At 59.6% G+C, this 57,671-nt stretch carries 50 protein-coding genes and 2 tRNA genes (1 of these 52 running past the window's edge); 9 read left to right on the forward strand and 43 right to left on the reverse strand.

What is annotated here, in order from left to right; all coding sequences use genetic code 11:
- Positions 1-460: 460 nt before the first annotated feature.
- The 5 genes from sdaAA (at position 461) to ACTQ1E_RS04560 (ending at position 7,489) form a co-directional block, all read left to right on the forward strand.
- Positions 461-2,068: an L-serine ammonia-lyase, iron-sulfur-dependent, subunit alpha gene (gene sdaAA / locus ACTQ1E_RS04540; protein WP_441565013.1), complete on the forward strand. Its 1,608-nt coding sequence runs from the start codon at positions 461-463 to the stop codon at positions 2,066-2,068.
- 416 nt (positions 2,069-2,484) lie between these two features.
- Positions 2,485-3,942: a L,D-transpeptidase gene (locus ACTQ1E_RS04545; protein ID WP_441565015.1), complete on the forward strand. Its 1,458-nt coding sequence runs from the start codon at positions 2,485-2,487 to the stop codon at positions 3,940-3,942.
- 129 nt (positions 3,943-4,071) lie between these two features.
- Positions 4,072-5,505 carry an efflux RND transporter periplasmic adaptor subunit gene (locus ACTQ1E_RS04550; RefSeq protein WP_441565017.1) on the forward strand — a complete coding sequence of 478 codons (1,434 nt, stop codon included), beginning with the start codon at positions 4,072-4,074 and terminating at the stop codon, positions 5,503-5,505.
- Complete coding sequence (locus ACTQ1E_RS04555; protein WP_427717357.1) at positions 5,505-6,278, forward strand: ABC transporter ATP-binding protein; 774 nt, start codon at positions 5,505-5,507, stop codon at positions 6,276-6,278. Before ACTQ1E_RS04550 ends, ACTQ1E_RS04555 begins: the two co-directional genes overlap by 1 nt.
- Entirely contained in the window at positions 6,275-7,489 is a 1,215-nt protein-coding gene (locus ACTQ1E_RS04560; protein WP_441565019.1) for an ABC transporter permease, read from the forward strand. Before ACTQ1E_RS04555 ends, ACTQ1E_RS04560 begins: the two co-directional genes overlap by 4 nt.
- Positions 7,490-7,592: 103 nt before the next feature.
- Here ACTQ1E_RS04560 and ACTQ1E_RS04565 read toward each other — a convergent pair whose 3' ends face one another.
- The 10 genes from ACTQ1E_RS04565 to ACTQ1E_RS04610 all read right to left on the reverse strand — a co-directional run bounded on the left by ACTQ1E_RS04565 (position 7,593) and on the right by ACTQ1E_RS04610 (position 18,580).
- Entirely contained in the window at positions 7,593-8,204 is a 612-nt protein-coding gene (locus ACTQ1E_RS04565; RefSeq protein ID WP_441041102.1) for a TetR/AcrR family transcriptional regulator, read from the reverse strand.
- A gap of 136 nt (positions 8,205-8,340) precedes the next feature.
- Positions 8,341-9,633, reverse strand: coding sequence for a lysylphosphatidylglycerol synthase transmembrane domain-containing protein (locus ACTQ1E_RS04570; protein ID WP_441565021.1), 1,293 nt, complete (start codon positions 9,631-9,633; stop codon positions 8,341-8,343).
- A 151-nt stretch (positions 9,634-9,784) separates the two neighbouring features.
- Positions 9,785-9,861: transfer RNA gene (locus ACTQ1E_RS04575), tRNA-Glu, on the reverse strand.
- Positions 9,862-9,883: 22 nt separating this feature from the next.
- Positions 9,884-9,960, reverse strand: a tRNA-Glu gene (locus tag ACTQ1E_RS04580).
- Between the two features lie 226 nt (positions 9,961-10,186).
- On the reverse strand, positions 10,187-11,581 hold the full coding sequence (locus tag ACTQ1E_RS04585; protein ID WP_441565023.1) for a CCA tRNA nucleotidyltransferase: 1,395 nt from the start codon (positions 11,579-11,581) through the stop codon (positions 10,187-10,189).
- A 192-nt stretch (positions 11,582-11,773) separates the two neighbouring features.
- Positions 11,774-12,706, reverse strand: a complete 933-nt coding sequence (locus ACTQ1E_RS04590; protein WP_427717343.1) for a 1-phosphofructokinase family hexose kinase — start codon at positions 12,704-12,706, stop codon at positions 11,774-11,776.
- Positions 12,707-12,933: 227 nt separating this feature from the next.
- Positions 12,934-13,866, reverse strand: a complete 933-nt coding sequence (locus ACTQ1E_RS04595; protein WP_154515554.1) for a 1-phosphofructokinase family hexose kinase — start codon at positions 13,864-13,866, stop codon at positions 12,934-12,936.
- 74 nt (positions 13,867-13,940) lie between these two features.
- Positions 13,941-15,644, reverse strand: a complete 1,704-nt coding sequence (ptsP, locus tag ACTQ1E_RS04600) for a phosphoenolpyruvate--protein phosphotransferase (protein WP_441565025.1) — start codon at positions 15,642-15,644, stop codon at positions 13,941-13,943.
- Positions 15,645-15,777: 133 nt separating this feature from the next.
- The gene (locus tag ACTQ1E_RS04605; protein ID WP_022094575.1) at positions 15,778-16,041 is read right to left on the reverse strand and encodes an HPr family phosphocarrier protein; all 264 of its coding nucleotides are present in this window, start codon (positions 16,039-16,041) and stop codon (positions 15,778-15,780) included.
- Between the two features lie 529 nt (positions 16,042-16,570).
- Positions 16,571-18,580, reverse strand: coding sequence for a fructose-specific PTS transporter subunit EIIC (locus ACTQ1E_RS04610; protein WP_441565027.1), 2,010 nt, complete (start codon positions 18,578-18,580; stop codon positions 16,571-16,573).
- 271 nt (positions 18,581-18,851) lie between these two features.
- Between ACTQ1E_RS04610 and ACTQ1E_RS04615 the strand changes: the two genes are divergently transcribed.
- Positions 18,852-19,709 carry a MurR/RpiR family transcriptional regulator gene (locus ACTQ1E_RS04615; protein ID WP_427717331.1) on the forward strand — a complete coding sequence of 286 codons (858 nt, stop codon included), beginning with the start codon at positions 18,852-18,854 and terminating at the stop codon, positions 19,707-19,709.
- Positions 19,710-19,929: 220 nt separating this feature from the next.
- On the opposite strand, the gene ACTQ1E_RS04620 is transcribed toward ACTQ1E_RS04615, so the two are convergent.
- From ACTQ1E_RS04620 to ileS, 25 genes are all read right to left on the reverse strand, one after another.
- Positions 19,930-21,558 carry a DNA repair protein RecN gene (locus ACTQ1E_RS04620; RefSeq protein ID WP_441565029.1) on the reverse strand — a complete coding sequence of 543 codons (1,629 nt, stop codon included), beginning with the start codon at positions 21,556-21,558 and terminating at the stop codon, positions 19,930-19,932.
- On the reverse strand, positions 21,548-22,408 hold the full coding sequence (locus ACTQ1E_RS04625) for an NAD(+)/NADH kinase (RefSeq protein ID WP_427728169.1): 861 nt from the start codon (positions 22,406-22,408) through the stop codon (positions 21,548-21,550). The genes ACTQ1E_RS04620 and ACTQ1E_RS04625 overlap by 11 nt, the downstream gene beginning before the upstream one ends.
- Positions 22,405-23,208 (reverse strand): TlyA family RNA methyltransferase, encoded by an 804-nt coding sequence (locus ACTQ1E_RS04630; RefSeq protein WP_441055045.1) that lies wholly within the window; start codon positions 23,206-23,208, stop codon positions 22,405-22,407. The genes ACTQ1E_RS04625 and ACTQ1E_RS04630 overlap by 4 nt, the downstream gene beginning before the upstream one ends.
- Positions 23,209-23,216: 8 nt before the next feature.
- Positions 23,217-23,483 carry an exodeoxyribonuclease VII small subunit gene (locus ACTQ1E_RS04635; RefSeq protein WP_154515533.1) on the reverse strand — a complete coding sequence of 89 codons (267 nt, stop codon included), beginning with the start codon at positions 23,481-23,483 and terminating at the stop codon, positions 23,217-23,219.
- 2 nt (positions 23,484-23,485) lie between these two features.
- Entirely contained in the window at positions 23,486-24,070 is a 585-nt protein-coding gene (gene nusB / locus ACTQ1E_RS04640; protein ID WP_441565031.1) for a transcription antitermination factor NusB, read from the reverse strand.
- A 3-nt stretch (positions 24,071-24,073) separates the two neighbouring features.
- Positions 24,074-24,436 carry an Asp23/Gls24 family envelope stress response protein gene (locus ACTQ1E_RS04645; RefSeq protein WP_154515527.1) on the reverse strand — a complete coding sequence of 121 codons (363 nt, stop codon included), beginning with the start codon at positions 24,434-24,436 and terminating at the stop codon, positions 24,074-24,076.
- 24 nt (positions 24,437-24,460) lie between these two features.
- Complete coding sequence (efp, locus tag ACTQ1E_RS04650) at positions 24,461-25,024, reverse strand: elongation factor P (protein WP_154515524.1); 564 nt, start codon at positions 25,022-25,024, stop codon at positions 24,461-24,463.
- Positions 25,025-25,183: 159 nt separating this feature from the next.
- Entirely contained in the window at positions 25,184-26,314 is a 1,131-nt protein-coding gene (locus tag ACTQ1E_RS04655; protein ID WP_427717316.1) for a M24 family metallopeptidase, read from the reverse strand.
- Between the two features lie 132 nt (positions 26,315-26,446).
- Positions 26,447-27,556 (reverse strand): hypothetical protein, encoded by a 1,110-nt coding sequence (locus tag ACTQ1E_RS04660; RefSeq protein ID WP_441565033.1) that lies wholly within the window; start codon positions 27,554-27,556, stop codon positions 26,447-26,449.
- A complete protein-coding gene (locus ACTQ1E_RS04665; RefSeq protein ID WP_154515515.1) occupies positions 27,553-28,086 on the reverse strand; it encodes a shikimate kinase in 534 nt (177 codons plus the stop codon). Before ACTQ1E_RS04665 ends, ACTQ1E_RS04660 begins: the two co-directional genes overlap by 4 nt.
- Positions 28,087-28,094: 8 nt before the next feature.
- Positions 28,095-28,592, reverse strand: a complete 498-nt coding sequence (locus ACTQ1E_RS04670) for a YqeG family HAD IIIA-type phosphatase (protein ID WP_117646451.1) — start codon at positions 28,590-28,592, stop codon at positions 28,095-28,097.
- A 2-nt stretch (positions 28,593-28,594) separates the two neighbouring features.
- On the reverse strand, positions 28,595-30,028 hold the full coding sequence (mltG, locus tag ACTQ1E_RS04675; protein WP_441565035.1) for an endolytic transglycosylase MltG: 1,434 nt from the start codon (positions 30,026-30,028) through the stop codon (positions 28,595-28,597).
- Positions 30,021-30,449: a Holliday junction resolvase RuvX gene (gene ruvX, locus ACTQ1E_RS04680; RefSeq protein WP_035138185.1), complete on the reverse strand. Its 429-nt coding sequence runs from the start codon at positions 30,447-30,449 to the stop codon at positions 30,021-30,023. The genes mltG and ruvX overlap by 8 nt, the downstream gene beginning before the upstream one ends.
- Positions 30,450-30,466: 17 nt before the next feature.
- Positions 30,467-33,124 (reverse strand): alanine--tRNA ligase, encoded by a 2,658-nt coding sequence (gene alaS, locus ACTQ1E_RS04685; RefSeq protein ID WP_441565037.1) that lies wholly within the window; start codon positions 33,122-33,124, stop codon positions 30,467-30,469.
- Positions 33,125-33,272: 148 nt separating this feature from the next.
- Complete coding sequence (locus ACTQ1E_RS04690; RefSeq protein ID WP_441537463.1) at positions 33,273-34,682, reverse strand: AI-2E family transporter; 1,410 nt, start codon at positions 34,680-34,682, stop codon at positions 33,273-33,275.
- A complete protein-coding gene (locus tag ACTQ1E_RS04695; RefSeq protein ID WP_441565039.1) occupies positions 34,679-35,470 on the reverse strand; it encodes an RNA polymerase sigma factor SigF in 792 nt (263 codons plus the stop codon). Before ACTQ1E_RS04695 ends, ACTQ1E_RS04690 begins: the two co-directional genes overlap by 4 nt.
- Position 35,471: 1 nt before the next feature.
- Positions 35,472-35,849 carry an ATP-binding protein gene (locus tag ACTQ1E_RS04700; RefSeq protein ID WP_441565041.1) on the reverse strand — a complete coding sequence of 126 codons (378 nt, stop codon included), beginning with the start codon at positions 35,847-35,849 and terminating at the stop codon, positions 35,472-35,474.
- Positions 35,842-36,432 (reverse strand): hypothetical protein, encoded by a 591-nt coding sequence (locus tag ACTQ1E_RS04705; RefSeq protein ID WP_441083346.1) that lies wholly within the window; start codon positions 36,430-36,432, stop codon positions 35,842-35,844. The genes ACTQ1E_RS04700 and ACTQ1E_RS04705 overlap by 8 nt, the downstream gene beginning before the upstream one ends.
- Before the next feature lie 100 nt (positions 36,433-36,532).
- Positions 36,533-37,882: a replication-associated recombination protein A gene (locus ACTQ1E_RS04710; protein ID WP_441565043.1), complete on the reverse strand. Its 1,350-nt coding sequence runs from the start codon at positions 37,880-37,882 to the stop codon at positions 36,533-36,535.
- Positions 37,883-37,942: 60 nt separating this feature from the next.
- The gene (locus ACTQ1E_RS04715; RefSeq protein ID WP_441565045.1) at positions 37,943-39,190 is read right to left on the reverse strand and encodes a deoxyguanosinetriphosphate triphosphohydrolase family protein; all 1,248 of its coding nucleotides are present in this window, start codon (positions 39,188-39,190) and stop codon (positions 37,943-37,945) included.
- 31 nt (positions 39,191-39,221) lie between these two features.
- The gene (locus tag ACTQ1E_RS04720; protein ID WP_441041128.1) at positions 39,222-39,644 is read right to left on the reverse strand and encodes a prepilin peptidase; all 423 of its coding nucleotides are present in this window, start codon (positions 39,642-39,644) and stop codon (positions 39,222-39,224) included.
- A 78-nt stretch (positions 39,645-39,722) separates the two neighbouring features.
- Entirely contained in the window at positions 39,723-41,018 is a 1,296-nt protein-coding gene (locus ACTQ1E_RS04725; protein WP_154515488.1) for a glycosyltransferase family 2 protein, read from the reverse strand.
- A gap of 82 nt (positions 41,019-41,100) precedes the next feature.
- Positions 41,101-42,114: an RluA family pseudouridine synthase gene (locus ACTQ1E_RS04730; protein ID WP_441565047.1), complete on the reverse strand. Its 1,014-nt coding sequence runs from the start codon at positions 42,112-42,114 to the stop codon at positions 41,101-41,103.
- On the reverse strand, positions 42,114-42,713 hold the full coding sequence (gene lspA / locus ACTQ1E_RS04735; protein WP_441565049.1) for a signal peptidase II: 600 nt from the start codon (positions 42,711-42,713) through the stop codon (positions 42,114-42,116). The genes ACTQ1E_RS04730 and lspA overlap by 1 nt, the downstream gene beginning before the upstream one ends.
- 385 nt (positions 42,714-43,098) lie before the next feature.
- On the reverse strand, positions 43,099-45,876 hold the full coding sequence (gene ileS, locus ACTQ1E_RS04740; protein ID WP_427794734.1) for an isoleucine--tRNA ligase: 2,778 nt from the start codon (positions 45,874-45,876) through the stop codon (positions 43,099-43,101).
- Between the two features lie 510 nt (positions 45,877-46,386).
- Here ileS and ACTQ1E_RS04745 point away from each other — a divergent pair.
- Positions 46,387-47,475: an iron-containing alcohol dehydrogenase family protein gene (locus ACTQ1E_RS04745; protein ID WP_441565051.1), complete on the forward strand. Its 1,089-nt coding sequence runs from the start codon at positions 46,387-46,389 to the stop codon at positions 47,473-47,475.
- A gap of 128 nt (positions 47,476-47,603) precedes the next feature.
- On the opposite strand, the gene ACTQ1E_RS04750 is transcribed toward ACTQ1E_RS04745, so the two are convergent.
- Positions 47,604-48,056 carry a DUF523 domain-containing protein gene (locus tag ACTQ1E_RS04750; RefSeq protein WP_441565053.1) on the reverse strand — a complete coding sequence of 151 codons (453 nt, stop codon included), beginning with the start codon at positions 48,054-48,056 and terminating at the stop codon, positions 47,604-47,606.
- Between the two features lie 75 nt (positions 48,057-48,131).
- Positions 48,132-50,024: an ATP-dependent zinc metalloprotease FtsH gene (ftsH, locus tag ACTQ1E_RS04755; RefSeq protein ID WP_195838531.1), complete on the reverse strand. Its 1,893-nt coding sequence runs from the start codon at positions 50,022-50,024 to the stop codon at positions 48,132-48,134.
- Between the two features lie 92 nt (positions 50,025-50,116).
- On the opposite strand from ftsH, the gene ACTQ1E_RS04760 reads away from it, so the two are divergent.
- Positions 50,117-50,602 carry a cob(I)yrinic acid a,c-diamide adenosyltransferase gene (locus ACTQ1E_RS04760; protein ID WP_441565055.1) on the forward strand — a complete coding sequence of 162 codons (486 nt, stop codon included), beginning with the start codon at positions 50,117-50,119 and terminating at the stop codon, positions 50,600-50,602.
- Positions 50,603-50,687: 85 nt separating this feature from the next.
- Here the strand turns inward: ACTQ1E_RS04760 and ACTQ1E_RS04765 are convergent, their stop codons facing one another.
- The 4 genes from ACTQ1E_RS04765 to thyA all read right to left on the reverse strand — a co-directional run bounded on the left by ACTQ1E_RS04765 (position 50,688) and on the right by thyA (position 54,563).
- Positions 50,688-52,037: an MATE family efflux transporter gene (locus tag ACTQ1E_RS04765; protein WP_441565057.1), complete on the reverse strand. Its 1,350-nt coding sequence runs from the start codon at positions 52,035-52,037 to the stop codon at positions 50,688-50,690.
- Between the two features lie 125 nt (positions 52,038-52,162).
- Positions 52,163-53,077 carry a TrmH family RNA methyltransferase gene (locus ACTQ1E_RS04770; protein WP_441565059.1) on the reverse strand — a complete coding sequence of 305 codons (915 nt, stop codon included), beginning with the start codon at positions 53,075-53,077 and terminating at the stop codon, positions 52,163-52,165.
- Positions 53,078-53,186: 109 nt separating this feature from the next.
- Complete coding sequence (locus ACTQ1E_RS04775) at positions 53,187-53,705, reverse strand: dihydrofolate reductase (protein WP_441565061.1); 519 nt, start codon at positions 53,703-53,705, stop codon at positions 53,187-53,189.
- Positions 53,706-53,714: 9 nt separating this feature from the next.
- Positions 53,715-54,563 (reverse strand): thymidylate synthase, encoded by an 849-nt coding sequence (thyA, locus tag ACTQ1E_RS04780; protein ID WP_441565063.1) that lies wholly within the window; start codon positions 54,561-54,563, stop codon positions 53,715-53,717.
- A 216-nt stretch (positions 54,564-54,779) separates the two neighbouring features.
- Here thyA and ACTQ1E_RS04785 point away from each other — a divergent pair, with 216 nt between their 5' ends.
- Positions 54,780-55,544, forward strand: coding sequence for a NifB/NifX family molybdenum-iron cluster-binding protein (locus ACTQ1E_RS04785; protein WP_427794672.1), 765 nt, complete (start codon positions 54,780-54,782; stop codon positions 55,542-55,544).
- Between the two features lie 116 nt (positions 55,545-55,660).
- On the opposite strand, the gene ffh is transcribed toward ACTQ1E_RS04785, so the two are convergent.
- Both ffh and ftsY read right to left on the reverse strand, forming a co-directional pair.
- Positions 55,661-57,154, reverse strand: coding sequence for a signal recognition particle protein (gene ffh, locus ACTQ1E_RS04790; RefSeq protein ID WP_441565065.1), 1,494 nt, complete (start codon positions 57,152-57,154; stop codon positions 55,661-55,663).
- Positions 57,155-57,164: 10 nt separating this feature from the next.
- Positions 57,165-57,671 carry the 3' portion of a signal recognition particle-docking protein FtsY gene (gene ftsY / locus ACTQ1E_RS04795; protein ID WP_441565067.1) on the reverse strand. It continues 411 nt past the right edge of the window, so the window shows 507 of its 918 coding nt (coding positions 412-918); its start codon lies off the right edge, out of view; its stop codon occupies positions 57,165-57,167.

Here is a 57,671-nt window from a genome sequence, read left to right on the forward strand (position 1 = left end):
TCCAGCATCCTCTGGACCGTGTCCCGCTCGTGCCTCGTGAGCCTTCCGTAGGCCCTCGGGACCGCCCTTGCGGAGCCGCTCTTCTTCTTTCCGGACATGCCGTCCTCCGATCTCCCGGGGCCGGCCGATCCGGCCCTCAGGGTATCGGGTTCCCACATTCATCCGCACATGTACGGATGAATGTGGGAGGTGTTCGGATAAAGTTGATAATCAAGGCTGGGACATGGAATAGGTCACAGGCCGATATATTTTGCAGCAGAGCGACTCTAACCATGTATCCTAAGTTCCGGGGGCTTTAGTATTTGGTCGATCGCGAGTTCCGCACGAGCCGGAGGCCACTTAATGTGGCCTCCGTGCGAGCAGGACTGTCCGAGCAGGCGACCAAATACTAAAGCCCTCGGAACGGCGGGACAGCGTATGCCCCGCCCCTCGGGACGACGAGCCACGTAAAGGAGCAGCCATGGCAGGCAAGCCGCAAACACTAGCTACGACCTCGGCATTCGAGATCTTGGGCCCCATCATGGTCGGCCCTAGCTCTTCGCACACCGCCGGCGCCCTGCGTTGCGCCCAAGTTGCCGCCAGCCTGCTGGAAGGTCGCATCACCAAGGTCACCTTTGGCCTGTGGAACTCCTTTGCCCACACCTACCGCGGCCATGGCACCGACCGCGCACTCGTCGCGGGCATCTTGGGCCTCGATACCGACGACGAGAACATCAAGCAGGCCTTTGACCTCGCGCGCGAGCAGGGCCTCAGCTATCACTTTGACATTAAGGGCGACGACGCCTCCATCCACCCCAACACCGTCGACATCGACATGGTCGATGACACGGGCGCCACGGCGCAGGTCCGGGGCGAGAGCCTTGGCGGCGGCAAGATGCGCATCAGCCGCATCAACGGCGTCGGCGTCGATATCTCGGGCATGTATTCCACCCTGTTTGTGGCGCACCAGGACGTCCCCGGCGTTCTCGCCGCGCTCACGAACCAGCTCGCCTACGCACACGTAAACATTGCCTTCTGCCGCACCTACCGCACCGAGGTGGGCGGCCAAGCTTATTCCGTCTTTGAGACCGACGGCACCCCCGATGACATCGTCGTTCCCATGCTACGCATGCTCGACCATGTCGATTACGCCACCTTCATTGAGCTTCCCGGCTCGGCCTCATCGCTCTCTCCCGGCGTTTCCGCCAAGGAAATCTTCGACGATGGCGAACAGCTCCTCGACGCCTGCGCCGAACTGGGCCTCAACATCGGCGCCGTCATGGCCGTACGCGAAGCCCGCCTGACCGGCGAGCAGCACGCCGTCGCCGCCATGCGCCGCGTACTCGAGGTCATGCGCGAGGAGACAACGGCGCCCATCGCCGCACCGCAGCGCTCGCTCGGCGGGCTTATCGGCGGCGAGGCAAAACTCGTCGACGCCACATGCCGCAACGATCTGAGCACAAACCTGATGGGCGCCGTCCAAACCGAAGCCGTAGCCCGCGCCATGGCTGTGCTTGAGCGCTCTGCCACCATGGGTGTCATCGTCGCCGCCCCCACGGCCGGCTCTGCGGGCGTCGTGCCCGGCTGCGTGTTGGCGCTCGCCGACCATCTACAGCTCGATGACGAACAGGTCATGGACGCACTTTACTGCTCTGCCGCGATTGGTCTCAACCTCACCACAAGTGCCTGCGTCGCCGGTGCCGAAGGCGGATGTCAGGCTGAGGTGGGCAGCGCCGCCGCCATGGCCGCTGCCGCGCTAGTCCAGATGCTGGGTGGTACGCCCGAGCAGGCACTCGATGCTAGCTCTATCGCACTGAGCAATCTGCTTGGTCTTGTATGCGATCCCGTGGGCGGCCTTGTCGAAGTGCCATGCCAAAATCGCAACGCGATCGGCGTGGCGGCCGCATTTAGCTCGGCGCAGCTCGCCCTTGCAGGTATCAAAAGCCTTGTGCCCTTCGACCAGATGGCACATGTCATGCTCTCGGTGGGCCACGCGTTGCCGGCCACGCTGCGCGAAACGGCAAAGGGTGGCATCGCGCAGGCTCCGGCCGCGCTTTCGGCTTGCGCTAAATGCGGCGTGTGTGGATAAAGACCCGACCAAAACAAGAGGTGGGACAAATGTCCAACCTCTTGCCAATGCCACCGTTTCAATACCACAAACAACTAGGTAATCGCTATAATGCAAGCCCAGTAAAAACACGATGAGCCGCAAGGCGAAACTCGAAGGATATGCATACGATGTCGCAAAACGACCGCACTCAACTGATTCCCGATCCGCAGCAGCCTTCTAGGCCTACCGGCGGCGTTCAGTCGCCGCGCCCCATTACGCCAACGCATAGCACAAAGCATGGTTCGGGAAACACCTCACAGCGCCAGAACCCCCATGCGTATCAGCAGCGTCAGAGCAATAAAGCGACTAAGCACGCGCCTTCACACACGCAAAACCATCACAAGAGCCCCCGTGGGTCAGAGAACCACGCCAACGGGAAAAAATCCGGGGCCAAAATGACCCTTTTCGTTGCTCTGGGCCTCATTGTTGTCGTTTACATTGTTGGCGTTGTCGCATTTTCGCAGGTAGCCTACCCCAACACCACCATTGCCGGCGTCGACGTCTCGTTCTCCAACGCTTCGTCTGCTGCCACTAAGGTCAACTCGGCATGGAAGCACTATAAGCTCACCGTGACCGGCGATGACTTTAACTGGACCTATCAGCCCGAGTCCGATGAACCCATCGTCGACGGCGAAGCTGCCGCAAAAGAAATCATCAGCCGCAACGAAGCCTTTATATGGCCGGTCCGCCTTGTGGAATCCTTAAGCGGCAAGACCAAAACAACCGCTACCTCCAACGAAGTCGATCTTGAACAAGACGTCGACCTGTCCATGCTCTCTGACACCTTTGACCAAAAGAAGTTTGAGAAGGATCTGGGCGCAGCCATTGACGAGTTTAACGAGGGCCGTTCGGGCACGTTCGAGGCCAATAGCTCCTATGACGAGCAAGCCGGCAAGTTTACCGTCGAGAAGGCGCGCTCCAACGAAAAACTCAACCGCGAGCATGTCATTAAGTATGCCGAGCTCGAGCTTGCCTCGCTGGCCGAGACCGTAGATCTTTCCAAGCTCGGCAACGATGCCTATGAGCCGCTCAATGAAACGCTGACCAATGATCAGATTCAGGCCGCATGCGATGCCGCCAACAACTTCTTGGGCGTCAACGTCACCCTCAAGCTCAACGGCGAGGATGCCGGCAAGGTTGATGGTAGCTCCGTGTTGCAGTGGATCAGCTTTGCCGATCCGGCCAACCCAACACTCGATACGTCGCAGATCGGTAGCTGGGCAGCCGAGCTCGCCAATAGCTTTAATACCGTGGGCACTACCCGCTGGTGGACGCGTGCCGACGGCAAAGAATGTGCCGTCGAGGGCGGTGACTTTGGCTGGTCCGTCGATAGCGACGCACTCGCCAAGCAGGTCGAGGACGCCATTAACAACAAGCAGACCGGCGAAATCGAGATTAAGTACTCCCAGAAGGCCGACACCTATACCGCAAAGGGAGAGCCCGACTGGAAGGCGTATATCGACGTCGACCTGTCCGAGCAGCACGCGCGCTACTATGACGAGAACGGTAATATCGTTTGGGAAGCCAACTTTATCTCGGGCAAACCGGGAGAGGATGCCACCCCCGAGGGAGTTTGGCAGATCAATAGCAATGACGGCGCAAGCAAGCTCATCGGTGCCAAAGACCCAAAGACCGGAAAACCAAAATACGAAAGCCCCGTGTCATATTGGATGCCGTTTGAAGGCAACATGGTTGGTTTCCATGATGCAACATGGCAAAACGATCAGAGCTTTGACGACCCAAATTCGTACAAATGGTGCGGCAGCCACGGTTGCATCAACTTGCGTCTGGCCGACGCCAAGGCACTCCACGATTGCATCAACGTAGGCCTATGCGTGGTCGTGCACTCGTAGGGAAACACGCCTTCGCACAACGGGGAACTGACGCTCCAATCTAACAGTTCCGAAAGAATCCGCCATATGCGCCCGCTTCTCGCGACGGGCGCATATACTTATCGAAGAACTTTCTATAAAGGAGACGCCATGTCGAATGTCCCCACCATCACCCCGGGACCGAATGATACCGAGCGAGCGCCCGAGGGTGCCACCGAAACGCTTCCCCTCATAACAAACATGCGCGCCACACAGCAAAACGGCAGCACAAGCGATGCAACCGAGATTTCTGACGAAGAGGCCTACGCCAAGCTCAAGGCGAAGCGTGCCGAGCGTCGGCGCAAAAAGCTCATCCGACGCGGCATTGCGGCCGGCGTCGTGGCCGCCATTGTGCTCATCGCCGTTGTCGTAACCTTCGTCATTAACGCACGGCCCGCAGGTACCAACGGGCCGGTGACCGACATGGTCACCGAGGGTACATTTACGACCACCGTCGAGGCTAAAGGCCAGCTCAAGCCTATCTCGGCTTCGGTGGTCTCCCCTTCTGTCGACGGCACGGTGGCATCGATCAACGTATCAGCCGGCCAGTCCGTTAACGAGGGCGATGTGCTCATGACCATTAAAAATGACGAGCTCGATCGCAACGTTGCCGAGGCGCAGCGCGCGGTGGCGGCGGCACAGGAAGACCTCGCCAACGCGCAGAAAGCGGTAGCTGCCGCCCAAGCCGCTCCGGCGACTGACACAGATGCGGCAGGCGCAAGTGGCGCCAGCGGCAGCACCGGCACGAGTGCCGACTCGAGCGCCATCTCGAGCGCCCAACGTAACCTGGCCTCGGCCCAGGCGACCCTGGACCAGGCCAACGCCAAAGCCGCCGAGCGCACTGTGACCGCGCCCAGCTCGGGCAGCATCGTCGAGCTCAACGCCAAGGTCGGCGCCACGGTGACGGGCGGCATGATTATGGGCGAAGGCGATACGACCGGCGGCAAGCAGTGCATGCAGATCGCTGACCTCTCCAAGATGAAGGTCACCGTTCAGGTGGGCGAAAAGGATATCGCCAAGATCGCAGTGGGCCAGAGCGCCAACGTTACCTATCCGGCCTTTCCCGATATCGTGAGCCAGGGAACGGTCACGACAATCGCTTCGGTGGCAAACTCCGACTCCACCTACGGTGGCGGCGGCAGCGTGACCTATAACGTCGATATTTTGATCGACGCGCCCGACGCGCGCCTCAAGCCGGGGATGACCGCCGAGGTCTCGGTGGTAACCGAGCAGCTCGACGATGTGGTGATGGTGCCGACCATGGCGCTCATGACCGAGGATGGCGAGCACTATTACGTCAACGTGGCAACCGACGGTGAAGGCAAGGAGATGCGCCGCGTGAAGGTGACCATTGTGACGCAAAACGATAACGACGCCGTGGTCGGCAAGACGCAGGTCAAGCGCGACGACCAGGGCAATGAGATCAACGCAGACGTACCGGTTACCAAGCTGCGCGACGGCGACACCCTCATCGTGGACACCGGCGCAGGCATGACGGCCGACGGCGACGACTCTGGCAGCATGTCTGCCGACGAGGGCTTGTAATGCGTCCCGTCATCAACATCCGCAACGTGCATCGCATTTTTGAGAGCGAAGCCGGCTGCGCCCATATCCTGCATAACGTGAGCCTGGCAGTGAATCCCGGCGAATTCGTGGCCATTACCGGCCCTTCTGGCTCGGGCAAGTCAACGCTCATGAACATCCTGGGCTGCCTGGACAAGCCAACGGCAGGCGATTATTACCTGCAGGGCCTCAACGTGGCGGAGCTCGACGATGACGAGCTCACCGAAGTCCGCGCCCTGAGCATCGGCTTTGTCTTTCAGAGCTTTAACCTGCTGCCGCGCCTATCGGTCATCGAAAACGTCATGCTGCCGCTGTCGTACACCAACGTGCCGCGGGCTCAGCGTGAGATGCGCGCCGTTCATGCGCTGCAAGCCGTCACGCTGCCGGTCGACCACTGGGACCACCGCATCTCCGAGCTCTCAGGCGGACAGATGCAGAGGGTTGCCATCGCGCGCGCCCTCGTCAACGACCCGCCCATCATCCTGGCGGACGAGCCGACGGGAAACCTGGACTCCGCCACCGGAGCGCTCGTGATGGAGACCTTCCACAAACTCCAGGAACGTGGCAAGACCATTGTGCTCATCACGCATGATCCCGGTATCGCCGCCGAGGCCGACCGTGCCGTAACCATTCGCGACGGCCGAATCCACGACGGCGCGTACATCGCGCACGCACCGCAGACCCTGCACGGCGCCATTGATAACCTGCCCATGATTTCCGCACACGCCAATCCGACGAAAGGAGTGAAGGCATGAGCACGCGCGACCTTATCCAAGAAGCCCTTCACTCCCTCGAGGCCAACAAGGGACGCAGCCTACTCACCATCCTGGGCATTGTTATTGGCATCGCCTCCGTCATTGCCATGACCTCGCTTATCGGCGGTATCCAAAACAGCCTGGTCAACAGCCTGGGCCTCAACGCCGCGCGTATGGTGCAGATTTATTCGTCGCAAGAGCTCACCGAGTCGGACGTTGAGAATCTTCGCAAGATGGTGCCGCAGATCGAGCAGATCGGTATCGTGGACAGTGCCTATACCGAGTACAAGGCCGGTGACAAAAGCTATAACGTCATGGCGCAGGGCGTCGATAGCGACATGCTCGACGCAGTGGGCGCCAGCAAGCTCGTCGCGGGGCGCACCTATACCCAGGCTGAGTCCCAATCTGGCGCACGCGTGGCGCTCATCAGCCGCGGCGGCGCGGACCAGCTGTACGGCAACGAACAGGACGCGCTCGGCAAGACCATCAAGGTGTCGAACGGCGAGGTGCAGATTATCGGCGTTATCGACGGCGGCAGCGACTCCATGGGCTCACTCACGCTCTACATGCCGCGCGAGACCATCTCGGGCCTCTTTGGCGACGAGAACCCGTCTTTTCCCAGCGTAACGGCGCTCGCCGCCGAGGGTACGGACATGGATGAGCTGTGCGAGACGATTGAATCCAAGGTGCGCAGCATGAAGGGCATCGCGGATGACGACGAATATGACAGCGTGTCGGCGACCTCAATGAAAAGCGCCATCGACGCCCTCAACTCCTTTATGGGCGCGTTTTCGCTCATCATGGGCGCCGTTGCCAGCATTTCGCTGCTCGTGGGCGGTATCGGCATCATGAACATGATGCTCACCAATGTGACCGAACGCATCCGCGAGATCGGTATTCGTCGAGCCTTGGGTGCCAGCCGTCGCGATATCACCGCACAGTTTTTGGCCGAGTCTTCGGCGCTGTGCATCACCGGCGGTCTGCTAGGTGTCCTGATTGGCTACCTGCTTGCCTGGGGCCTAGCGATGTTCGCCGCGGGTTCCGGCGTGCTTGGCGAACTCGGTGCCAGCGGTACCATTACGCCGAGTTTTTCGATCGCCACGGTGCTGCTGGCCTTTGCAGTCTCCGTCGGCATCGGCGTAATCTTTGGCTTCTACCCCGCCCGCCGGGCCGCAAAACTCGACCCCGTGGAGTGCCTGCGCTACCAGTAACTCAATCCCCCCCTGAGTTGCGGTGAAATAGGGAGTGTTTTAGCCGTTAAAAGGCTATTCAGTCCTTATTTCACCGCAACTCAGAGGGGATAAGGCGCTAGTGCTATTCGAAACGAGATTCCAGACTCGATAGCCCGTTCAACGTCAGATTGTTAGCGACCTCCGAAATGCGCTCGATGGGCACCGAGCCATCGGAGAGTGCCCACGTGCGGTAAATGCCGATAATGCCCGAAAGCAAAAACGCCAGATAATAGTCGAACAGCTCGTCCTTTAAGCCATCGGGCAGCAGGTCGCGCTCGGCAATCTCGTGCTCGAGCGGCACACGCAAGCGCGTCATAAAATCGTCGAGCGGAATGTTTTCAATCAGCTGGCGATTGAGCACCAAATTGTTGCACAGCGCCTCGTTAACGGTTTTGAAGAAGGTCGCCGCCGCTCCGAGTGCTCGCTCGTTGGTGTTACCGCCCATAGAGGAAAGCGTCTTCTCGACTGAGTCGACAATCATCTCGACCACATCCACGGCAATGGCATCGAGCAAGCCGTCCACCGTGCCAAAGTGCACGTAGAAGGTCTTACGGTCGACATTTGCCTCGCGCGCGATGGCGCTCACCGTAATATCGGCGAGGGGCTTTTCCATCAGCAGTCGCTCAAATGCCGAAAGAATCGCATTGCGACTGCGAACGATACGGCGGTCAAGGCGCGGTTTAGTGGTGGCCATAGACGTGTCCCCTTCATGTCAACTGCCCACCTATAGCTCCTGTACAAGTGGGAGATAATCAACGTAAGAGGATTATCCTACATCTAGCATCGCAATGACGAGCATCATTAAGAACGCACGACTCACCAACTGGGCTCTAAGGCCGCTTCTTTTTATTGAGCGCCGCAGGGGAAACGCGGATACCGTCGCCAGTCTGACGAACATAGGTCTTCCGTGCCGGTTTAGAGGCCACAGCAGTCTTTTGAGCATGCTGATTGGGGTCCACGGTAACCTGAGAGGTTGGATGTGCCTTAACGGACGCAGAAGGCTTCTGAGGAGTGCGCCCGAGCTTGCACATCATACGGTCCCAGCGCGCATGGATACTCTCGTTATGAGCGCTCTTAAGGCCCAAAAGAGGGGCGGCCAAAATGGTAGGCGCGATAAAGGTGATCAGACGCCAAAGCAGATAGCCGGCAGTCGCTGCCGTGCCAAAAAAGTGACCCAGGAACAGCGCGAAGCCGCCCTCGGCACCACCAGTGCCGCCAGGCAGCGGGACGGCGGAACTCAACAGCTGTACAAAAGCACTCGCCGCCATGACCGAGAAAAAGTCAACGTCATACTGACCAAAGGCAAGCATCAAAAAATACGGAACCAGGTAGAAAAACGCCAGCTGCAACATGGTGATGACGACCGTGAGCAGCATGGACGAAAAATGGCCGGCAGAGAGTTTGAATTTCTCGGAGAACGAGTAGATCTCGCCATCGACAAAGGTGCGCCAGCCCTCGATCTTAGTAGCTGAAACGCCCATGCGCTCGAGCCAATTGATAATACAATGTGCGACGCGCGTGACGGTCTTGGGCATCAACGCCACGGCAAAGATGCCGAGAAGAATGCAGCAGTGGCCGCCAAAACTAAAGACGCAAAGCAGCGTCATGTCGCCATAGCGCTCGGCGAAAAACGACATGCGGGCGAGCAGCAGAATGGCACCCCATGCCACCAAACCAAACTGGTACACGATAAAGCGGGTGAACTGCGTGGCACCCGCTTCGCCCACATTTTGGCCGGCTTTGGTCAGGCGATAAATCTGGGCGGGCGTGGAGCCCATCATCATGGGCGTCAGGTTGCCAAAGAAGATGCCGCTCGCCTCGACCGAAATGAGGTCGCGGATGCCGACAGGCGAATTGGGATCGAGCCATACGGCAATCGCGTACGCCACGATGCCAAAAAACAAGTATAGGAACATGCAGAAGCACGCGGCAGCGAGCCACGGCGCCTGAACGCTAGCCATGGCGGCCCAGAACTGACCCATCTGACCGGTCACGACCAAATAGACGATATAGCCCACCAGCACAATGCCAATAAAGATGGCACCACGACGTGCGCTCTTGTTGTCATCGCCGCCCGAAACATCGACTTGAGGCTTTGGGGTATGCTGAGAGGACTCCGTCATGAGGCTCCTTCTGACCGTCAATGTATCTGGCCTATTGTACCCGTATGGGAGATAAGCAAAACGTAAAGCTATGGGGCAAATGGGATGAACAGACAAGCCCGCATGTAATAAAAAACCCGACCTTCGAAAAGAAGGTCGGGTATCCAAAACTTGGTAGCCCGTACCAGATTCGAACTGGTGATCTCCGCCTTGAGAGGGCGGCGTCCTAAACCGCTAGACGAACGGGCCATAAGCCTCAGCAGAAAAGAAGTGGTAGCCCGTACCAGATTCGAACTGGTGATCTCCGCCTTGAGAGGGCGGCGTCCTAAACCGCTAGACGAACGGGCCACATGACATCTGCACTGCCGTGCTGCGAGGACATATATTACGGGACAAAAAACGCGAACGCAAGAAGAAATTCCAAATTGGCCAAATTTTGTCGTGAGGTTATGGAACACACAGGTCAACCTGGTAGCTAATTTGGGACGGGGCTTTTTTAGCTACCCCTGCCAGAATCACGATTGTTCGTCCTATTGACAGCGGGGGTAGCTAAAAAAGCCCCGTCCCAAAAGAGCTACCCCAGGTTGAGGTGGGCCAGAAGGGCCTCGCGGGTGTTGGGGACGTTGTCTTCGATCACGGCGTCGAGGGCAACGTTGAGAAGCTGTCCCAGCTCAGGCCCCGGTTTGACGTCGGCGCGAATCAGGTCCCCTCCGTTGATGCCAAGCATCTTAAGCGTATAGGGCTCCCCCGCTTCCAACAGTTCGTGGGCGAGCGAACGCATCTCCTCGATCGTCTCGACGTAATAGAAGCACGACGGTGCCTTACCCAGCGTATCGGCACGCTTAAGGTCCATAAGCTCGTCAATCAAACGCGGTGTGTCGACGCCCTCACCCGAAAGCGAGCGCATCATATTGAGCAAACAGGAGCGCTCGGGGCGCAACGGCTTATCGTGATACCTGATAAGCAGACACACGTCGCGAACCAAATCGTGCGAAAGCGCCAAGCGATCCATAATAGCGCGCGCTTTCTTGGCACCAAGCTCAGGATGACCGTAAAAGTGGCCGCTGCCCGCATGATCGACCGTAAAGCAATCGGGCTTGGAGACATCGTGCAAAAACGCTGCCCACATTAAGCTCGACGAAGGCGCCACGCCGTCACACAGTGCCAGCTCCCCCGCTACCGTCAAAACGCGAGCGATATGCTCGTAAACATTAAAGGCGTGGTAGACGCTGCGCTGGTCAAACCCACGAGCCGGCGCAAGCTCGGGCACGGCGGCGCAAACAAGCTCGGGATAGCGTAGCATCGCGTCTCCCCCGTGACCGGTCGATAGAATCCCCTCGAGCTCGATGCCCACGCGTTCGCGTGCCACGGCATCGAGCAGCGGCGAGCACTCGGCAAGCGCCTGTTTGGTCTTAGGCTCGATCATAAAATCCAGACGGCAGGCAAAACGCACGGCGCGCAGCATGCGAAGCGCATCCTCGTTAAAGCGACGCTTGGGATCTCCGACGGCACGAATCAGCTTACGCTGCAGGTCGCCCTGGCCATCATAACGGTCGACAAGACCGCGCTGGGGATGCCAAGCCATGGCGTTAACGGTAAAGTCACGACGTGCCAGATCGTCCTCAAGCGACGCCGCACGCTCCACACTCTGGGGATGGCGACCATCGGTGTAAAAACCGTCCAGGCGATACGTCGTGACCTCAATACGCTCATCGTCACAAAGGGCGGTAATGCCGCCAAATTTTATGCCCGACTCAACTACCGCAATGCCGGCTGCCTCAAGCGCCGCCTTGGACTCTTGCCACAGGCCGCTACAGCACATGTCAACATCGTGGCTGGGACGTCCCATCAGGGCGTCACGCACCCAACCGCCTACGAACCAGGCCTCGAGACCGGCGTCCTCAAGCGCACGTAGCACACGCAGGGAGGCATCTGTGGGCTGCGTACCGTTGAGCGAAACATTACACATACCTATGGCCTCCTACGCTTGCAAGCGTTAAACGATGGTTCTCAAGCAGTCTAGCAAGAATCGAGCGTGAGCGCACATGAAATCACATCGTCGATTCGCGCGAACGAGACAGCAGAGCCCATGCGGCCAACAGATAAAAACACCCGCCTCGGAGATCCAAAGCGGGTGTTCGGCAACGATGTGTCTAAACGGTTAGCAGACCTGGCGAACGTCGATGTGCTTCTTATATTCGTCCACCTTGGCAAAATCGCCCAAACCAGGGCACTCGACCACGTTGGCACCGGTTGCCATCGAGAGGCGCAGGGCGTCCTCGACGCACTCGGGGGCATCGTGCCACACGGACAGGAAGGCGGCAAGCGAGGAATCGCCGGCGCAGACCGTCGAGAGCAGCTTGACCTCAAAGGTGCGTTTGGCAAACCAAATGTGCTCACCGTTGGAGAAGTACGCGCCGTCGCCACCAAGGGTCAGCAGCACATTCTTAGCGCCCTTGGCGTGCAGCTCAGCCATAGCGCACTTAACGGACTCGTCGTCGCCACCGCTCACCTTAATGCCAAAGATGTCGAGCAGCTCGTCGTCGTTGGGCTTAATGAGCAACGGCTCCATGGCAATGAGATCGGCCAGCTGATGGCTCGAAATATCGAGCACGAACTCGGCACCCTTTGCCTTAACACGGCGAAGAACCTCGGCCAGGAAACCCTCGGAGGTGTTGGGGGGCAGCGAGCCGCTAATGACCAGGCAGGTCATGTCGTCGAGCGAATCGATGAGCTCAAACATCTCCTGCTCGTTGGCAGCATTGATGGCAGCGCCTGCATTGACCATGTTGTACTCGGTATCGGGACCGGCGTTGAGGAAAACGTTGACGCGCGTGATGCCGTCAGTCCACACGGGCTTGACGGGCACACCCAGGGCCTCGGCGCCCTTGACGATATACTCGCCTGAGAAGCCGGCAAAAAAGCCCAGGATCGTGGTGTCGACACCGTAGTGATCGAGGGTGAACGAGACGTTGAGACCCTTGCCATTGGGCGTATAGACCGCGTTGCGCGTGCGGGTGACGGTGTTGGCGGAAAGTCCGTCGCAGGAAATGTTGTAATCAATGGCGGGATTTGCAGTGAGCGTGTAAATCATGAATGTTCCTTTCACAAAGCAACGTGATAATGAAAGTATATTCCACACCTTGTGAAAAGACCATAGCAACTCGGCGAACGGTGTAGAACGCGTGCAGGTCGCCAGAAAAGCAGCAAGGCGGGGCAAAAAAATCAGGAGTGCTTGCCCTGAAGCTCATTTGCAATTTACAAATAAGCGCCCCAGCCTAAACCGGGGCGCCATATGGTCAAGAATATGTAGCGTTTCGCTTACTTGCGATCGAGCTTGCGGACAGCAACGCGCTTACTATACTCATCGACGTGACCGAAGTCGCCGATGCCCACGGACTCGGCAACGTTGGCGCCGGTGGCCATAGCGAGCTTCATGGCCTCCTCGACGTTGTCGCGATCCCTGTACCACTTGTGCAGGAACGCAGCGAGCGTGCAGTCGCCGGCGCAGACGGAAGAGACCAGCTTGATGTTGAACTCACGCTTAGCGTACCAGATGTCCTCGCCGTTGGAGAAGTAAGCGTCGCCGCGGCTACCACGGGTGAGCAGCACGTTCTGGACGCCGGCATCGTGAGCCATCTTCATAGCAACGCGGACCTCGTCGTCGGTGTCGACCGGCACGCCAAAGATGGCCTTCATCTCGTGATGGTTCGGCTTGATGAGCAGCGGCTTCTTGTGAGCGAGCTCCTTGAGCTTGTCGGAAGACAGGTCCAGGACGACGTCGGCGCCACGAGCCTGAGCGTGATCCATGACCTGAGCCAGGAAGTCGGGCGTAGCTTTGGGAGGCACGGAGCCGGAGACGATCAGGCACTCAAGATCGCCCGCGGTGTCCAGGATGTTGTAGAGCTCCTTCTGGTGCTCCGGCGTAATCGGGGCGCCGGGGTTAAGGATGCCGTACTCGTGCTGGCCATCGTTGACATAGGTGTTGATACGCGTGATGCCGTCGGTCCAGACCGGGCGGCACAGGCAACCCAGGTTCATGACCTCCTCGACGATGAACTTGCCCGTGAAGCCGGCGAAGAAGCCGAGCGCGACGGTGTCGACGCCCATCTTCTTAAAGGCGAAGGACACGTCGAGGCCCTTGCCGTTAGCCGTGTAGCTGGCCGAGCCGGTGCGGACGTTCTCGTCGGGCTCGAGCGGAGAGCTCGAAACCGTCATGTCGACAGCCGGGTTAGCGGTTAGCGTGTAGAACATTTACAGTACCCCCTGTATATTTGAGGGCCACGCGGCCAGCCCATTCCAACCACGCGGTTACCTCTGATACCAAATTAGCGAGCGGCAGCCTCAAGCAGCGCCTTGACCTCTTCGGCAGTGTTGCAGGCGAGCGCCTTCTCGGCGAGATCGTCGCACTCGGCCTTGGTCCACTGGCTGATGGTCTTGCGGGCGCGAAGGATAGACGGAGCGCTCATCGAGAACTCCTCGAGGCCCCAGCTGATCAGCAGCGGCTCAAGCAGCGGATCGGCAGCGGCCTCGCCGCACATACCGACCATGATGCCAGCCTTGACGCCGCTCTCGATGATGTTCTTGAGCGAGCGAAGCACGGCGGGATAGTACACCTGGTACAGGTTAGAAATGGTGTCGTTACCACGGTCGGCACACATGGTGTAGCCGATCAGGTCGTTGGTGCCGATCGAGAAGAAGTCGGCGACCTCGGCCAGGCGGTCAGCGAGCAGCGATGCGGCAGGCGTCTCGACCATAATGCCGACCTCGATGTTCTCGTTGAACTTGCGGCCCTCTTCGGTCAGCTCGGACTTGCACTCCTCGACGAGCTCCTTAACGGCCAAGACCTCCTCGACGCAAGTGACGAGCGGGATCATGATCTTGACATCACCGAAGGCGCTGGCGCGCAGCAGAGCGCGGAGCTGTACCTTGTACTGGTCGGGGTTGGCCAGGCAGTAACGCACGGCACGGAAGCCCATGAAGGGGTTCTCTTCCTTGACCATGTGCAGGTACGGGATCTCTTTGTCGCCACCCACGTCGAGCGTGCGGATGATGATCGGAGCGCCATTGAGCGCGCTGGCAACCTTGCGATAGGCGTTGAACTGCTCCTCCTCGGAAGGAAGCTCGGCGGAATCCATGAACAGGAACTCGGAGCGGAACAGGCCAATGGCCTCGGCGTCGTGATCGAGCGCGTTGGGCACGTCATCGGGGTTACCGATGTTGCAGGCAATGATCTTCTTGATGCCATCGGCAGTCACGGACGGCTTGCCACGGAAAGCCTCGAGGGCTGCCTTCTCGGCAGCGAAAGCCTCGGCCTTGGCGGTGTAGGCGGCGAGCGTCTCCTCGTCGGGATCGGCCTCGACGATACCCTTGCCACCGTCGACGACAACGGTCATGCCGTTGCGCAGCGCGGTGCAGCTGTTGGCAACCGAAAGGACAGCCGGAATCTCGAGGGCGCGGGCGATGATCGCGGAGTGCGACGTGCGGCCACCGGTCTCGGTGACGATACCGGCAACGTGGGCCTTATCGATCGTGGCGGTCATGGACGGCGTAAGGTCGTGCACGACAACGACAGTGTTTTCGGGCAGGACGGAGAGATCGACGACCTCCTTGCCCAAAAGCTCGGCCAGAATACCGGTGCGGATGTCAGCGATGTCTGCCGCGCGCAGGCGGAACATCTCATCGTCCATGGACAGGAACATGTTCTCAAACATGGTCGAGGTGTCCATGAGCGCCTGCTCGGCGCAGGTGCCGCCGTCAATGGCGGCGTTGATGGCGTCGGTCATGCCCGGGTCCTGAGCCAGGACAATGTGTCCGCTCATGATTTCGGCCTCGGCCTCGCCCACCGTCTCCTTCATGTGGTCGGCCTGAGCCTGGGTCTTCTCGCAGAAGACCGAAAGGGCGGTCTGATAGCGCTCCTTCTCTGCTGCCGAATCAGCAACCTCGTGCGGCTCAAACGTCAAGTCGGGTTCGACGGCAACCATGACGGTGCCGATACCGATGCCCTCGGAAGCGTTGACTCCCTGATACATTCCTATTCCTCTCTCCGTGTCATGTGATAAAGCGTTTTGCCATATCCATGACAAAAGAGCGCAGTTCCCTTTAAACAGGTCACTGCGCCCCCAAATATGAACTTAGTTGTTCAACATGCGACCCGTTTGAGTTCTACTCGCCAAGACCGCTCTTGATGAGCTCGATGGCAGCAGCCAGAGCCTCGGCCTCGTCAGCGCCGTCGCACTTGACCTCGACCTCGGTACCGCAGGGGATACCGGCAGCCATGAGGGCCATCGGGGACTTGCCGTTGACCTCCTTCTCGGGGGTGACGACCGTCACGTCGCAGGCGTACTTGCCCATGGTGGAGGCGAAGAGGCCAGCCGGACGCATGTGAAGACCCTGAGGATTAACGAGGGTAGCCTTCTCAGAAACCATAATTGACTCCTTTTTTGTGTTTAACCCCTATCAGCGATGCGACAGGAGCCATATTCACGACGTTGATTATATTAACTCACATCAAACGGTTTTTCATTATGTTTCGCACGAATTGTTGGACAGATGTGTTTGTCGTCCGCTTGCTCGCCCACAGGGGGCCGGGCGCGGCCAGTGAGATTTCCTGCTCTACAGTCCTGCTCGCACGAAGAGCACATTAAGTGCTCTTCGGCTCGTGCGGAACTCGCGATAAATCTCACTGGCCGCGCCCGGCCCCCTGTGGGCGAGCAAGCTGCGGAAACTCGGTCGGTCCAGAGCAATATCGTGCGAAAGAAATTTTGGCTGAGTTTTTGTTCGCCTGGTTGATCTGGTTGATGGGGCTATCTATGCCCTCTTGTGAACTGAGGAGTATCCCTAACTGTCGGCAGGAAGGAAACGTCCCTCAGTACCGGGTTACTTGAAAAAAGGCGGGGACCCCTGATGGAGTCTCCGCCTTATATACAGGGGGCGATGTTATTCGCAAGCTGCGGGATTAGACCAGACGGGCATTGATCGTCTTAGCGATCTCGGCAGCGTCGGTAGAACCCTTAACGGTGGCACGGAAGCCCTCGTCCATGAGCGCCTCGGCGACCTTGGACAGGATCTTGAGGTGCGCGGTGCCGGCCTGGGCACCGGGGATGAGCAGGGCAATAGCCACGTTGACGGGAGCGCCGTCCATGGTGTCCCAACCGGTCACGCCAGAGTCGTCCTTGACGACGATGACGGCGGCCTCGGTAATGGCATCAGACTTGGCATGCGGAATAGCGAAGCCCTCCATCATGCCCGTGGTGCCCTCGGCCTCGCGGGCCAGGAAGGCGTTCATTACGGCGTCGGCGTCGTCAGCGATACCGGCCTTGACAGCCTGGTTGGAGACAAAGCTCAGGGCCTCGTCACGAGAAGCAAAATCCTCGGCGACAAAAACGTTCTCGACCTTCACGAAGTCGGAAGCCTCAGCCTTGGGGGCCTCGACGGCAGCGGCCTTGGGAGCCTCGACCGGCTTAGCGGCAGCGGCGGGAGCGGCCTTCTGATTCTTCTCGAAGTCATACTTCTTGAAAGCAACGAACAGGATGCCACCGACCACGGCGCCGATGAGGATCGCGAGGACCCACAGCGGACCGTTCTCGACAACGGGCAGGACCAGGAAACCACCGTGAGGCGCCGGATCGTGGACGTTGAACATAATGGTCAGGATCGAGGCGATGGAGGAACCGAGCATCATGATGGGCATGACGGGCCAGATGTTCTTGGTCATGAACGGAATGGCGCCCTCGGTGATGTGGGTGCAACCAAGGATGAGGTTGACGATACCGGCGTCATGATCCTCCTGGCTGAAGTACTTCTTGCCGACGATAACGGCAAAGGTGGTGATCAGCGGCGGAACGATGCAGGCGGCGGAGACGGCAGCCATGAAGTTGGTGCCGAAGTTATAGGTGTCGGTGCCGACACCGGCAGCCAGGGCCTCGGTGAGCATAGCGGTACCGGTGACGTAAGCAGCCTTGTTGACCGGGCCGCCCATATCAAAGGCGCACATGCAGCCAATGGCAAGACCCAGGACAACAGCGCCAGAGGCAGACAGACCCTTGAGGAAGTCCATCATGGCGGTGTTAATGGCAGCCATGGGGCCGGAGATGCCGAGCATGACCAGACCGACGATGGCGGTCGAGAACAGCGGGTACAGGAAGATAGCCTTGAGGCCGTCCAGGTTCTTGGGCAGCTTGGCAAAAACCTTCTCGAGCAGCAGGATGACATAGCCAGAGAGGAAGCCGCCGACGATGCCGCCCAGGAAGCCGAAGCCCACGCCGGCACCGCCGGCATCGATCATGCCGGTCTCGGCATTAACGGGCAGGCCCTGGATGGCGATCATACCGGCGACAAAGCCGGGAACGAGCGCCGGGCGCTTGCCGATGGACTCGGCGATATAGGCGGAAAGCACGGGAACCATGAGGTTCATGGCGATGCCGCCGATGATCTTGAGCATAGCGGCAAAGCTGTTGTAGTCGGCAGCCGTCGAGTCGAAGGACGTGATGCCCCACAGGAACGAAACGGCGGTCAGAACACCACCGGCAACGACGAAGACCAGCATGTGGCTGACGCCGTTCATGAGGTGCTTATAGATGATGTGACCGATGGACTCCTTCTCCTCGACCTCATCCTCGACATCGGCAGCAGCCGCAACCGTGTCGTCGCCCTTGGCGGCGAGAGCACGGTCAATCAGCTTGCCGGCAGCCTCGACGGACAGGGCCTTGGAAACACCGACGGAAACCATGGGCTTACCGGCGAAACGCTCCGCCTGGACATCCTTATCGGCTGCGACGACGACGGCCTTGGCACCGGCGATCTCACCCTTCGTGAGTTCGTTCTCGACACCGACCTGGCCATGGGTCTCGACCTTAATGGTCAGACCGCGCTCGGCAGCTGCCTTCTCCAGCGCCTCCTTCGCCATGAAGGTGTGCGCGATGCCGGTCGGGCAACCGGTGGCGGCGATGATGTCAAACTTAGCCATGTGTCCCTCCTTCTTGAGTACTGCGCCCGCGGGCGCTCCCCTACACGCGCTACGGTGCGCGTTTTTCCACACCTGAAAGATACCAAGCCACCGCTTATATGAGAAGCAATCCAGCCTATTTCTCCGGTGAAAGGTTCTTTCACAACCGTAAACGGTCGATGAAAGTTTACCATCAACTATTGAAACAGCAAGGTGTATCTTGTAATTGATTTCCCCGTATACTAGAGCGGCACACAACAAGACAGGTTTTAACGCCAACCAGGAGTCATCCATGTCCTATAGCAGCAAGAGCGCACTCTCCCTTATTAGCACGCACAAGGGATACAGCGAGTCCGAGCAACGCATTGTCGACTATATCCTAGAGCACCAGTCCGAGGCACCGCTCCTAACAGCCGCGCAACTCTCGCGCGCCGCCGCAACCTCCGAGGCCACCGTCTCGCGCTTCTGCCGCAAGCTGGGCTTTGGAAGCTTTCGCAGCTTTCAGTTTTCGCTGGCGCGCGATCTGGAGAGTCAGCGCAACGAGGGCCTGACAGACGAGGTCTCGCTCGATAATATGGAGCAGAGCCTCAAAAACATCCTCGCCGCAAAGGTCAGTGAACTCAATGCGACCATCGATGGCATTGATCACGATACACTGGCAGCCGTCGTGCACGCGTTTAAGAACGCAGGGGCTATCGAGTTTGCAGCCGTAGGTAATACCAACGCCGTTGCGCTTGACGCGACGTTTAAGTTTTCGCAACTGGGCCTTCGCTGTATGTCAAGCACCATCAGCGAGACCTCGATTGGTTTTGCGCTCACGTTGCGCCCCGGCGACGTTATCGTGCTGATCTCGAACTCTGGCAAGTCGCGTCGACTGAATCGCATGGCAAAAGCGGCTCGAGGCTGTGGTGCCACCGTAGTCGTCATCAGCAGCGACAGCAAGTCTCCGCTTGCTCGCCTAGCCGACTACACCTTTAATACCGTGAACCACGAGGCGCTGCTCACCACGGGCGACTTTGCGTTCTCCAAGATCAGCGCCACGATGATCATCGAGGTTATCTACAACTTCCTGCTGCCCGAAATCGAGGACGCCCGAGAGCACATCAGCTACTACGAGGAGCTTATCCAGCCGGATAAGGTCGTGGAATAGATATTTTGGCGAGCCGACAAACGCCACTCGCCACGAAACCGGTCCATCTACTACGTTTTATCAGTATGGCCCAACCACATACCGAAAATAGAAAAACCGCAGGCGTTCTACCTGCGGTTTTCTTTTTGCAATTCAAGGCGTGGTTGCCGATAGCCTATTAAACGTAGTAGATGGGCCGGTTTCGTGGCGGCCGGGTCGAACATACATGTAACGGCTCGGCCTAAGCACGCGCTTCCTCGAGCATCTGCTTAGCGTGCGCCAAGCTCGCCTCCGATTGATCGCCGCTCAGCATGCGGGCGATCTCTGCGGTACGAGCGTCCCCGGCCACCTCATCCAGATGGGTTTGGGGAACGTCGCCGGGCTCTTTGCTCACCACGTAATGTTTGTCGGCCATGACGGCGACCTGCGCCAGGTGCGTTACGACAATCACCTGATGCGTTGCGGCAAGATCTGCCAGAACGCTCGCAAGGGCGCGTGCAGTAGAGCCGCCAACACCGGCATCGACCTCGTCGAACACCAACGTATCCACGCCGTCCGCGTTACCCAAAACAACCTTGCTCGCCAACATGACACGGCTCAGCTCGCCGCCAGACGCAATGCGGCGCAGGGGGCGCGGCGTCAATCCGGCACCGCTACGATACAAAAGCTCGTAGCTCGAAGGACCCGCCGGCGTCCACTCGGCGCGCGGAAGATCGCGCGAGTCCCAAACGAGCTCGGCGCCGCCCATCTCCAGACGCGCCATCTGACGGCCAACCTCGTGGCAAAAGCGCGGGGCTGCCGTATTGCGTGCACGCTTAAGTGCCTTGGCGGCGGCGAACAGTTCGCGCTCCGCCGCGCCAAGCGCTTCGCGCGCCTTCTTAATCCGCTCATCACCATCGTCTACCAGCGACAACAGCTCTCGCGAGCTATCGCGCATGGCAAACACGTCGTCCATGGTGGGACCCCACTGACGCAAAAGTCCCTTAAGGTCGGAATACCGCTCGCGCATACGAGCCAGCTCGCGCGGGTCGAAGGCGACCCCATCTCGATAGGCACGCAGCTCGTTGGCACAATCCTCGAGCGAGATGCAGGCATCCGAAAGCGCATCGGCGATATCACCCAACTTGCGATCGACAGTAGCCATACGCGAAAGCTCCGCGACGGCACTGTTCACGGCATCGAGTGCTCCCCCTTCGGCAGCAAGCGACGCATGGGCATCGTTGGCCGTTGCCACCAACACCTCGGCATGCTCGGAGCGCGGCAGCAGCTCCTCGAGCTCCTCATACTCACCCGGCTTGGGGTCGACCTCGGCGATGCGCTCCAGAGCGAAGCGCGCTTCCTCGACACGACTCCCCTGCGCGCGTGAGGCCTCTTCGACGCGACGAACCTCTTTGGCAGCCGCGCGCGATGCCTTAAGGCAAGCACGATAGCGATCGAGTGCCTCGAGCGCCGGGCGCCCCGCCCATGCATCGACCATGGCAACATGATGCGCCGGGTCGAGCAGGCGCTGGTGCTCGTGCTGGCCGCAAAGATCCATCATCACGCCGACGCGCTCCGAAAGCTCACGCACGCTGGCGATGCGGCCGTCAATTTTTACGCGGCTGCGACCCTCGGCAGAAAGGCTGCGCTGCACGGTGAAGCCCTCCGTGTCGTGCGGGCCGTCAAACAGGCGCGCCTCGACGTTGGCAAGCGTCTCGCCCTCGCGCACCGTCGACGAATCCGCGCGTTCGCCCAAAATGAGCTTAAGTGCCGAGAGCAACGCAGTCTTACCGGCGCCGGTTTCTCCGGTCAGAACCGTTAAGCCCGCGCTCGGAACCAACGTCGCCTCGCGAATGAGGGCAATGTTGGTAACCTGCAGCTCATCGATCATGACGCACTCCGTAGAACACGCGGCTCACCGAGTTATAGAAGCTCTCGGGGCCGTAATCCAGCAGCAGTACATCGCCGGGACCGCGACGCACAGCCACGCTCTCGACCGTGCCATCGCAGGTAATAAACTGTCCATCGATGGCGATCGCAGGCACGCTCGGGCGGTCATCGGACATAAAAATCTCGACGACATCGCTTGGCGAGGTCAAAAAGGCGCGAGCCTGAATGGTATGTGGGGCGATGGGCACGCAAACCATGCCCGTGTAATCGGGACTGACGATGGGGCCGCCGGCGGAAAGCGCGTAGCCGGTGGAACCGGTCGCTGTCGAAACGACGACGCCGTCACCGCGCAGGCGGTCGATATGATGGCCGGACACCGTGATGTCGAACTCAACCATATCGGACAGGGGCCCGCGCGTAAGCGCCATATCGTTAAGGGCAAACGTGCGCACGACATCCTTCGTGCCATCTTCGCGCACCGAAACGATATCCGCGGCGAGGGTGGCGCGGCGACTCACATGGAGCTCACCGGAAAGGGCATCGCTCACGACCTGCAAAATATCGCGATCCTCGGGGCTCGCAGCCGTCAAAAAACCCAAATGACCATAGGAAAGGCCCAGAATGGGGATCTCGCGGTAGTTGAGAATGCGGGCGGCACGCAACAGCGTGCCGTCGCCACCGAGCGTAATGACCAGGTCGGCATCGTCAACATCGGGCGCACGCTGGATCTTGGAACGCTGATCGGCAGCCCATGCGACCTCGTAGCCCTGGCGCGAAAGCCAAAGCTCGAGCATCAGGCCGCTCTCAACCGCCTCTTGCTTGTAGTAATTGGGAACCAGAAAGACCTTCATAGCGTTGCAGCTTTCTCGCTCAAAGCCGTTACCTGTGATTGCAGCTCATCGTCGGCACGCTCGCCAGAGGCAAACCTCGTGCCGTACAGGAAAAACTCGACGTTGCCCTTGGCGCCATGGATGGGCGACACGCACACGTCGAGCGGGAACAGGCCCTTGGCGGCAAAGAGCTCAATCGCCGCCACAAGCGTATCGCGGCGGACGGAGGGGTCGGTCACGATACCGCCCTCGCCCACCAGCGCAGCCGGCGCCTCAAACTGCGGCTTTACGAGGGTGCAGAACGAACCCGAAGGCTTCAGGCACGCCAACACGGCGTCGATGATATTCGCGATACTCGTAAACGACACATCGCAGACAGCCAAGTCGATAGCGCCGCCGTAGCCAAGCTCGGGCAGTTGTGTCACGTTGGTGCGCTCATGGAGCCTCACGCGCTCGTCTTGGCGCAGCGACCAATCAAACTGAGCGCGACCCACATCGACCGAAACGACCGTTGCGGCGCCACGCTTGAGCAGGCAATCGGTAAAGCCGCCCGTGGAGCAGCCCACATCGAGGCAAGCAAGGCCCATGGGATCGATCCCAAACGCATCGAGCGCGCCCTCGAGCTTGAGCCCGCCGCGCCCCACGTAGGGAATACGGCCCTTCACGTGCAAGGGCAGACCGGGCGTCACCTTAAGGCCCGGCGAGGTCAAACGCTCGCCGCCACTCGAGACCAAGCCGGCCATAAGAGTGCGAAGGGCATCCGCGCGATCGGCGCAGATGCCCTGTGAAATCAGTTCGTCATCGAGACGCACGCGTTTCATGAATGCCATCAACCATTCGTATCCGGAGACGCGGCCTGGCTATCCTGGGATTCGTTTGCCGCATCCTCATCGTATTCCTGCTCGAGCTTATCGGCCTCACGAGGCGTCAACTCAAACTTGTCGACCATATCGACCGCACGGGAGCCAAGTTCGATCGCCTCGTCAAACAAATCGAGCGAACGCTCCAAGGACGTATCCTTGGAGCGAACGGTAGCGATGATCTGGTCCAAGCGGTCCGAGATCTCGTCGAAGTTGCGGACGGAACCCTCTGGCATGGCTACTCCTCGACGGTACCGGTCTCGACCTCGGCGACCTCGGCACCCTCGTCGAGAACGTCGGCCGCAGCCTGAGCGGCGACAACCTTGGCGGCAGCTTCGGCGGCCTGGGCCTCCTCGCGGGCGCGGTCCTCGGCCAACAGCTCCTGATACAGGTCCTCGCCCGGTAGCTCCTCGCTACGCGCGATCTTGCCCAGCACGCCATTGACAAACGACGCGGACTGGTCGGTGCCATAGGCCTTGGCAAGCTCTACAGCCTCGTTGATCACGATGGCGTCCGAGACCTCCTCGTCGGTGAGGAAGCGCATCTCATAGACGGCGATACGCAGCAGATTGCGATCGGCGCCGGGCATGCGCATAAGATCCCAGTTCTTGGCGATGGAGCGCAGGGCGCAGTCGATGCGGTCGATATACTCGTAGGCACCGCGGCACAGCTCCAGAGCGTAGGGGTCGAGGGGACCCTTCGAGATCAGGAAATCGCCCTCGAGGACGCGCTCGAGCGGGCTGTCCGTGGCCTCGGCCTGGAACAGCAGCTGCAGCGCCTGACTGCGGGCAAGCGTACGCCCGCGATAAACCTTAAGGCTCAAAGGTTACTCCTTGGGGAAAACGAGGCCGTCGATGCAAACGTCAACGCGCTCGACCTCGACGCCTACCTGGGCATCGATAGCTGCGACCACGGCGGAGCGAACGGCCTCGGCGAGTTTCTTGAACGGATAGCCAAAGAACACCACGACGCGCACGGTGAGTGCGAGCTTGTCGCCGATGACCTCGGCCTCTACCGGCGGCTCGGAAGCCGGGGCCTTGGACGAAAGCATCATGGAGACAAGGTTGGTGGCAAGGTCCTTGACGCCCACGGAGGCGATGCCCTCGACATCCGTGACGGCGCGCGAGACGATGGCGGTCAGAACATCGGGCGAAATACCGATGCCGTCAATCTTGATTTCCTGGGGCATGAGTCCTCCTAGAAGAGTTGGTTGCTAGACGCGGGAGACGAACTTGCCGTCGCGGGTGTCAACCTTGATGACCTCGCCCTCGTTGAGGTACATCGGGACCTGGATGACAGCACCGGTGTCGATGGTGGCCGGCTTGGTGGAACCCTGAACGGTGTCGCCCTTAAAGCCCGGGTCGGTCTGGACGATGGTGGTCTCGATGAACATCGGCGGGGTCACGCCCATGAGCTCGTCGTCGGCGAAGAGCAGCTGACAGGTGTCGTTCTCGCGCAGCCACTTGGAGTTCTCGCCCACCATGTCCTCGGGAACGGGAACCTGCTCGTAGGACTCGTTGTCCATGAAGATGTAGTCGGCGCCGTCGTTGTAGAGGTACTGGAACTCACGGGTGGTGAGCATGACGCTCTCGAACTTGGTACCGGCGTTGCAGGTGTTCTCGACGACACGACCGCTCTTGATATCGCGGGTCTTGTAGCGCACAAAAGCACCGCCCTTGCCCGGCTTGACGTGCTGGAACTCGACGATGGTGTAGACCTTGTCCTTAATGCGGAGACCGAGGCCGTTCTTGAAGTCGGCGGTAGAAATGGTAGGCATAGCGACCTTTCTTGTTATGGGTAGAACGCACAAGCGTCCAAATTACATACGAGCGAAATTATACACTTGCAGGCGGCGCCTGCGGCGAGCGCATAAAAAGAGAACGCGGGGCGCCCGAATCATTTCGGACGCCCCGCTTCCAAAATCGAACTGAATGTCTTAGCAGTCGATGACGTGCAAGTCGTGCGGGGTCTTGGTGAAGGGCTCATAGCCGTTCTCGGTAACAACACCGTAATCCTCCAAGCGCACGCCGCCCACGCCGGGCAGGTAGACGCCGGGCTCCATGGTGACAACCGAGCCGACCTCGATGATGTTCTTGCTGCGGTTGAAGTTGGGCAGCTCGTGGATGTCGATACCGACACCATGGCCCAGGCCATGGTTGTAGTAATCGCCATAACCGGCATCGCCGATGATCTTCTTGGAAAGCTTGAAGATATCGTTACCCTCGACGCCCGGATGGATAGCGGCGACGCACTCCTCGTGGGTGCGGCGAACGAGCTCGTACAGGTCGAGCTGTTCCTGCGTGGGCTCGCCCATCACGACGGTACGCGTCATATCGGAGCGATAGTCGCAGTAGCCCGCGCCATAATCCATGAGGACGAAATCGCCCTTCTCGATGACACGGTCGCTCGGGACGGCATGCGGGTTGGCGGTGTTGGGACCGCTCGCGACGATGGAGCCAAAGGCCAAGCTGTCGGCACCGTTGGCGAACATAAAGTTCTCGAGCTCGTTGCGAACCTGCTTCTCGGTCATACCGGGCTTAATAAAGCCGAGCATGTGCTGGAAGGCGGCATCGGTGATCGACTGCGCGTGTCGCATGAGCTCGATCTCCTCGGCATCCTTGATGGCGCGCATCTTACGAATGTCGTCATGCATCAGCGGCAGCATGCAGGCGACGGAGCGATCCTCAAGACCACGCTGAATACCCTGGTAAAAGTTAATCTGCATGTCATCCTCGACGGCGCAGACACGACACTTGTTGGCCGCGATCTTGTCGGCAACCCAACCGGGGATGGTGCCCTCGTCCATGTCGTAGACCCAGGGGCTGCCGGCGGGCGTGTTCTCCTCAAAGCTGTTGAGATAGCGCGAGTCGGTATGGAACAGGCACTGATCCGCCGTAATAAATGCGGCGTGCGGAAACTCGAAGGTGTAATCGAAGACGCCCTTCACACCCGTGAGCCAACGGAGGTTGGCCTCATCGCGCACGACGATAGCATCGTAGCCGCGCTCGACCATCAGGGCACGGACACGCTCGATACGACCGGCAGGACCGGCAGCAAACTCAGACATTCAGATTCCTTTCTTATTGTCCTCAAAAAGAGCAGGACGGGCTTCAAACGAATAGCCGAACCACAAGCGATTCGCAACAGATTGAAAACCCGTCCCTCAAAATGATACGAAAGACGATGGATGTCAATAAAGTTAAAAAAGTTCCTTGCGAGAAGCCAGATACGCCTGCGCATGGCGTTCGAGAATCTCGTCCTCGACATTTGTCAGGCGAATGGCGCCGAGCGCCGCGGGCAGCGGCAGCATGCTGCGGTTTGAGCGGGCAAACTGCTGCTTGCGGAACTCCTCGATAAACGCGGTGGGCTCCAAGTCGAAGGCAAGCTCTTCGATGCCAAAGTCCTCCAGGCAATCGTCGAGATCAAACACATTGTCGATATCGAAGTCGCAGGCATCATGTGCTAGGCGCGCCTCAAAGCGCATACCCTCGGAAAGGAGCTGGTATGCGGGAACGTTAGCCGCGGCCTCGCCCAGGCAGGCGCGAAGGGTGCGCTCCCCTGTCTTACCAAAATCGAGTGCATGGCGAGCACTGGGGTTCGTGGCCATGAGCACGTCTTTGCGCGCGGTCTGGGACCACTGCACAGCATTGACGAGCGCGACCTCCTCGCCGGAAAGAATCTCGGGAACAGTCTCGGTAAACTGATTCCAGCGGGACTTGCTGCTCGAAAGCATGGTGCCAACAAGCACCACATAGCCGAGCTTGAGATCCTCGGGTTCCGCCTCGCGAACAAGGTCGAGGTCACACACGACCAAGCCCGATTCGGGACGGAACGCGATAGCGGGAAGCGCATTCGACGACGAGGCGACGAGCGGCTTCATGGTCGTCGCGACCGTGAGCATGGCGTCGAACGTTGTCGGCAGCAAGGCGCACTCGGTGCGACCGCACCACTGATTAGCACACCAGCTAACAACCGAGCAGGTTGCGGCATCGCCAACGGCGACAACCAGATCGTCGCAGGTAATGCCGTTGGCAGATAGGGCGCCAAAGATGGTATCGGCATCGGCCAGCGTGGCACCAGCAGACGAAACCTCGAGTGGGAGCTGCGACACGACAAAACCGGCATCAACCAGCGCATGCTCGACGACCTCGCCAAAACGCTCTGACGTGGCGTCGTTCCAAACCACCAACGCGCGCTTAGGCTTTCCCACAGCCGAGGCAAACATGCGCGACAGCTCCTCGAACGCGCCCAATCCGACGCGGACATCGACACTGCGGTTTTGGAAATTGATCAGTTGACGGCGAATCATAGCAGCCCACGCTCCAAAAGCATCTCGGCACAAAGGTAGGAAACGTCCTCGAAGGACTTGTTGCGAATATCAAGAGTAATATCGGCGGCCTGGCGATATAGCGGACGGCGATGCTCAAACAGGCGCGCGGCATGCTCGGGCGAACGGAAATCGGGACGCGTGTCGGACCGACGAATCTGGCGAATCGAATCCTCAAAGTCGCCTTCGAGATACACACAGATACCCATCTGGTGCATAAGCTCAATATTCACCGGAGTCTCGACGATACCTCCGCCGCAGGAAACCAGCAGGCTGCGCTCGCTTTGGAGCGAACGGAGCGCCGAGGTCTCGAGCTCGCGAAAACGCTCCTCGCCCTCGGTCTCAAAAATCTCGGTCACCGATTTACCGCAACGACGCACGACAAGGCGGTCGGTATCGATAAAGCGACGTTTGAACATAGTGCCCACGTTGCGCGCAAGCGTCGATTTGCCCGCGCCCAAAAAGCCAATAAAGAAGATATGGTCGCAGCCGTGTTTGGTGTGCTGGGACATAGCGAGACCTATTCCTCGCAGGGAAGGTCGCGCAGGGCCCGGCGCTCAAAGATACGGAAGATCTGCGTATACCACAGGTCCTGAGTGGCCTGCGGCTTTACCAGGATGGTATCGACGCCGGCGAAATTGCCGCTCCACACGTCCGTGTAGAGCTGATCACCGATCAGCACCGCCTCGTCGGCCGTGGCGCCGAGGCGCTTAAGACCCGCCTTGAGGGCAAACGGAGCCGGCTTCATGGCGTGGCTAATGGCCTCGAGTCCCAGCTCGCGTGCCGAGCTCATGACCTGGTCGCGATGCCAGTTGTTAGACACCATGCACAGCTTAAAGCCTTTGGCGCGGGCGGCGTCGAGCCAAGCGGAAACCGCGGCGGGAACCTGCTCGGTGTCGCGCGGCACCAGGGTGTTATCGCGATCGAGCAGAATGGCGCGTTTGCCGTCGGCCCACAGGGTATCAAGGTCGATGCGGTCGACGGATGCAACATATCGTTTGGGGCTGAAAATCCTCATGTTTAATTCCAAGACTGTTGGTGCTCTTCGTAGGTTTGCGAGAAGTACTCCTCGTCCTGCGTAATGTAGAAATACAGGTCATCGGAGTCGGTCGGCTCAAGCGTGGCCTTGAGTGCCTCGAGCGACGGGGAGCAGATGGGCGTGGGTGGCAGACCCTCGTGCTTATAGGTGTTGTACGGACTATCGCTCTGCAGGTCGTCGGCGGAAACCTCGCCACCGGTGACATACATCATGGTCGCATCGCTGTTGAGATAACGCAGACCGTCGAGCTTGCCGGCAAGGCGGTTGTAGAAGACCGAGGCGACATGTGCGCGCTGCTCGGCGTTGAGACCCTCGCGCTCAACGATGGAAGCGAGATTGATGATGTCGTAATCGGACATCTCCACGCCGTAACGCTCTTTGATCTTGGCCTCGCAACCGGCAAAATCGAGAGACTTGTACTCGGTGTTGAACTGATCGAGCATGGCACGGATAACGTCATCGGCGCTCGGGTCCTTGCCCAGCGAATAGGTCTTGGGGAACAGAAAGCCCTCGAGCGAATCGTTGGCAGCGCCCTTAAGGAAGCTATAGTCGTCCACGTAGTTGGAAGCCTTGGCCTGGTTGAGGAAGTCTTCCTTAGAGATGCTGTCGTAGGCCTGGGCCACACGGTCGGCGACTTGATCGACCGTTAGACCCTCGGGAATAGTAAGCGCATTGGAGCCCGCATTGGGGCCTTCCATGAGCTGCTGAACAACCTTGGTCGCATCCATGAATGTGGTGAACGTATAGGTACCAGGCTTGAGCGACATATCGGCATTGAGCTTTTTGACCGCAGCGTAGTAATCCTTGGGATTTTCGACGATATGGTTCTCGGAGAGGATCGAGGCGATGGTGTCGCCCGAAGCACCGTCGGGAATGGTCACCGTAACCTGCTGACCAGCCGTAACCTTCGTATCCTCACCGGCAAAGAAGCCCTTGACGGCCGGCACGACAAAGAAAGCGATCGCAGCAAGCGCGAGCACCGCCACCACAACGCCGATGATCATGGGAACCGGAGAACTCTTCTTTTGAGCACCGCGTCGAGCACGCGTGTCGTAGCTCGAGCGGGTCGCCGGAGCAACGCCATGCAAACCGCGAGCATGATGCGAATGCGATTGGGTAGCCTGCGTTCGCCGGGCAGGTGCCTGCTGCTTAAAGCGGGTACCGCCTGCAGGCTGGGCCGTACGAGCAGTGGGCTGCTGAGCCGCGCGAGAAGCCGGATGCTGAACCGAACGAGCAGAAGGCTGCTGACCCGTCCGTTGAGCAGGTTGGGCTGAACGAGCGAAGGACTGCACCGGGCGCGCGCCAGGCTGAGCTGCGCGCTGCGTCGGCTGTGCCGGACGCTGGCCAGGCTGGGCAGGGCGCGACTCGGGCTGACGTGTACGATTCGGCTGGCGCGGATCGGAAGCGCTAGGCATGCGAAACCTCCTCGTTTTTACGATCGAGCCATGTCTGCAAAAACAGGCTGGCGGCAATCATGTCAATCTTGCCCCTCATCTGCTTTTCGTTGAGGCCCTGCTCGCGCAGGATACGCTTTGCCTCTTGTGAGGACAGACGCTCGTCCTCAAACTCGAGCGGAAGATCGAGCTCGTCGGCGATCTTTTGTGCCACGGCGGCAACGCGCTCGGCTTGAGGGCCAGGCTCACCGGCCATGGTCAAGGGACGTCCGCTTACCAGGATGTCGGGCTCATAGTCCTCAACCAGGTAACGGAACGTCTTGGCCATACCGGTGACCTCGGCGGCCGGGAGTACCTTGACGGGCATTGCCATCTTGCCATCACGGCTCGAGACGGCAATGCCAATCCTGGTCTCCCCTATGTCCAGCGCGAGCGCGACCACAGCGACTACTTCGGTTCTTAGGCGCCGAGCGCGGTCTTGGCGGCCGCGAGGGCATCGGCGATACCGGCGGCGTTCTTGCCACCGGCCTGGGCCATGTTGGGACGGCCGCCACCGCGACCGTCGACCAGACCCGCGATCTGCTTGATCACGTTGCCGGCGTGGAAACCGGCCTTGACGGCGTCATCGGAGCCGGCGGCGAGCAGCGCCGGGGTGCCCTTCTCGGTCACGCTGGCGACGACGCAGGCAACAGGGCCGGCGACCTTCTGGTGCACGGTATCCCAGACGTTGCGCAAATCGGCGGCCTCAAGGCCCTGGAGCTCAGCGACGACGAGCTTGTAGCCATCGAGCTCGACGGCACCCTCGATAGCATTGGAGATAGCGTCGGAGGAGCCACCGGTCAGGGCCTTCTTGAGCTTATTGGACGTCTCGCGCAGCTCGGCCTGCAGGCTCTCAACGCGGGCGGGAACCTCGTCAACGCGGCACTTAAGCGCAGCGGCAGCGGCGTCAACGAGTGCCAGGCGGTCGGCCATGTAATCGAGAGCGCCCTTAGAGGTCACGGCCTCGATACGGCGGACGTTGGAGCCCGTGGAGGACTCGGAAATGATCTTGAACAGACCGATCTCGGCGGTGTTGGCGGCATGGGTGCCACCGCAAAGCTCACGGGAGAACGGCTGGTCCTCGGCGCCCACGGAGACAACGCGGACGACGTCGCCGTACTTCTCGCCAAAGAGGGCGACAGCGCCGGCGGCCTTGGCCTCATCGATGCCCATAACGCGGGTCACGACCGGCTTGGAAGCGAAGATCTGCTGGTTGACCAGGTCCTCGACAGCCTTGAGCTGCTCGGAGGACAGGGCCTCAAAGTGCGTGAAGTCAAAGCGCAGGTGCTCGGGCGTCACCAGCGAGCCGGCCTGGGAGACATGCTCGCCCAGGACCTGCTTAAGGGCGGCGTCGAGCAGGTGCGTGGCGGTGTGGTTGCGGCGCAGGAAGCCACGACGCTCGGCGTCGAGCGCGGCGGTCACGGTGGCACCGACGGTCAGCGTGCCCTCGGCAACGTGGGCGACGTGGGCATACAGGCCGTTGTGGTTCTTGGTATCGGAAACCGTCAGCGCAGCACCCTCGGCAGAAAGCTCACCGGCGTCGCCCTGCTGGCCGCCCATCTCGGCATAGAACGGGGTGCGGTCGAGCACAACCTCGACATCTTCGCCCGCAGCGGCGGACTCTACGGACTCGCCGTTGCGCACGATGGCGACAACCTTGGCGCCCTCGATGACGTCGTTGTCATAGCCGTCGAACTCGGTCGCGGCAACTTTGTCGGAAAGCTCGACCCACACGTCGTTGAAGCTGCCCCAGGCGTCGCCCTTGGCATTGGCGCGGGCGCGGGCCTTCTGGTCCTCCATGCAGGCGGTAAAGCCGTCCATGTCGACGTCGTGGCCAGCGGTGCCGGCGATCTCGACGGTCAGGTCGATGGGGAAACCAAAGGTGTCGTGCAGCTTAAAGGCAACATCGCCCGGAAGCACGGCGCCCTCGGCGAGCGCGGCCAGGGCCTCGTCCAGGTAAACGCGGCCGTTGTCGAGCGTCGTGGAGAAGCGCTCCTCCTCGGAGGCGACGATACCCTTGACGAGCGCGACGTTCTTGAGTAGCTCGGGATAGGCCTCGCCCATCTGAGCGTTGACCTCGTCGATGAACTTGGTCAGGAAGGCGCCCTCGATGCCCAGCAGGCGACCGTGGAACACGGCGCGGCGGAGCAGGCGGCGAAGGACGTACTCGCGGCCCTCGTTACCGGGGAGGATGCCGTCCGAGATCATGAAGTCGACGGCACGGGAGTGATCGGCGATGATACGCAGCGAGCGGCTGGCACCGGAGTAATCGTCGGCGTCATAGGTCTTGCCGCTGATCTCCTCGCCCAGCTTGATAAGATGCTGCATCAGATCGCCGTCGTAGTTGGCGGTCTTGTGCTGCATGATAGCGGCCATGCGCTCCAGACCCATGCCCGTATCGAGGTTGCGGTGCGGCAGCTCCGGCATGGAGCCGTCCTCCTGGCGGTCGTACTGGGTAAAGACGAGGTTCCAGAACTCCAGGAAGCGGTCGCAGTCGCAGCCGGGCTTGCAGTCGGGGCTGCCGCAGCCGACCTCCTCGCCCATGTCAAAGTAGATCTCGGAGCACGGACCGCAGGGGCCGGTGGGGCCGGCGGCCCAGAAGTTGTCGTCCTCGCCCAGACGCGAGATGTGGTCCTCGGCAACGCCCAGAGAGCGCCACACGTCATGGGTCTCGTCGTCCTCGGTAAAGACGGTGAAGTACAGGCGGTCGAGCGGCAGCTTGAACTCCTTGGTGATGAGCTCAAAGGCCCAAGCGCAGGCCTGCTGCTTGGAGACGCCGCCAAAGGAGAAGTCGCCGAGCATCTCAAAGAAGGACAGGTGACGGCCATCCTCGCCGATGCAGTCGATGTCGTTGGTGCGGACGCACTTCTGGCAGGAGATAGCGCCGATCTCCTTCATGGTCTTCTTGCCCTGGTAATACTCCTTAAACTGGTTCATGCCGGCGTTGGCAAGCAGCAGCGAAGGATCGTCGGGGACGAGGGACGAAGAAGGATAGAGCTTAAGACCGCGCTCCTCAAAGAAGTTGAGGAACTTAGAGCGAATCTCAGCCGTAGTCATTGACGGGTAGTCAGCACTCATAGAGGGAATCTCCTCGGTTTCACATCGAAACAGTTCAAACGTAACGATATTACCATCCCACCGCGCAAGTGCAAAAAAGAGGGCCGCCAAACAGCGACCCTCCAGCGAATTTGCACGTTATTGCCTATGAACTTGAACTTGAAATGACTTACTGCTCATCATCGTCCATGGAACCGTCGATGCCGGTATTGGTGTCGTCATCCGAGTTGGAATCGTCGTCCTTGGCGAAGGGATTCTTGAAAAAGCCCGTAGCATCGGGCTGAAGGCCCGAGAGCTTGATCCAGGGGTTATCGAGCTCGGGTTTGGGCATTGCCTGCGCCTCGGGCGCAGTCTCGTTACCGATGAGCTCGGACTCATAGATGAACGTATCGTCTCCAAGCGCGTCATAAGCGGCAACCGGGTTGCCCTCGGTATCGCGATAGGGCGTGCCCTTAAACACGGCGCCGTCGTATGCCACGAGCTGGCGGCCGGTCTCGTTCTCAAAGTAGTAAACGAAAATGCCCTTGAGGGCCGCGCACAGCGGAATGGCGATAACCATGCCGATGGCGCCCATAAGCGCCGAACCGATAACGAGTGCCGTCAGGCTCATGATGGGATGCACCTGCACCGAGCTTTGCATGACTTTAGGCGAAATGACGTTGTCAGTGACATTTTGCGCCACCATGGTCACGACCAAAGTCCACAAAGCCAGCATCGGGCTGAACATAAAGCCGAGCACCGTGGCGATCGCCGCGCTCACCCAGGGACCGACAACCGGGACCAAGTGCATAATGCCCGTAAAGATGGCCATGAGCGCCGCGTAGGGATGGCCAATGAGCGTAAAGCCGATAAAGGCGAGGATGCCACCGCAGATGGACGTCACGACCATGCCACGCATATAACCGCCGACCGAGCGCGAAAGAATCGCGACCATAAAGCGGTACGAGGTCTCTTTTTCCTGACCAATGATGGTGCAGACCTCGTGGTGCATACGGGGATAGTCGCAGGCCAGCCAATAGGCAAGCACCAGACCCAGGAAGATGACGAACAGCTGCGAGGCCGTATTGGTAATGAACGGGAATACACCACGACCAAGCTCAGCGGCAATCTGAGATACATACTTGGACGCCACGGTAACCAGCGAAGAAAGATTATCGTCCAGATACTCTTTGAGCGGCGTGTTGTTGAGCGTCTTGGCATGCGAGACCATCTCGTTGAGATCACCGCCCGCAACACGAAGCTGCTCAGGCAGGCGACTCAGGACTTCCATGATCTGGCCAAAGAGAATCGGCGACAAGATGCAAACGACACCGACGAGCACAGCAACGACCACAATAAGCGCGATAAGCGAACCAATGCCACGGTTGACGCCGTGATGCTCGAGCCAGTTAGTAATCGGCGACATCACAAAAGCGATGATGGAACCGACAGCTAGAAACTCGATAACCGGCGCCAAGATACCCATAAGGTTAAAGATGACGGCGGCGATGACAATGCAGCCGACGACGGCCCAAATGCGAAGCGTCAGAATACGGGTATCGCGCAGCGCGCGATCGGTTTGTTGGGGGTGTTCACTCATGAACGAACCATCACTCCGTCGGGGTCGATCTTGTCCTGAACCTTCTTAAGGGTACGGCGCAGCAGGCGCGAGACCTGCACCTGCGAGATGCCCAGCTTCTTGGCGATCTCGATCTGGGTCATGCCCTTTACGAAACGCAGCTCGATAACCTCGCGCTCGCGCGGCGAGAAATCGCGGATGGCCTCCTCAATCACCAGGCGGTCATCGGTGAAGTCGAGCTCGTTGTCGTCGTCGGCGTAGCGGTCGAGAATTGAAGGCGCGTCGTCAGAATCGGACGCACCGGGGGCCTCGATGGACACCGAGGTATAGGCCGAGGACGATTCCATGGCCTCCAGCACCTCGTCAACGGTCACGTCTAGGTACTCAGCGATTTCCTCCACCTTAGGCGAGCGCTGCAGCTCGTTAGTGAGCTTGTCGGTGGCCTGGTTAACCTTGGCAGAGAGCTCCTGTAGGCGACGCGGAACGCGCACACTCCAACCCTTGTCGCGGAAGTGACGCTTGATCTCACCCAGGATGGTGGGCGTGGCAAACGTGGTGAACTCAAGTCCGCGCTCGGGATCAAAGCGGTCGATAGCCTTGAGCAAACCCAGATAGCCGACCTGCATGAGGTCGTCGAGCGGCTCGCCGCGATTCTTAAATTTGTTGGCAAGAAACCTTACCAGGTTCATATGGGACATGACGAGCTGCTCGCGGGCGTCCGGATCACCGGTCTCTTTGTAGCGACGAAACAGCTCGCGGGTTTTCTCCTTGTCCCAAGCGGTCTTACCGCTCCGGGAACGTTCGGTCATATTAGATATCCGCCTTGAGATCGAGGGAAAGCGTCAGAGGCGCCGCAGTCTTTTCGTAGGAATCGCACACGCTTGCCAGAATGAGCTCGGCATATACGGCGGCCTGGCCATCCTCATCGACAGTCGCCTGGTCGCCAAAGGTGAAGGTCATGCCCACGTGAGACTCGTCGACATCGAATTTGATCGAGATCACGTCAGAATCAACGGCCGTGCAGCCAAAGATGAAGGCCTCCTCGGCAGCCATACGAATGTCCTCGATGCGATCGACGGACATGGAACACAGCGCGCCGACATTAGCCGCCGTCATGCGCACCAAGCGTGCCAGACGCGGATCCCCGGCAACAGTCAGCGTGATAGAGCAAGTTGCTTCACTACTCATCGCAGGACTCCTCGGAGGTCTCGGCGGGCGTGTAGGTGTAATACCGGGCTGCTTTAGCAGCAGGCTTCTGCGCATCATCGTCACCAGCAGCGGCATCGTCCCCGGCTTCGCCAATCAGGACACGCTCGGTCGGTTGCTCGGCTTCGGCGGCAGCGGAAAGATTGCGCTCGGCCTCGACCGCGGGAGCCTTCACCTTGTTAAAGAGTTTCTGAACGGCACCGGCCGCAGAGTCGGTCACACTCGACACGGCATTGCTGGCCTCGGCCATGCTGCCCGTAACCTCGGAAATGTCGCGAACCACGGCTTCGACCTCTACGAGATTGGAGGTAAGGGCGTCGACGGCGGTCTTGCTCGACTTGAGGAGCGGCTCAACCTGCGCCAGCGCGGGGGTGAGCTCATCGACGGCGCCATCGAGCTTTGCTACCACGGGCTGAGCCTCGGCGATGGTGTTGTTAAGGTCGCTCACCGTCTTGTCGAGCGAATCAACGACAGTGCGGGTCTTTCGCAGCGTGAGCGCGAGCTCGATGACAGCCCACACGCCGGCAACGGCGAGCAGCAGCAGGGCGATTTGGATGGGACTCATACAAGCCTCCCGAAGGAATCGAAATACAGACGCTGTTCATGGTACCCCAAAGGTGACCGAACATGCCAAGAGCAGCAACGTGAGACAAAATTACCAGCAGCTACTTCGGTGCATTCCCGCTACGGTCGCGCTCGCTTTGCTCTACACGCCACTCTTCCCAGCCGCGGCCGGCAGGCTGCCAAAACGCACCGCGCTCCAGCCCCTCGGGCAAATAGCGTTGATCGACCCAGCCTTCGGGATAATCATGCGGATACTTATACACACCGTATTCGTCGCTGCCCGGGCGATGACGATCGCGTAGATAGCTCGGCACCTCGCGCAGCCCACTTGAATGAATATCGGCCAACGCCGCATCAATCGAGGCCTCACACGCGTTGGATTTTGGCGCCAAGCACACATAGAGTGCAGCCTGAGCCAGATTAATGCGGCACTCGGGATAACCGATGACCTCGGCAGACTTAAACGCGGCAAGCGCCACCAATAGCGCCTGCGGGTCGGCGTTGCCAACATCCTCAGAAGCCTGAATCATAATACGGCGAGCGATAAACTTAGGGTCCTCCCCCGCATCGATCATGCGCGCGAGCCAATAGATCGTGGCATCGGGGTCGCTGCCGCGCATAGACTTAATAAACGCGCTGATGATGTCGTAGTGCATGTCGCCGTTTTTGTCATACGAAAAACCGCGGCGCGGATTGGCAATCTTTACGTCATCCACGGTAATGGGATAACGCTCCCCCGCCGCCGGCGCTGGCGTTCCCTCGGTATCGGGACGCGTGACGGCAATCTCGCTCGCAAGCTCGAGCGTCGTGAGTGCCGAGCGAGCGTCACCCGCAGCCAGCGTGCAGATGGTCTTAACCGTATCCTCATCGGCCGAGAACTTGCCGTTCAAACCCTGCGGCGCCTCGAGCGCACGCTCGATAAGCGTGGCGATATCCTCGTCCTTTAAATGTTCAAGTTCCACCACGCGACCGCGCGAGAGCAACGCCGAGTTGACCTCGAAGTACGGATTCTCCGTCGTGGCGCCAATCATAATGACGGTACGGTTCTCAACCGCATGCAGCAGGGCATCCTGCTGCGACTTGGAGAAGCGGTGAATCTCGTCGATGAAAAGAATGGTGCGACGGTCGTACGTATTCAGGCGCGTCTTGGCCTCGTCAATCACGCGGCGCAGGTCCTTCACAGTGCCCGTCACGGCGCTGACCTCAACAAACTCGCTCTTGGTATGGTTGGCGATAATGTGGGCCAGCGTCGTCTTGCCCGTACCGGCCGGCCCATACAGAATCACACTCGACAGCACGTCATGCTCAATCGCGGCACGCAACCACGAGCCCTTACCGACGGCCTTTTGCTGGCCCACGTACTCGTCGAGCGAATTGGGCCGCATGCGCACCGCAAGCGGCGCATTCTGAAATGAACGCTCACGCGTCGAAGCAGAAAAAAGGTCGTCCATAGCCATCCCGTGCATCAATCAAAAACGTTTTCCATGAACAGTATACCGAATATATACGAACTACCGTTCGTTAATATAGGTACGGTGCGGAAACATCAATCCCGGGAACAGCTTGCTCGTGAGCTCGCAGAAATAACCGTCCGTCATGCTCGCAATGTAATCCACGACCGTCTGGTCCTTATCGTCCTGCCATGCATAGGTGCGATCGTAGTAGGAAAGCTGCTGCTCAATGCGAGAAATGTGGTGCTTAAAGATATACGAGGACTCGTCGCCTTCGTTTATATCCCGCAGGCAACGGTCATAGAGCTTTTCGAAGGCCTCGCGCAGCTCCGCTTCGGAGTCGCCTTCTATGCCGCCCTTGCTATAGATCTTCTCGTAGTTCTCGCGCTTGGCCCGGCGGATCTCCTCAAACAGGTCCTCGCTCATCTCGATGCGCGGCTTGCCATAGCTGTGCTCGACGATATCGATAGAGGCATGCGTAAGGATCCAGCTGTTGTATGCACCGCCCAGGTCATCGTCAAAGGCGTCGGGTGACAGCAGGCCCGCCGCAATGGCGTCTTGGCGATCGCGCCCAACGTAGGCAAGGATATCCGAGATGCGAACCACGCAGCCCTCGAGCGTCATGGGGCGCAGGTGCTCAATTGCGCTATAACCCGTGGCAATGCATACCTCGACGGTTCGGTCGAACTGGTTAAAGGAACCCATGTCCGAAAGCTCAAAAACACGCTGTTCGTACTCGCCGTTGTGGCACAGTACGCCATCGAGCGTCTGGAGCGACACGTTGCGGCCGTACAGTGCGTCGAGCACGCGAACGGATTGTACGTTATGGAAAAAATAGCGACCCGTGCGCTCGTGATAGATATCGTTGAGGAAACGCTCACCGGCATGGCCAAAGGGCGTGTGGCCCAAGTCGTGGCCTAAGCCAATCGCCTCGATCAGATCGCAGTTGAGCCCCAGAGCACGCCCGATATCGCGAGCGATGCGCGAGACAAGCTGCACGTGCAGGCCGCGGCGCGACAGATCGTCGTTGCTGCGAAAACTGAAGACCTGCGTTTTGCCTGCATAACGTGTGTATGCTGGCAGATGCAGAATCTTTTCGATATCGCGCATAAAGGCCGGACGCATAAGCGTGCCCTCGTCTGCGGCCCGATCGACACGGCGGATGGCCTGGTCGTCACCGCATCGATAGGGATTAACGACACCCGAGGCGCGGTCGGCGGCAATGCGCTCGACCAGCTCGGGCGACAACGCCGCGGGAATGCGATCCAGGCGCGCCTTGATGGCGGCTGTCTGTTGATTGATTGCCATGGCATGCTCCTTAAAAAGGGCGCGCAAACGGTTACAGCGTACTACCCACGAACTCGATTATGGCAAATATTGGCACCAAAAACGGCAGCAAAGGCAGCGAGCGCGATTTTACGATGAGACAGGCGGCGGCAAGGGTCAGGAGCGCAACTGCAAACGCGACGACGCCGCCCAGGGGATCGAAGGTGCAAAGGGCAAAGAGCGCCTTGGCATCCCCCATGCCAATGCCGGGGGCATGGCGAAGGCGACGCCAGAGTGACTCAGTAAGCACAAGGGCAAGGTAGACGATGACCGCAAGACCGGCGTGGTCAAGCGCCATGTTAACGCCCTTGTCGAGCCAGACACCTGCAAACGCCGCCACCGCACACGCGCCGGCAAGCTCATTGGGAAACCGCCGTTCGCGGGCGTCAATCGCCGCGCCGGCAAAGATGCAAATCCAAAACGGGATATAGAACATCGAAACCCCTCAACTGAGCGCTCAAACCTAAAAACCACCGCAAAGGTTCTATCCCCTTTGTGGTGGTTTTGATGGTGGTTATTTGGCGCCCTGCATGACCTCGTCGAGGGTAACGCTTACGGCGTGCTGCGTCGGCACCCAGTCGACCTTCAAGAACAGCGCTGCCACCGTAATGGGGATATAGCTGAACATAAAGATCGGGAAGGTAAACAGATTGGTTACCAGACGCCACTTTTGCGCGCAGTGAATATGCTTGTATTCAAAGATAGTCGTGAGCAGCGCCAGGATAAAGAAAGTCTGATACATCATAGCGAAGGTCATAATGAGCGAAGCGGCACACGCCTGCATCTCGACTTCGGTAGCCAAGAAACCGTGCGAAAGGCCGCCCACGATGAGGAACGTCGCATTAGCGAGCATCGAGATCAGAGAGAGCAGCATGCCCGGTGCGATCGTCATAAACATGTCGTAGGCGGCAAAGCGATGATAGCGGAAGGTCGATTTGACCAGGTGCTTACCGTACGTAAAGAACACCTGGTAGAAGCCCTTGGTCCAACGCATACGCTGTTTCCAGGATGCCTTAAACGTCACGGGCTGTTCGTCAAAGAACTCCGCCGGCGCATAGCCAATGCGAATGCCGTGAATGGCACAGAACGTGGTGAACTGAATATCCTCGGTCAGCGTGTGGAACTGCCAGCCGTGCATACCCTCGATAACGCTGGCGGAGATGAGGTAGCCCGAACCCGAAACGGCGCAAGACGTCTTACAGATGTTGCGCGCGTTGTTGAGAAAGCGCGCCTCGCGCAGGTACCACGTGGCATTAGCTGCCGAGATCCACGAGCTGCCAAAGTTCTTGGAATTGCGATAGCTCGTAACAACATGGAAGCCCTGGTCAAAAGCATCGTTCATCTTGGACACGTAATCGCGGGCGATAACGTTATCGGCATCGAAGATAAAGTAGCCTTCAAACGTATCGGGATACTCGTTAAGGATGCGGTCGAAGCCATAGTCCATGACCCAGCTCTTGCCTTTACGGGCCAAGTCATTGCGCTCATAGACGACGGCGCCCGCCTCGCGCGCGAGCTGCGCCGTGTTGTCGGTGCAGGCATCGGCGACCACGAAGACCTCGATAAGCTCGGACGGATAATCTTGGTCCTTAATGGAGCGCACGAGGTTGGCGATCACGGCCTCCTCGTTATGCGCCGCGATAAAGAAGGCATAACGATGGAGCTTCTTGGCCTTGGGAGGCGCGACCTCACCACGAAGAGCGCCGATGACAAAGAAGACCACCTGGTACAGAAAACAGACCGTAAGCAGCGTGACGACAATCTGGTTGAAGATCACGATGGGTGTGTTGGTTTGTAAAAAGGCGAGCATGCAGGCTCCCAGGAACGCGTGACGTAAACAACCGTATATCTTACCGCAGGCTTACGGAGTTCAAGAAACCACCTAATACTGGCTAGGCCTCGAGCAGACCGAGCTGAGGGACGATTTCGTTGCCAGCGGCAGTGCGACCGAGCGAACGCGGGGCCAGATCATCCAGAACCGCCGCAAGATCCCATGGCAGCTCGTCACGGCACTCGATGTGCTCCCCCGTCACGGGATGATCGAACGCCACACGCCAGGAATGCAGGAACTGCCTGGTCAGACCCTGATCGGCACGAGCATCGCACTTACCATAGAGTGGATCGCCCACGCAGGCGTGGTTGATATGGCGCATGTGCACGCGAATCTGATGCGTGCGGCCGGTAAACAGGTGACACTCGACAAGCGTGTAGCCGTCGTCGAAGCGCGTGGAATCAAAGCGCTCAAGGACCTTAAAGGTCGTGATGGCCTGGCGCGCAAAGGGGTCATCGGAAACCGCCATCTTCACGCGGTCGCGCGTGGAGCGAGCGATACCAGTATTGATAGTGCCCTCGTCCATGGCAATGTGCCCATGAACGAGCGTAATGTAGCGACGGTCGAGGGTACGCGTGCGAATGAGATTTTGGAGCGCGCGCTGGGTGTCGTCGTCTTTAGCCGCGAGCATAAGACCCGAGGTATCGCGATCCAGACGATGCACGATGCCGGGGCGGTCCTCGCCCTGCACGGTACCCAGATGGTCGATGCCGCAGTGATAGACCAAGGCATTCGCAAGGGTGCCGCTCTCATGACCATGCGCAGGATGGCACACCAGGCCGCGCTGCTTGGAGAGCACCATGAGATAGTCGTCCTCATAGCGAATGTCGAGTGGGATGGCCTCGGGGATCACGTCGGTCGGGTCATGCGGCTCGGGCAGGTCGACCGAGATGCGGTCACCGGAGCGTACGGCATACTTTTTAGATAGGCAGGTCCCGCCGTTGACGGCAACGGCACCTCCCTCGATCAGATGCGCGCAGGAAGAGCGCGTGGGACAGCCATCGTTGGCGCCCAGATAGGCGTCGAGACGTTGACCGGCGCAATCGTCGGCAACGAGAATATGGATGTCGGCCATTAGCGCTCATTCCTTTCGCGAATCTTGCGGGCACGCTCCCCACGCTGCTTAGCCTTACGTTTGGCGCGGGCCTCGTCACGGGCGTTGAGCTCGGCGGTCGCATCGACCTCGCGAGCGGCGGGACTCAAGAACATGTATCCGATGAGCGCCAGAACGACACCGGCGGTAATGCCGATATCGGCCACGTTAAAGACGGGGAAATCAATGAAGGTAGTGGCAATAAAATCAGTCACAAAGCCCATGGCCAGGCGATCGATCGCGTTGCCGATGGCGCCGCCCGCAACCATGGCCATACCCACGACCTCTAGGCGAGCGAGCTGAGGAGCACGGAGCAAGTACACGGCAATGGCGACAATGGCCGCAAGCGCCAGCACGGCAAACGCTATGCCATGGCCCTCGCCCATGCTAAAGGCAGCTCCGATATTGCGGACAAACACAAAATCGATCACGCCGGGGATAACAGTCATATGCAGGGTGTCGCCCACGGCACGAACCGCAAGCTTGGTCAGCTGGTCAACAAGCAACACAAAGAGCGCCACCCCACCAGCAACACCCAACCGCCAACGCAAAGGCGGCGTCATATCCCCAGTACGACCCAAATCAATCCCCTACCCTCAAAACAATCGAATTCCATTTAACGCAATTAACCATCTTATATTGCCATACGCAGAACGCACGACATATCCACCAATGCGACAAAGGGGCTGTCCCCTTGTCCCTTCACCGGGTAGTCTTTTTGGGACGGGGCTTTTTTAGCTACCCAGTCCAGCGCTTTCGAAGATTAAGTCCTTATTTGAGGTAGGGCAGCTAAAAAAGCCCCGTCCCAAAAAGACTACCGACAGCGAGAACCCGCCAGAGCGAGCATGGTGCCTTGAAGCAAGGCGGCATAGACCTTCTGGTCATGCCGCCGAAGCTGAAAGGCAGATTGCCGCTCTGGCGGGTTTGCAGCGTCAACCTGTTACGCGGTTTGGTAAAACCGCGTAACTACAAGGCATTCGCGCAGCGCTTGCAGATATGCGCGTGACCGTTGTACTCGCCGACGGTGGTGCGATAGTTCCAGCAACGGTCGCAGCACTCGCCCTCGGCGGCCTCAATAGCGACGGAAAGCTCCTCGCCCTGGGTTAGCTCAACATCGGAGACGATGTAGAACTCGGCCAGATCGACGGCCTTGTCGCCGGTCAGCAGCGCATACATCTCGGCGGGAACGACCGCCTTGACGCGGACCTGCTGGCTCTTGGTGAAGGTGCCGGCGGAGCGGGCATCCTCAAGGGCCTTGGTCACAGCGCTACGGAGCTCGAGCGAGGCCTCGAGCACGCCCTCGAACTCATTGGCCTCGTCGACCGTGATGGGCGACTTGTACCAATCGAGCAGCGCGGCGTACTTCTGGTGATCGACGCAGCCGGCGGGCGCATAGGCCATGGCCTCGTCGACCGTGTAGGACAGGATCGGCTGCAGGTCGCGCATGAGCATCGAGAAGAGCTCGGCCAGCACGGTCTGGGCGCTGCGGCGCTCGAGCGAGCCGGGCTTGTCGCAGTACAGGCGGTCCTTCAGGGCGTCGAGGTACACGTTGGAAAGCTCGGTAACCACAAAGTCGTAGAGCGCGCGGTAGGCGCGCGGGAACTCGTAGCTGGCGTAGGCGTCGTCGACCTCGGCCTGGACCTGGGTCAGACGGGCAACCATGAGCTTGTCGAGCGGCAGCAGGTCGGCAAAGGCGACGCCGTCGGTCTCGGGCTCAAACTGACCCTCGAGCTCGGAGAGCAGGAAGCGCAGCGTGTTGCGGAAACGACGGTAGGCATCGGACGTACGAGCAAGGATCTCGTGGTCGATGGAGACGTCGGAGCTGGTATCGACCGAGGCGACCCACAGGCGGATGATATCGGCGCCCATCTCGTCGCAGACCTTGTTGGGGTCGATGACGTTGCCGAGCGACTTGGACATCTTGCGGCCCTGGCCATCGAGCGTGAAGCCCTGCGAGACGACCGCCTTGTACGGAGCGTGGCCGTTGGCACCCACCGAGGTGAGCAACGAGCTCTGGAACCAACCGCGGTGCTGGTCGGAGCCCTCGAGGTACACATCCGCCGGGTACTCAAGCTCGGGGCGATACTCGCAGACGGCCTTCCAGGACACGCCGGAGTCCCACCACACGTCGAGGATGTCCTTATCGGCCTTGAGGTGATGGCCGCCGCACTTGGGGCAGACGCAGGCCTCGCCCAGATAGCTCTCGGGAGCGTCGGTGAACCAGGCGTCGGAGCCCTTCTCGTGGAAGAGCTTGATGACGGCGTCGAGCGTGGCGTCGTTCATGACCTTCTCGCCGCAGTCGGCGCAGGTGTAGCTGGGGATAGGCACGCCCCAGTTGCGCTGACGGCTGATGCACCAGTCGGGACGCTGCTCGACCATGGCACCGATGCGGTTGGCCGCGTGGGCCGGATACCACTTGACGTTCTCGCGGATCTCTTTGCCAGCCTGCTCGCGCAAACCGGTCTTGTCCATCGAGACAAACCACTGGTCGGTAGCACGGAAGAGCACCGGGTGCTTGCAGCGCCAGCAGTGCGGATAGCTGTGCGTGATCTTCTTCTCGAGGACCAGGGTGCCGCGCTCGCGCAGGAACTCGATGATGTGCGGATTGGCCTCGTCGGTATCCATACCGCTGAAGGGGCCACCGGTACCAAACTCCTCGCCGGTGTAGAACTTACCGTCGTCATCAACCGGCATGCAGATATCGGTGATGCCCTCCTTGAGGCAGGCGAAGTAGTCGTCAACGCCATGGCCGGGCGAGTTGTGGACGATACCGGTACCGTCATCGACGCCGACGTAATCGGCCAGCAGCGCCACGCCCTCGACACCGTCAAAGATCGGCTGCTTGTAGTGGATGTGGTGGAAGGTCTCAGCGGGAACCACATAGGGCTTACCGTCGACCATGACCGGGGTGTACTCCCAGCCAAACTCCTCACAGCACTTGGGAGCCAGGTCCTCGAGCATAACCTCGGCACGGCCATCGTGCTCAACGGCAACATAGGCGGCGCCGGGCTTAAGGGAAACGGCCTGGTCGGAGGGGATGGTCCACGGCGTGGTCGTCCAGATGATGAAGTCAACCGGGCCGTCGAAGTTCTCGAGACCGGCAGGCTTAGTGGTCATCTCAAAGCGCACGAAGATGGACGGGCTCGTCTCGTCGGAGTACTCGATCTCGGCCTCGGCCAGCGCGGTGTGGCAGTGCTTGCACCAGTGGACGGGCTTATGACCGCGATAGATCATGCCCTTGTCGAACATGGCCTTGAAGACCTCGATGTCGGCGGCGTCATGCTGGTGATAGAGCGTCAGATACGGGTTGTCCCAGTCGCCAAGCACGCCCAGGCGACGGAAGCCGGCCTTCTGCAGCTCGATGTTCTCGACAGCGAACTTATTGCAAAGCTCGCGGATCTTAGCCGTGGAGGTCTGGTTGAACTTCTCGGTGCCGAGCTTCTCCTCGACCTTGTGCTCAATCGGCTGACCGTGGCAGTCCCAACCGGGGACATAGGGAACCTCATAGCCCTGCATCATCCAGTAACGGTTGATCATGTCCTTAGAGATCTTGTTCATGGCGTGGCCGATATGGATCGGACCGTTGGCATACGGAGGGCCGTCGTGCAGCACGAACTTCTTGTGACCCTTGTTCTTCTTTAGAACTTGCTCGTAGACCTTGTTGTCCTGCCAGTCCTTGAGTCGCTTGGGCTCGGACTTGGAAAGACCGGCACGCATGGGAAAACCGGTCTTGGGCAGATTCATCGTCTGCTTGTACTCGTTTGCCACGGTACCCCTTTCTTGTCATGGGCGCGCACGCCCTCTGGGCACCAAAAAAGCGCCCGTCCCTGCAAGCTGGGACGAAGCGCCACAAGACAGGCAGTCTGCCCGTAAAAGCTCTTCGCTTAACCACCCAGCTTAGATGCCCTCGCCCGCGTCGCCGCGCGCTCGCATCCGTTACTCGGCTGGCCTGTATCGACGACCATCTCGGCGATATCTACTAAGACGTGCCTGCGCGGCACGTCCGTTGGGACCGCAGCTCCGGGGTGATTTTCATCGGTCGCATGCACGGGTTCTCAGCGCTCCCCGCTCTCTGTAGCATGCGGACGGCCGACTACTCGTCCCCATCAACGCTTATGCGGAGTATGCTAGCACGTTCCGCGCCGACGAAAAACCCTCAACACTGGTTTTATACGTTCGAAATTTCTCACGGCTGTGGACCTTCTCTAGGAGCAAAATACCTGAAAGCACTTTATCGAACGAAAGAAGGTTGCTATGCGCACGATCGGAATGAGCGACTATACCGTCGGCGAGGACTGCTTCGACGAGCTGCCCAGCGCGCTGGCCGAATACGGTGCGACCAAGGTCGCAATCATCGGTGGCAAGCGAGCACTGGCTGCAGCACTTCCCGGCATCGAAGCCGCGCTGGCAGGCACCGGCGTCGAGGTTCTGGAGAGGCGCGTCTACGGCACCAACAGCACACGCGCCAATATCGCCAAGGTCGTAAACTCCCCCGCCTGCCAGGAAGCCGACGTGCTTATCGCCTGCGGCGGCGGCAAGGCACTCGACACCGTGAAGACCGCAGCTATCGAGCTCAAGAAGATCGTCTTTACGGTGCCGACGATCTGCTCCAACTGCTCCGCCGCTACCGCCATTGCCGTTGTCTACAACGACGACGGCTCGCTCGAGGGCTATTCGTACCCCAACCGACCGGCGCACATTTTCATCAACCCCAAGATCATCGCCGAGGCACCGGCAGAGTACTTCTGGGCCGGCGTGGGCGATGCCCTGTCCAAGCAGCCCGAGGTCGAGTACGCCACGAGCGCCGGAAATTTGGAGCACACCGCCGGTCTTGGCCTGGCACTCGCCCACACCTGCTCCGAGCCGCTGTTTACCTATGGCGTCCAGGGTCTTGAGGACGTGCGCCAGGACCTGTCGAGCGAGGCCGTCAAGCAGATCGCGCTCGACATCGTGGTCAACACGGGATATGTCTCGAACCTGACCAACCAGAACGATTACTACTACAACTCGAGCGTGGCACACGCGTTCTACAACGCCACTTGCAGCATTCCGCGTGAGGGCACCTACCTGCACGGCGAGGTCGTAAGCTTGGGCGTGCTCGTGTTGTTCGCCTACACGGGCGACACCGAGAACCTTGAGCGCTATGCCGCCTTTAACAAGCAGATGGGCCTGCCCGTGACGCTTGAGCAGGTCGGGCTTTCCGAGGCCGATATCCCTGCCCTGTGCGAGTACGCGCACGCCACCAACGAGTGGAAGCAGGGTAACCCCGAGCCCTTCACCGACGAGAAGTTCGCCGCCGCCATCAAGGCCGCCAACGCCTACGGCCACACCCTCCTCGCCTAACCTACCAAAAAGGGACAGGTTTATTTTGGCAGGTTTTATCTGGGCAAACGCCATTTCTAATTGGTGAAATAGTTTATCTCGACAGCAAATGGGGTAGCCATTCAAATGATGGCTACCCCATTCTTTTGCTATTCCAACATGCTCGGGTCAAATTCACTTGCGGGAATCACGCGATACCCGTGACGCAGCAGCAGGTCGACGAAGACACCGTTGCCCGCGGTGAGCGCGCCGCTAAAGGTGCCATCGTAGACGCGCCCTGCACCGCACGAGGGACTACGGTCCTGTAAGATGCACGCGGCGATCTCTTCCGGCCCACCCGCCTGCTCGCACATGTCGAGTGCACGCTCAGCACCCAGGCGAAACTCACGATCGACCGAGGCGCCCTCGCAGGTACGGACTTCGCCGTTCACAATCTCGGACGGCTTGCGCGGCGTGGGCAGGCCGCCAAAGACCTCGGGGCACACGAGGAGCACCTCGGTTCCCGTGCGCTCACAAGCCTCGACCAGCACGCGATGGTAATTATCGAGCCCGTTATACTTGCAGCTCTCGCCCATCAAGCAGGCACTTACCACGATCTTCATATACAACCCTTCCCAAGCAAAACGCCCCATTTGAGATGGACACTCAAATGGGGCGAAAGCACTGCGCAACTAGTATTACTGCTGCTTTGGCATCAGCGGATTCTCACGCGTGAGGAGATTCATAAACTCCTCGCCCGTGATCGTCTCCTTCTTGTACAGATAACGAGCCAGCTCGTGGAGCTTAAACTTGTTCTCCTTCAAGATCTGCAGGGCGCGGTCGTGCGCATCCTCGATCAGCTTGGCGACAATCGCGTCCACGCGCTCGGCCGTACCGGGGGCGCAGGTGAGCGACGTATCCTGGTTAAGGTACGCGTTCTGCACGGTACCGAGCGCCATCATGCCAAACTCATCGGACATACCAAAGCGCGTCACCATGTTACGGGCGAGCTTGGTGGCCTGCTCGATATCGTTGGCGGCGCCGGTCGTCATCTCGCCAAAGATGAGCTCCTCGGCTGCACGGCCACCGCAATAGACGGCGAGCTTGTCCAGGATCTCCTGGCGCGTGGTCAGGAAGCGCTCGTCCTCCTCGACCTGCATGGTGTAGCCCAGAGCACCGCTCGTGCGCGGCACGATGGTGATCTTCGTGACCGGCGCAGAGCCCTTCTGGCGAGCGGCAACGATGGCATGACCGATCTCGTGGTAAGAAACGACCTGCTTCTCGTGGTCGGACAGCACCGTGGACTTGCGCTGCTGACCGGCGATGACGACCTCCACCGACTCCTCAAAGTCGTCCTGCGTGGCGCGCTTGCGACCCTCGCGGACGGCACGCAGGGCGCCCTCGTTGATAATGTTGGCCAGGTCGGCGCCCGAGGCACCGGGCGTGGCGCGGGCAATCGCGGTCAGGTCGATCGGCGGCTGCGTCTTCACGCTCTTGGCATGCAGCTCAAGAATGTTCTTACGGCCGGTCAGGTCGGGCAGCTCAACGGGGATGCGGCGATCAAAACGACCGGGGCGCAACAGGGCCGGGTCAAGGCTGTCGGGACGGTTGGTGGCAGCGAGGACGACGATACCCTTGTGGTTATCGAAGCCGTCCATCTCGGTCAGCAGCTGGTTGAGCGTCTGCTCGCGCTCGTCGTTACCACTAAAGCCGCCGCCGTCACGCTTCTTGCCGATGGTATCGATCTCATCGATAAAGACGATGCACGGGGCCTTTTCCTTGGCCTGCTTAAACAGATCGCGAACCTTGGCGGCGCCGCGGCCGACGAACATCTCAACAAACTCAGAGCCCGAAATACTAAAGAACGGAACACCTGCCTCGCCGGCCACAGCCTTGGCAAGCAGGGTTTTACCGGTACCCGGAGGGCCGACAAGGAGGGCACCGCGCGGCAGCTTGGCGCCAATCTCCTCGTAGCGCTGCGGCTTCTCCAGAAAGTCGACGACCTCCTTGAGGGACTCCTTGGCCTCTTCCTGGCCAGCAACATCCTTAAAGGTCACGCCCACGTCCTTGGAGGCAATCACACGCGCGCCGGACTTGCCCAGTCCACCGCCGCCAAAACCGCCGCCGCCAAAGTTCATCGACGGGCCGTCATCACCCATGGCCTTCTTCATGCGGCGGTTGAGCCACCAGCCGATCAGGAAGAAAATCGCCATGGGAAGAATGAGGGTGAGCAGGTAGTAAGTCATCAGACCCGAGTTCTTATCGGGAACGACCGACTCAAGCGAGGCGCCAGATTCAAGCACGCGATCGGTAAAGCCCGCATCATTCGGCACACCGGTCGTCTTGTAGGCGATGTTCTCGTCCTCGCCCTTCTTGGTGTAATAAATCGAGTAATCGTCCGTGTTGTACTCGACCTTATCGACGCTCTTCTTGTCGAGCGCTTTGACAAACGTCGAGTAATCGGTCTTCGTAATCTGCTGCGTGTGACCGATGTTGGGGAACAGAACGGTCGAGAGCACGAGGTAGACGACGAAGGCGATGAGCACGTAGAGGATCATATTCCGTCTACGTTTGTTGTCATCCATCTCCATCTGCTTGAACTCCATCTACTGGGGTTGATAATGCTAACTAGAATACCCAACCCGGCCGGCGATAAACCGACACCGGGCACGAAAGGACAGAGATGGCATCACTGGAAGTCGGCAAGGTTCAAATCTATACGGGCGACGGCAAGGGCAAGACGACGGCTGCGCTGGGGCTCGCGCTGCGCGCCACGGGCTATGGACTTAACGTGCTCATGCTTCAGTTTGCCAAGAAGCTGCACTGCGCCGAACATGACGCAGCTCCTCGATTGGGGCTTTGCATCGTACAAGCCGACCGCGACACGCCCGAAGCCTGTGCCGCACAGATCATGGAGCTGGCGCGCGAGCAGATTGGCCAAGTCGACGTGCTGATCTTGGATGAGCTGGGAGAAGCCATGCGACGGGGCTTTGTGACGCGCGAAGATGTCGAAGCGTTAATCGCGATAAAACCAACCACCACGGAGCTCGTGCTCACTGGCCGCGGCTTGCTGCCCCTCGCCGACCTTGCCGACCTAGTAACCGAAATGCGCCCCGTCAAACACTACTTCGACGAAGGCCTCCTAGCCCGCCAAGGCATCGAATACTAATTGATCCAAAGGGGACGGAGGAAAACGAATCATCGACATCACCACGGAGAGCAATGATCCGTTTTCCTCTGTCTCATACGGATCATTAGGCAGTGGCGCGGCCTAGCCAGTTGCCGCTGTGGTGGTAGATGGTGAACATCGTGGCCGTGATGAGCCAGGTTACGGGGTAAACCAGCAGCAGGAGCTCAAGCGACGGATCGAAAGGCATGATCGCAAACACCCAGATCACCCTGAGCACGACGGTGCCGAAAATCGTGAGAATCATGGGCTGCAAGCTCACGCCGGCACCACGAATGGAACCCGACGCGTTTTCGATAATCGAGAAAATCGCATAGAACGGCGCAATAAAATGGATGATGGTCGTGGTGTAGGCCGAGATCGAAGCATCGTCGACAAACAGACGCGACAGAGGACCCGAGAACACCAGCAGCACGGCAGACAGGCCACCAATGAGCATAAACGACAGCACGAGCGACGTATGGTAGCCCTTGCGCATGCGCTCGTAGTTGCGCGCGCCAAAGTTCTGTGCCGAGAACGTGGTGATCGACACGCCAAGCGCCTCGGTAACCATCCAGACAATGCCATCTAAGCGGCCCGAAAGACCCCAGGCCGTGGTGACATCGGCGCCAAACGAGTTGACCGACACCTGAATCAAGACGTTGGAAATCGAATACGCAGCAGACTGAAAACCAAGCGGCAGACCACACGAGATCATGCTCCTGCAAATACCAGGATCAATGCCGAGTTTGGACAGTGAAAGCCGCCACGCACCCGGTGCGTGCATCATGCGAATCACGATCATCGTGGCGTTGGAGCAAATGGTCAGCGCCACCGCGATGCCGCAGCCCAGAGCCTCCATATGCAGCACGGCAACGAAAATGATATCCAGCACCACATTAACGAGGCAGCCGGAAGCGATGATCACGGCAGGTCCACGAGTGTCGCCCACGGCGCGCAGCAGTGCCGTTCCCATATTGAGCAGCAGCGCCGCAACCATGGCGGCAAAATAGCAACGAGCATAGGCCACACCCTCGGCCAATAGTTCATGCGGCGTATTCATAAGCACCAGCATGGGCTCAACGAACACTATGCCCAGAATCGAGACGACGATACCGCCCACCAGAGCGAGCGTCATGGCCGTATGGACCGAACGACTCAGTCGCTCATCATCGTGCTGGCCAAAATACTGACCCGTAATAACAGCACAGCCGGCGCCAACACCGACGCAAAAACCGATGCAGAGCTCCGTGAGCACCATCGTGGCCTGGATGCCGCCCAACGCGAGCTTGCCGCCAAACTGACCGACGATATAGGTACCGATAAGCGTGTAGGCCTGCTGAAAGAACGAACTAAAAAAGATGGGAACGCACAGCGAAAGCAACTGCTGCCAAATAACACCCTGTGTTACATCGATAGCCGTAGATTTCTTAGCCACACGCCCTCCCCACCAGCGCACGTCAAACAACAAAACGTCAATTTAAGACCAAGGCCAGCACCAGCTTATCACCGACCGGCGTCAACCGAAACACCCGGACTCAGAGCCCGGTGCAAAATATCTGCCTAGTGATACAGTCCCGGCTGGTAGTGATACTCGTTGCTCACGTGCGGACACAGCTGCCAAAAAGCGACAGCACTCGCCGCGGCCACGTTGAGCGAATCGACCCCGTGCGCCATCGGAATACGCACAGCCCGATCACAGCCCGCGATGGTCTTGGCGCCCAGGCCGGCGCCCTCGGTGCCCATAAAGATCGCCAACCGGTCAATCTCTTGCAGCGCAGGATCGTCCAACGACACCGAATCATCCGTCAATGCCATGGCGGCACACGAAAAGCCGGCATCGTGCAGCGCCGCCAGCCCATCATGCGGCCATACGCGCGCCTCGCTGCCAATGCGCGTCCAGGGCACCTGGAACACCGTGCCCATGCTCACACGGGCCGAGCGACGGTACAGCGGGTCACAGCACGTGGGGCTTACCAAAATGCCATCGACATTCAACGCTGCCGCCGAGCGGAAAATCGCACCCACATTAGTATGGTCGACAATACCCTCGAGCACGCACACGCGCACCGGGCGCTCACCCGCCACCTCGACGACGCCGCCCAAGAACTCATCAACCGGAATCTGACGCGGGCGACGGAACGCCGCGAGCGCACCACGCGTCACGATAAAGCCCGTCAACTGCTCCATGAGCTCCATGGAGGCCACGAACACAGGAACCGGACCTACGCCCTCGCGTACAACCAGACGCTCGAACAGCGGCATCATCTGATCGAGCCAGCGCTCACCCAAAAGAAAGCTCACCGGCTCGTATCCGGCACGCACCGCGCGCTCGATGACCTTGGCGCTCTCGGCGATAAAGATGCCCTTTTGCGGCTCCAGCACGCAGCGCAGCTCGCGCTCAGTCAGTCGCACGTAGGCGTCGAGCCGCTCATCATTAAGGGAATCGATTCGCAGCACCTCAACGGCATCAGTCATAGCAGCCAGCCCGTACCCTTCTTTACAGCACATCTATACCAAACGAGGCGACGCTAAGCGCCGCCCCATGCATTCAATCAACCCGGTGATACCGTTCACGCCAGACGATTTAAGCATCAACACGACGATATGTCACAAACTCATAATCGAGGCCTTCGTCACCCTCGCCCGCGGCAATCGTGGCAACCCCGTCGCGCCGCGCAACTTCCCACGCAGGATCGACATCCAAATTGGGAAAATACGTGTCCACGTCATGGGTGCAATGGTTGTGCGTGACCTCGGCCTCCACGCAGTACGGCAAAAATTGCCGATAGACATCGCCGCCACCGATCACCCAGGCAACGGGCTCATCGGCCACGGCGGCGAGCGCCTCATCGATACTATGCACCACGTCGACGCCCTCGGGGGCAAAGCACTCGTCGCGGGTGAGCACAATGTTGCGGCGGTTCTTAAGCGGACGCCCGCCGGGAAAACTCAGCAGGGTCTTGCGTCCCATAATGACCGGACAACCCTTGGTGCACGCCACGAAATGGCGCATGTCGGCACGGTTGAACACGACCATGTCGCCCTCGCACCCAATGCCCCAGTCATCGCACACGGCGACAATGGCAGAAAGCTTACACGTCATGCGCGTCACCTACACCGCAATGGGGATGTTCTTGACCTGCGGGCCGTGCTCATAGCCCTCAACGATCAGATCATCAGTCGTAAACGCGTAGAAATCATGCACATCGGGGTTGAGCGTTACCTTAGGAGCCGCAAACTGCGGACGCTCGATAAGCTCGCGGACGATATCGACATGACGGTCGTAAATATGGGCATCGGCGATCACATGCAGCAACTCGCCAGCGATCATATCGACCGACTGCGCGACCATCATCAGCAAAATGGCATACTGGCACACATTCCAGTTGTTCGCGGCCAAAATGTCCTGGCTGCGCTGGTTGAGAATCATGTTGAGTGTTGGCTTATCGTCCTGCGGGCGCCGCGTGACGTTATAGGTCACGCTGTAGGCGCACGGATACAGGTGCATCTCGGACAGGTCGCTAAACACGTACGTATTGGTCATGATGCGGCGGCTGTACGGCGTGTGCTTAAGGTCGTACAGCACGCGGTCCATCTGGTCAAAGTCACCCTCGGCATAATGGCTCTTCTGCCCAATCTGATACCCGTAGGCCTTGCCGATGGAGCCGGTCTCGTCGGCCCACTCATCCCAAATATGACTGTTGAGGTCATGCACGTTATTGGACTTCTTTTGATAGATCCACAAGATCTCGTCCATGGCAGATTTGAGGGCCGTACGACGCAGGGTAAGCGCCGGAAACTCCTCACGCAGGTCGTAGCGTGCCGTGACACCAAAGTTTTTAATGGTATAGGCAGGGGTGCCGTCCTCCCACACCGGACGAACCTTTTGGCCCTCGGTAGTGGTGCCATGGTCCAGAATATCGCGGCACATGGCTACAAACTGTTGATCAGCTTTGCTCATTGACCCTCCTGTCAGTCGCCTATAAGCGATTTTTATTGTAGCCCAGGCGCGCAGCATCGAATTGCACACTTGGGGCGGCACACGCAATGCACGGCAGTACGGCGCCGCATTCGCAAATGCTGCACCTTTAGCTTTTTTGACATATGCCAAAAATAGCTTGAGCGGCTCCGCATACGCGCTATCCTATTGTTGACATATGTCAGATTTGGAGAGTGTATGGCAGGAAGACGCGAAAAATTGCGCCGTGTTGGGATCATTCCCGAATATCGCGGCTTTACCCCTGACGGCCTTGCCAGCGGAGACGCCATCGACATGACGGTCGATGAGCTCGAAGTCCTACGGCTTTGCGACCTGGAAGGCCTCAATCAGGAGGCCGTCGCCCAGCAAATGGGCATCGCCCGTGCCACCGTGGCGGCCATCTGCAGCCGCGCGCATCGCAAGGTGGCAAACGCGCTGGTCAACGGGCGAGCACTTAGTATCGAGGGCGGCAATATCGCATACTCCCCTACACCTACGACGACGGCCATATGGCCAGCAAAGGAGGTCGGCACCATGAGGGTGGCAACGACGTACGACAACGGCAACATCTTTATGCACTTTGGCCGCAGCGAGCAGTTCAAAATCTATGACATCCAGGATGGCAAGGTGCTCAACGAGCAGGTCGTAGGCACCGGCGGCACTGGTCACGGCGCCCTAGCGGGTCTGCTCGCCAACGGTGGCGTCGATACGCTCATCTGCGGCGGTATCGGCGGCGGCGCCATCAACGCGCTCACCCAGGCAGGCATCACGGTCTATGCGGGCGCCCAGGGCAGCTGCGACGCCTGCGTCGAGGCCCTCATTGCCGGCACCCTCGCGCAGACCGGCGAGGCCACCTGCGACTGCCATGGGCACGAGCACGAGCACGCCCACGAGCATGGCGAGTCCTGCAGCTGCCACGGCCACCACGACCATGATGGGCACGAGGGCTGCGGCTGCCACTAGTGGCAAGCACCTCAACGTCAACACGCTTCCGCGCGTGAGAAAACCTGCGAACGAACGGCGAAGGCCGCCTGGAGTACCATCCAGGCGGCCTTCGCCATACTCGACTCAACCAGTCGTTACTTTTTATTACGCATCTGCGCTTCCATCTGGCGCAGCAGGTCCATATCGGACTTGGGACCACCTGTTCCCATGCCACCCATGCCACCCAGGCCGCCCATGCCGCCCAAGCCCATGGCATCCAGACCGGGAATATTGGGCATGCGCATCTTTTTGCCTTTTTTACCCTTCTTGCCCTTCTTGCCGCCGGCTTGCGCCTGGTTGGCCATCGAGCGCATGCGGCCCATCATCTTGTTCATCTCGCCCCACTGCTTCATAAGGCTATTGACCTCGGTGGGGGTCACGCCGGCACCCTTGGCGATGCGGGCGCGACGCTGGCCGTTGATGATGGAAGGACGCAGGCGCTCCTCCTTGGTCATCGACATGATGATGGCCTCGTTCTTGTCGAAGATGCCCTCATCCAGGTTGCCGCCCATCTGGTTGAGCGCACGCTGGCCGCCGGGAAGCATGCCCAGAATGCCCTTCATACCGCCCATCTTCTTGACGGCCTTCATCTGGTCGAGCATGTCGTTCATGGTAAAGCCCTCGCGCAGCATGCGCTCGGCAGCCTCGAGCTGCTCGGCATCGGCTGCCTCCTGGGCTTTCTCGATAATGCCGACGACATCGCCCATGCCCAAGATGCGCTTGGCCATGCGGTCGGGATAGAACGGCTCCAACGAATCGGGCTTCTCGCCCATGCTCACGAACTTGATGGGCTTGCCGGTCACCTGGCGCACCGAAAGCGCGCCGCCGCCACGGGCATCGCCGTCGAGCTTGGAGATGATCACGCCGTCAAAGTCGGTGCGCTCGGCGAAGGTCGAGACAACGTTGACGATATCCTGGCCGGTCATGGCATCGACGACCATCAGCACCTGATCGGGCTTGACGGCCTTCTTGATATCCACGGCCTCCTGCATCATCTGCTCGTCGATCTGCAGACGACCGGCGGTATCGACGATGACCACATCGCGCAGGTGGTCGACGGCCTCCTGGATGGCGCCCTTGGCAATATCGACCGGGTGCTCGCCGTCACCGCGAAAGACCGGCACGCCGATCTCTCCGCCAAGCGTAGCCAGCTGGTCGGCAGCGGCGGGACGGTAGACGTCGCACGCGGCGAGCAGCGGCGAGCGGCCCTGCTTCTTGAGCAGGTATGCCAGCTTTACAGCCGCCGTGGTCTTACCGGAGCCCTGCAGGCCCACGAGCATAATGACGTTGGGAATGCGGTTGCTAAAGACGAGCTTGCTCTCGGTGGAGCCGAGCATCTCGGTGAGCTCGTCGAGCACGATCTTGACGACGTTTTGCGCCGGCGTCAGCGATTCCATGACCTCGGCGGTCATGCAGCGCTCCTTGGTCTTGGCGACAAACTCCTTGACGACCTTAAAGTTGACGTCGGCCTCGAGCAGCGCCATGCGAATGTCGCGCATGGCCGAGGTGATATCGGCCTCGGTCAGCTTGCCCTTGCCGCGCAGGCGGTCAAATGTGTCGTTGAGGCGATCGCTCAGAGAATCAAACACTGGTCACTCCTTAGTTGGACTCGCCCACCAGGGCGCGGCAGAAATCTTTGGCATTAAACTCCTGCAGGTCATCGACCTGCTCGCCCACGCCCACGCGCAGAATCGGGAGCTTGAGCTTCTCGGCCACGGCCATGGCGATACCGCCCTTTGCCGTGCCGTCGAGCTTAGTCATGATAATACCGTCCAGACCCAGCGCCTCGTTAAACTCGAGCGCCTGGTTCAGGCCGTTTTGGCCCGTCGCGGCATCGATCACGAGGACGACCGAGACGGGCATGGGGCCGGCGGCCATATTGGCGGCGCGCTTACGCGTCACGTTGACCACCTTGGCAAGCTCGCGCATGAGCTCGGGGCTCGTGTGCAGACGACCGGCGGTGTCGATGAGCACCAGGTCACTGTCGCGCTTATCGGCCTCGTCGAGCACGTCGTAGCAAACGCTTGCCGGGTCTGAGCCGCGGTCGCGCTTTATAACGGGGACGCCGGCTCGCTGGCCCCACACATCGAGCTGTTCGATGGCGGC

Origin of the sequence: Collinsella sp. LCP21S3_C7 (assembly GCF_052118485.1) — a bacterium.
Lineage (GTDB): Bacteria > Actinomycetota > Coriobacteriia > Coriobacteriales > Coriobacteriaceae > Collinsella.

What these genes read in the sequence shown, in the direction of transcription:
- sdaAA (WP_441565013.1), top strand. Translation starts at nt 461, where the DNA reads ATGGCAGGCAAGCCGCAAACACTAGCTACGACCTCGGCATTCGAGATC.
- ACTQ1E_RS04545 (WP_441565015.1), top strand. Translation starts at nt 2,485, where the DNA reads ATGACCCTTTTCGTTGCTCTGGGCCTCATTGTTGTCGTTTACATTGTT.
- ACTQ1E_RS04550 (WP_441565017.1), top strand. Translation starts at nt 4,072, where the DNA reads ATGTCGAATGTCCCCACCATCACCCCGGGACCGAATGATACCGAGCGA.
- ACTQ1E_RS04555 (WP_427717357.1), top strand. Translation starts at nt 5,505, where the DNA reads ATGCGTCCCGTCATCAACATCCGCAACGTGCATCGCATTTTTGAGAGC.
- ACTQ1E_RS04560 (WP_441565019.1), top strand. Translation starts at nt 6,275, where the DNA reads ATGAGCACGCGCGACCTTATCCAAGAAGCCCTTCACTCCCTCGAGGCC.
- ACTQ1E_RS04565 (WP_441041102.1), bottom strand. Translation starts at nt 8,204, where the DNA reads ATGGCCACCACTAAACCGCGCCTTGACCGCCGTATCGTTCGCAGTCGC.
- ACTQ1E_RS04570 (WP_441565021.1), bottom strand. Translation starts at nt 9,633, where the DNA reads ATGACGGAGTCCTCTCAGCATACCCCAAAGCCTCAAGTCGATGTTTCG.
- ACTQ1E_RS04585 (WP_441565023.1), bottom strand. Translation starts at nt 11,581, where the DNA reads ATGTGTAATGTTTCGCTCAACGGTACGCAGCCCACAGATGCCTCCCTG.
- ACTQ1E_RS04590 (WP_427717343.1), bottom strand. Translation starts at nt 12,706, where the DNA reads ATGATTTACACGCTCACTGCAAATCCCGCCATTGATTACAACATTTCC.
- ACTQ1E_RS04595 (WP_154515554.1), bottom strand. Translation starts at nt 13,866, where the DNA reads ATGTTCTACACGCTAACCGCTAACCCGGCTGTCGACATGACGGTTTCG.
- ptsP (WP_441565025.1), bottom strand. Translation starts at nt 15,644, where the DNA reads ATGTATCAGGGAGTCAACGCTTCCGAGGGCATCGGTATCGGCACCGTC.
- ACTQ1E_RS04605 (WP_022094575.1), bottom strand. Translation starts at nt 16,041, where the DNA reads ATGGTTTCTGAGAAGGCTACCCTCGTTAATCCTCAGGGTCTTCACATG.
- ACTQ1E_RS04610 (WP_441565027.1), bottom strand. Translation starts at nt 18,580, where the DNA reads ATGGCTAAGTTTGACATCATCGCCGCCACCGGTTGCCCGACCGGCATC.
- ACTQ1E_RS04615 (WP_427717331.1), top strand. Translation starts at nt 18,852, where the DNA reads ATGTCCTATAGCAGCAAGAGCGCACTCTCCCTTATTAGCACGCACAAG.
- ACTQ1E_RS04620 (WP_441565029.1), bottom strand. Translation starts at nt 21,558, where the DNA reads ATGATCGATGAGCTGCAGGTTACCAACATTGCCCTCATTCGCGAGGCG.
- ACTQ1E_RS04625 (WP_427728169.1), bottom strand. Translation starts at nt 22,408, where the DNA reads ATGAAGGTCTTTCTGGTTCCCAATTACTACAAGCAAGAGGCGGTTGAG.
- ACTQ1E_RS04630 (WP_441055045.1), bottom strand. Translation starts at nt 23,208, where the DNA reads ATGAAACGCGTGCGTCTCGATGACGAACTGATTTCACAGGGCATCTGC.
- ACTQ1E_RS04635 (WP_154515533.1), bottom strand. Translation starts at nt 23,483, where the DNA reads ATGCCAGAGGGTTCCGTCCGCAACTTCGACGAGATCTCGGACCGCTTG.
- ACTQ1E_RS04645 (WP_154515527.1), bottom strand. Translation starts at nt 24,436, where the DNA reads ATGCCCCAGGAAATCAAGATTGACGGCATCGGTATTTCGCCCGATGTT.
- efp (WP_154515524.1), bottom strand. Translation starts at nt 25,024, where the DNA reads ATGCCTACCATTTCTACCGCCGACTTCAAGAACGGCCTCGGTCTCCGC.
- ACTQ1E_RS04655 (WP_427717316.1), bottom strand. Translation starts at nt 26,314, where the DNA reads ATGTCTGAGTTTGCTGCCGGTCCTGCCGGTCGTATCGAGCGTGTCCGT.
- ACTQ1E_RS04660 (WP_441565033.1), bottom strand. Translation starts at nt 27,556, where the DNA reads ATGATTCGCCGTCAACTGATCAATTTCCAAAACCGCAGTGTCGATGTC.
- ACTQ1E_RS04665 (WP_154515515.1), bottom strand. Translation starts at nt 28,086, where the DNA reads ATGTCCCAGCACACCAAACACGGCTGCGACCATATCTTCTTTATTGGC.
- ACTQ1E_RS04670 (WP_117646451.1), bottom strand. Translation starts at nt 28,592, where the DNA reads ATGAGGATTTTCAGCCCCAAACGATATGTTGCATCCGTCGACCGCATC.
- mltG (WP_441565035.1), bottom strand. Translation starts at nt 30,028, where the DNA reads ATGCCTAGCGCTTCCGATCCGCGCCAGCCGAATCGTACACGTCAGCCC.
- alaS (WP_441565037.1), bottom strand. Translation starts at nt 33,124, where the DNA reads ATGAGTGCTGACTACCCGTCAATGACTACGGCTGAGATTCGCTCTAAG.
- ACTQ1E_RS04690 (WP_441537463.1), bottom strand. Translation starts at nt 34,682, where the DNA reads ATGAGTGAACACCCCCAACAAACCGATCGCGCGCTGCGCGATACCCGT.
- ACTQ1E_RS04695 (WP_441565039.1), bottom strand. Translation starts at nt 35,470, where the DNA reads ATGACCGAACGTTCCCGGAGCGGTAAGACCGCTTGGGACAAGGAGAAA.
- ACTQ1E_RS04700 (WP_441565041.1), bottom strand. Translation starts at nt 35,849, where the DNA reads ATGAGTAGTGAAGCAACTTGCTCTATCACGCTGACTGTTGCCGGGGAT.
- ACTQ1E_RS04705 (WP_441083346.1), bottom strand. Translation starts at nt 36,432, where the DNA reads ATGAGTCCCATCCAAATCGCCCTGCTGCTGCTCGCCGTTGCCGGCGTG.
- ACTQ1E_RS04710 (WP_441565043.1), bottom strand. Translation starts at nt 37,882, where the DNA reads ATGGACGACCTTTTTTCTGCTTCGACGCGTGAGCGTTCATTTCAGAAT.
- ACTQ1E_RS04715 (WP_441565045.1), bottom strand. Translation starts at nt 39,190, where the DNA reads ATGGCAATCAATCAACAGACAGCCGCCATCAAGGCGCGCCTGGATCGC.
- ACTQ1E_RS04720 (WP_441041128.1), bottom strand. Translation starts at nt 39,644, where the DNA reads ATGTTCTATATCCCGTTTTGGATTTGCATCTTTGCCGGCGCGGCGATT.
- ACTQ1E_RS04725 (WP_154515488.1), bottom strand. Translation starts at nt 41,018, where the DNA reads ATGCTCGCCTTTTTACAAACCAACACACCCATCGTGATCTTCAACCAG.
- ACTQ1E_RS04730 (WP_441565047.1), bottom strand. Translation starts at nt 42,114, where the DNA reads ATGGCCGACATCCATATTCTCGTTGCCGACGATTGCGCCGGTCAACGT.
- ileS (WP_427794734.1), bottom strand. Translation starts at nt 45,876, where the DNA reads ATGAATCTGCCCAAGACCGGTTTTCCCATGCGTGCCGGTCTTTCCAAG.
- ACTQ1E_RS04745 (WP_441565051.1), top strand. Translation starts at nt 46,387, where the DNA reads ATGCGCACGATCGGAATGAGCGACTATACCGTCGGCGAGGACTGCTTC.
- ACTQ1E_RS04750 (WP_441565053.1), bottom strand. Translation starts at nt 48,056, where the DNA reads ATGAAGATCGTGGTAAGTGCCTGCTTGATGGGCGAGAGCTGCAAGTAT.
- ftsH (WP_195838531.1), bottom strand. Translation starts at nt 50,024, where the DNA reads ATGGAGATGGATGACAACAAACGTAGACGGAATATGATCCTCTACGTG.
- ACTQ1E_RS04760 (WP_441565055.1), top strand. Translation starts at nt 50,117, where the DNA reads ATGGCATCACTGGAAGTCGGCAAGGTTCAAATCTATACGGGCGACGGC.
- ACTQ1E_RS04770 (WP_441565059.1), bottom strand. Translation starts at nt 53,077, where the DNA reads ATGACTGATGCCGTTGAGGTGCTGCGAATCGATTCCCTTAATGATGAG.
- ACTQ1E_RS04775 (WP_441565061.1), bottom strand. Translation starts at nt 53,705, where the DNA reads ATGACGTGTAAGCTTTCTGCCATTGTCGCCGTGTGCGATGACTGGGGC.
- thyA (WP_441565063.1), bottom strand. Translation starts at nt 54,563, where the DNA reads ATGAGCAAAGCTGATCAACAGTTTGTAGCCATGTGCCGCGATATTCTG.
- ACTQ1E_RS04785 (WP_427794672.1), top strand. Translation starts at nt 54,780, where the DNA reads ATGGCAGGAAGACGCGAAAAATTGCGCCGTGTTGGGATCATTCCCGAA.